The sequence below is a fragment of the Baekduia sp. Peel2402 genome, assembly GCF_052567285.1.
Genome location: NZ_CP199582.1, coordinates 3,356,579 through 3,411,474 on the forward strand (window position 1 = coordinate 3,356,579; position 54,896 = coordinate 3,411,474).

The 54,896-nt window shown below is 70.7% G+C and carries 59 protein-coding genes and 1 pseudogene (2 of these 60 running past the window's edge); 35 read left to right on the top strand and 25 right to left on the bottom strand.

Annotation, left to right across the window (positions count from 1 at the left end):
- Nucleotides 1–1,785, bottom strand: partial view of a glycoside hydrolase family 2 TIM barrel-domain containing protein gene (locus ACT01A_RS16470; RefSeq protein ID WP_445148175.1) — the 5' portion only. Its footprint begins 246 nt before the window's first position; only the first 1,785 of its 2,031 coding nucleotides appear in the window; its start codon is at nt 1,783–1,785; its stop codon lies off the left edge, out of view.
- 110 nt (nt 1,786–1,895) lie between these two features.
- The gene (locus ACT01A_RS16475) at nt 1,896–2,756 is read right to left on the bottom strand and encodes a 5'-3' exonuclease (protein ID WP_445148176.1); all 861 of its coding nucleotides are present in this window, start codon (nt 2,754–2,756) and stop codon (nt 1,896–1,898) included.
- A gap of 28 nt (nt 2,757–2,784) precedes the next feature.
- Between ACT01A_RS16475 and ACT01A_RS16480 the strand changes: the two genes are divergently transcribed.
- Genes ACT01A_RS16480 through ACT01A_RS16490 form a run of 3 tightly spaced genes read left to right on the top strand, consistent with a single transcriptional unit; the run spans nt 2,785 to nt 5,301 of the window.
- On the top strand, nt 2,785–4,155 hold the full coding sequence (locus ACT01A_RS16480) for an ABC1 kinase family protein (RefSeq protein ID WP_445148177.1): 1,371 nt from the start codon (nt 2,785–2,787) through the stop codon (nt 4,153–4,155).
- A gap of 10 nt (nt 4,156–4,165) precedes the next feature.
- Nucleotides 4,166–4,627 carry a MaoC family dehydratase gene (locus ACT01A_RS16485; protein WP_445148178.1) on the top strand — a complete coding sequence of 154 codons (462 nt, stop codon included), beginning with the start codon at nt 4,166–4,168 and terminating at the stop codon, nt 4,625–4,627.
- A complete protein-coding gene (locus tag ACT01A_RS16490; protein ID WP_445148179.1) occupies nt 4,624–5,301 on the top strand; it encodes a TetR/AcrR family transcriptional regulator in 678 nt (225 codons plus the stop codon). The genes ACT01A_RS16485 and ACT01A_RS16490 overlap by 4 nt, the downstream gene beginning before the upstream one ends.
- Before the next feature lie 489 nt (nt 5,302–5,790).
- On the opposite strand, the gene ACT01A_RS16495 is transcribed toward ACT01A_RS16490, so the two are convergent.
- Complete coding sequence (locus ACT01A_RS16495) at nt 5,791–6,360, bottom strand: LemA family protein (RefSeq protein ID WP_445148180.1); 570 nt, start codon at nt 6,358–6,360, stop codon at nt 5,791–5,793.
- A 99-nt stretch (nt 6,361–6,459) separates the two neighbouring features.
- Nucleotides 6,460–8,019, bottom strand: coding sequence for a SpoIID/LytB domain-containing protein (locus tag ACT01A_RS16500; RefSeq protein WP_445148181.1), 1,560 nt, complete (start codon nt 8,017–8,019; stop codon nt 6,460–6,462).
- Between the two features lie 97 nt (nt 8,020–8,116).
- On the opposite strand from ACT01A_RS16500, the gene ACT01A_RS16505 reads away from it, so the two are divergent.
- The 8 genes from ACT01A_RS16505 (at nt 8,117) to ACT01A_RS16540 (ending at nt 17,272) form a co-directional block, all read left to right on the top strand.
- A complete protein-coding gene (locus tag ACT01A_RS16505; RefSeq protein ID WP_445148182.1) occupies nt 8,117–9,763 on the top strand; it encodes an acetolactate synthase large subunit in 1,647 nt (548 codons plus the stop codon).
- 9 nt (nt 9,764–9,772) lie between these two features.
- The gene (locus ACT01A_RS16510; RefSeq protein WP_445148183.1) at nt 9,773–10,375 is read left to right on the top strand and encodes a TetR/AcrR family transcriptional regulator; all 603 of its coding nucleotides are present in this window, start codon (nt 9,773–9,775) and stop codon (nt 10,373–10,375) included.
- Nucleotides 10,376–10,422: 47 nt separating this feature from the next.
- Nucleotides 10,423–11,295: an oxygenase MpaB family protein gene (locus ACT01A_RS16515; protein WP_445148184.1), complete on the top strand. Its 873-nt coding sequence runs from the start codon at nt 10,423–10,425 to the stop codon at nt 11,293–11,295.
- 56 nt (nt 11,296–11,351) lie between these two features.
- A complete protein-coding gene (locus ACT01A_RS16520; protein ID WP_445148185.1) occupies nt 11,352–12,041 on the top strand; it encodes a sugar transferase in 690 nt (229 codons plus the stop codon).
- A gap of 82 nt (nt 12,042–12,123) precedes the next feature.
- Complete coding sequence (locus tag ACT01A_RS16525; RefSeq protein WP_445148186.1) at nt 12,124–13,611, top strand: NAD-dependent succinate-semialdehyde dehydrogenase; 1,488 nt, start codon at nt 12,124–12,126, stop codon at nt 13,609–13,611.
- Nucleotides 13,612–13,650: 39 nt separating this feature from the next.
- Nucleotides 13,651–14,415 carry a cyclase family protein gene (locus tag ACT01A_RS16530; protein ID WP_445148187.1) on the top strand — a complete coding sequence of 255 codons (765 nt, stop codon included), beginning with the start codon at nt 13,651–13,653 and terminating at the stop codon, nt 14,413–14,415.
- Nucleotides 14,415–16,316, top strand: coding sequence for a glycoside hydrolase family 2 protein (locus ACT01A_RS16535; RefSeq protein ID WP_445148188.1), 1,902 nt, complete (start codon nt 14,415–14,417; stop codon nt 16,314–16,316). The genes ACT01A_RS16530 and ACT01A_RS16535 overlap by 1 nt, the downstream gene beginning before the upstream one ends.
- Before the next feature lie 80 nt (nt 16,317–16,396).
- On the top strand, nt 16,397–17,272 hold the full coding sequence (locus ACT01A_RS16540; RefSeq protein WP_445148189.1) for a DUF559 domain-containing protein: 876 nt from the start codon (nt 16,397–16,399) through the stop codon (nt 17,270–17,272).
- Nucleotides 17,273–17,337: 65 nt separating this feature from the next.
- Here the strand turns inward: ACT01A_RS16540 and ACT01A_RS16545 are convergent, their stop codons facing one another.
- From ACT01A_RS16545 to ACT01A_RS16560, 4 genes are read right to left on the bottom strand one after another with little or no spacing between them, the layout of a single operon-like run.
- On the bottom strand, nt 17,338–18,669 hold the full coding sequence (locus ACT01A_RS16545) for a class II fumarate hydratase (protein WP_445148190.1): 1,332 nt from the start codon (nt 18,667–18,669) through the stop codon (nt 17,338–17,340).
- Between the two features lie 18 nt (nt 18,670–18,687).
- A complete protein-coding gene (locus ACT01A_RS16550; RefSeq protein WP_445148191.1) occupies nt 18,688–19,905 on the bottom strand; it encodes an alpha/beta hydrolase in 1,218 nt (405 codons plus the stop codon).
- A 3-nt stretch (nt 19,906–19,908) separates the two neighbouring features.
- A complete protein-coding gene (locus ACT01A_RS16555; RefSeq protein ID WP_445148192.1) occupies nt 19,909–20,748 on the bottom strand; it encodes an alpha/beta fold hydrolase in 840 nt (279 codons plus the stop codon).
- Nucleotides 20,749–20,752: 4 nt separating this feature from the next.
- The gene (locus tag ACT01A_RS16560; protein WP_445148193.1) at nt 20,753–21,223 is read right to left on the bottom strand and encodes a hypothetical protein; all 471 of its coding nucleotides are present in this window, start codon (nt 21,221–21,223) and stop codon (nt 20,753–20,755) included.
- 24 nt (nt 21,224–21,247) lie between these two features.
- Here ACT01A_RS16560 and ACT01A_RS16565 point away from each other — a divergent pair, with 24 nt between their 5' ends.
- The gene (locus ACT01A_RS16565) at nt 21,248–22,552 is read left to right on the top strand and encodes an MATE family efflux transporter (protein WP_445148194.1); all 1,305 of its coding nucleotides are present in this window, start codon (nt 21,248–21,250) and stop codon (nt 22,550–22,552) included.
- On the opposite strand, the gene ACT01A_RS16570 is transcribed toward ACT01A_RS16565, so the two are convergent.
- Nucleotides 22,542–22,964, bottom strand: coding sequence for an acyl-CoA thioesterase (locus ACT01A_RS16570; protein ID WP_445148195.1), 423 nt, complete (start codon nt 22,962–22,964; stop codon nt 22,542–22,544). The two genes, ACT01A_RS16565 and ACT01A_RS16570, sit on opposite strands and share 11 nt — an antisense overlap.
- Before the next feature lie 7 nt (nt 22,965–22,971).
- Nucleotides 22,972–23,748 (bottom strand): polyphosphate kinase 2 family protein, encoded by a 777-nt coding sequence (locus ACT01A_RS16575; protein ID WP_445148196.1) that lies wholly within the window; start codon nt 23,746–23,748, stop codon nt 22,972–22,974.
- 112 nt (nt 23,749–23,860) lie between these two features.
- On the opposite strand from ACT01A_RS16575, the pseudogene ACT01A_RS16580 reads away from it, so the two are divergent.
- Together ACT01A_RS16580 and ACT01A_RS16585 are read left to right on the top strand one after the other, a co-directional pair.
- A pseudogene (locus ACT01A_RS16580) lies at nt 23,861–23,923 on the top strand (hypothetical protein); the annotation flags it as partial.
- Nucleotides 23,924–23,941: 18 nt separating this feature from the next.
- Entirely contained in the window at nt 23,942–24,124 is a 183-nt protein-coding gene (locus ACT01A_RS16585) for a hypothetical protein (protein WP_445152840.1), read from the top strand.
- A gap of 47 nt (nt 24,125–24,171) precedes the next feature.
- Here the strand turns inward: ACT01A_RS16585 and ACT01A_RS16590 are convergent, their stop codons facing one another.
- A complete protein-coding gene (locus ACT01A_RS16590; protein ID WP_445148197.1) occupies nt 24,172–25,434 on the bottom strand; it encodes an HD-GYP domain-containing protein in 1,263 nt (420 codons plus the stop codon).
- Between the two features lie 359 nt (nt 25,435–25,793).
- Between ACT01A_RS16590 and ACT01A_RS16595 the strand changes: the two genes are divergently transcribed.
- The 7 genes from ACT01A_RS16595 (at nt 25,794) to ACT01A_RS16625 (ending at nt 32,546) form a co-directional block, all read left to right on the top strand.
- Entirely contained in the window at nt 25,794–26,708 is a 915-nt protein-coding gene (locus tag ACT01A_RS16595; protein ID WP_445148198.1) for a MerR family transcriptional regulator, read from the top strand.
- Between the two features lie 18 nt (nt 26,709–26,726).
- Nucleotides 26,727–27,224: a hypothetical protein gene (locus tag ACT01A_RS16600; protein ID WP_445148199.1), complete on the top strand. Its 498-nt coding sequence runs from the start codon at nt 26,727–26,729 to the stop codon at nt 27,222–27,224.
- Between the two features lie 109 nt (nt 27,225–27,333).
- Entirely contained in the window at nt 27,334–28,221 is an 888-nt protein-coding gene (locus ACT01A_RS16605; protein ID WP_445148200.1) for a MerR family transcriptional regulator, read from the top strand.
- Between the two features lie 63 nt (nt 28,222–28,284).
- Entirely contained in the window at nt 28,285–28,722 is a 438-nt protein-coding gene (locus tag ACT01A_RS16610) for a MarR family winged helix-turn-helix transcriptional regulator (protein WP_445148201.1), read from the top strand.
- A 51-nt stretch (nt 28,723–28,773) separates the two neighbouring features.
- Nucleotides 28,774–31,893, top strand: coding sequence for an isoleucine--tRNA ligase (ileS, locus tag ACT01A_RS16615; RefSeq protein WP_445148202.1), 3,120 nt, complete (start codon nt 28,774–28,776; stop codon nt 31,891–31,893).
- A 37-nt stretch (nt 31,894–31,930) separates the two neighbouring features.
- Nucleotides 31,931–32,212 carry a hypothetical protein gene (locus tag ACT01A_RS16620; protein WP_445148203.1) on the top strand — a complete coding sequence of 94 codons (282 nt, stop codon included), beginning with the start codon at nt 31,931–31,933 and terminating at the stop codon, nt 32,210–32,212.
- 7 nt (nt 32,213–32,219) lie between these two features.
- On the top strand, nt 32,220–32,546 hold the full coding sequence (locus ACT01A_RS16625) for a hypothetical protein (protein ID WP_445148204.1): 327 nt from the start codon (nt 32,220–32,222) through the stop codon (nt 32,544–32,546).
- Nucleotides 32,547–32,687: 141 nt separating this feature from the next.
- Here ACT01A_RS16625 and trxA read toward each other — a convergent pair whose 3' ends face one another.
- On the bottom strand, nt 32,688–33,014 hold the full coding sequence (trxA, locus tag ACT01A_RS16630; protein WP_445148205.1) for a thioredoxin: 327 nt from the start codon (nt 33,012–33,014) through the stop codon (nt 32,688–32,690).
- A gap of 111 nt (nt 33,015–33,125) precedes the next feature.
- Complete coding sequence (locus ACT01A_RS16635) at nt 33,126–33,653, bottom strand: fasciclin domain-containing protein (RefSeq protein ID WP_445148206.1); 528 nt, start codon at nt 33,651–33,653, stop codon at nt 33,126–33,128.
- A 205-nt stretch (nt 33,654–33,858) separates the two neighbouring features.
- Here ACT01A_RS16635 and ACT01A_RS16640 point away from each other — a divergent pair, with 205 nt between their 5' ends.
- Together ACT01A_RS16640 and ACT01A_RS16645 are read left to right on the top strand one after the other, a co-directional pair.
- Nucleotides 33,859–34,422 (top strand): sigma-70 family RNA polymerase sigma factor, encoded by a 564-nt coding sequence (locus ACT01A_RS16640; protein ID WP_445148207.1) that lies wholly within the window; start codon nt 33,859–33,861, stop codon nt 34,420–34,422.
- On the top strand, nt 34,419–35,102 hold the full coding sequence (locus ACT01A_RS16645) for an anti-sigma factor domain-containing protein (protein WP_445148208.1): 684 nt from the start codon (nt 34,419–34,421) through the stop codon (nt 35,100–35,102). Before ACT01A_RS16640 ends, ACT01A_RS16645 begins: the two co-directional genes overlap by 4 nt.
- 17 nt (nt 35,103–35,119) lie before the next feature.
- Here the strand turns inward: ACT01A_RS16645 and ACT01A_RS16650 are convergent, their stop codons facing one another.
- Nucleotides 35,120–35,815, bottom strand: a complete 696-nt coding sequence (locus ACT01A_RS16650; protein WP_445148209.1) for a hypothetical protein — start codon at nt 35,813–35,815, stop codon at nt 35,120–35,122.
- 20 nt (nt 35,816–35,835) lie between these two features.
- Complete coding sequence (locus ACT01A_RS16655; protein WP_445148210.1) at nt 35,836–36,567, bottom strand: polyprenol monophosphomannose synthase; 732 nt, start codon at nt 36,565–36,567, stop codon at nt 35,836–35,838.
- A 38-nt stretch (nt 36,568–36,605) separates the two neighbouring features.
- On the opposite strand from ACT01A_RS16655, the gene polX reads away from it, so the two are divergent.
- Nucleotides 36,606–38,348: a DNA polymerase/3'-5' exonuclease PolX gene (gene polX / locus ACT01A_RS16660; RefSeq protein ID WP_445148211.1), complete on the top strand. Its 1,743-nt coding sequence runs from the start codon at nt 36,606–36,608 to the stop codon at nt 38,346–38,348.
- 77 nt (nt 38,349–38,425) lie between these two features.
- On the opposite strand, the gene ACT01A_RS16665 is transcribed toward polX, so the two are convergent.
- The 6 genes from ACT01A_RS16665 to ACT01A_RS16690 all read right to left on the bottom strand — a co-directional run bounded on the left by ACT01A_RS16665 (nt 38,426) and on the right by ACT01A_RS16690 (nt 43,779).
- Entirely contained in the window at nt 38,426–39,028 is a 603-nt protein-coding gene (locus ACT01A_RS16665; protein WP_445148212.1) for a hypothetical protein, read from the bottom strand.
- Nucleotides 39,029–39,301: 273 nt separating this feature from the next.
- Nucleotides 39,302–39,907, bottom strand: a complete 606-nt coding sequence (locus ACT01A_RS16670) for a hypothetical protein (RefSeq protein ID WP_445148213.1) — start codon at nt 39,905–39,907, stop codon at nt 39,302–39,304.
- 275 nt (nt 39,908–40,182) lie between these two features.
- Nucleotides 40,183–40,788, bottom strand: a complete 606-nt coding sequence (locus ACT01A_RS16675) for a hypothetical protein (RefSeq protein ID WP_445148214.1) — start codon at nt 40,786–40,788, stop codon at nt 40,183–40,185.
- Nucleotides 40,789–41,067: 279 nt separating this feature from the next.
- Nucleotides 41,068–41,682: a hypothetical protein gene (locus tag ACT01A_RS16680; protein ID WP_445148215.1), complete on the bottom strand. Its 615-nt coding sequence runs from the start codon at nt 41,680–41,682 to the stop codon at nt 41,068–41,070.
- Between the two features lie 235 nt (nt 41,683–41,917).
- Complete coding sequence (locus ACT01A_RS16685) at nt 41,918–42,754, bottom strand: SDR family NAD(P)-dependent oxidoreductase (protein WP_445148216.1); 837 nt, start codon at nt 42,752–42,754, stop codon at nt 41,918–41,920.
- 26 nt (nt 42,755–42,780) lie between these two features.
- A complete protein-coding gene (locus tag ACT01A_RS16690) occupies nt 42,781–43,779 on the bottom strand; it encodes a glycosyltransferase (RefSeq protein ID WP_445148217.1) in 999 nt (332 codons plus the stop codon).
- A gap of 24 nt (nt 43,780–43,803) precedes the next feature.
- On the opposite strand from ACT01A_RS16690, the gene ACT01A_RS16695 reads away from it, so the two are divergent.
- Nucleotides 43,804–44,517, top strand: coding sequence for a DUF554 domain-containing protein (locus tag ACT01A_RS16695; RefSeq protein ID WP_445148218.1), 714 nt, complete (start codon nt 43,804–43,806; stop codon nt 44,515–44,517).
- A 14-nt stretch (nt 44,518–44,531) separates the two neighbouring features.
- Here ACT01A_RS16695 and ACT01A_RS16700 read toward each other — a convergent pair whose 3' ends face one another.
- Complete coding sequence (locus ACT01A_RS16700; protein ID WP_445148219.1) at nt 44,532–45,056, bottom strand: hypothetical protein; 525 nt, start codon at nt 45,054–45,056, stop codon at nt 44,532–44,534.
- A gap of 9 nt (nt 45,057–45,065) precedes the next feature.
- Nucleotides 45,066–45,881, bottom strand: coding sequence for a trehalose-phosphatase (otsB, locus tag ACT01A_RS16705; protein WP_445148220.1), 816 nt, complete (start codon nt 45,879–45,881; stop codon nt 45,066–45,068).
- A gap of 18 nt (nt 45,882–45,899) precedes the next feature.
- Between otsB and ACT01A_RS16710 the strand changes: the two genes are divergently transcribed.
- From ACT01A_RS16710 to ACT01A_RS16725, 4 genes are read left to right on the top strand one after another with little or no spacing between them, the layout of a single operon-like run.
- Nucleotides 45,900–46,289, top strand: a complete 390-nt coding sequence (locus ACT01A_RS16710) for a sulfite exporter TauE/SafE family protein (RefSeq protein ID WP_445148221.1) — start codon at nt 45,900–45,902, stop codon at nt 46,287–46,289.
- Between the two features lie 4 nt (nt 46,290–46,293).
- Complete coding sequence (locus ACT01A_RS16715) at nt 46,294–46,656, top strand: sulfite exporter TauE/SafE family protein (protein ID WP_445148222.1); 363 nt, start codon at nt 46,294–46,296, stop codon at nt 46,654–46,656.
- An 18-nt stretch (nt 46,657–46,674) separates the two neighbouring features.
- The gene (locus ACT01A_RS16720; RefSeq protein WP_445148223.1) at nt 46,675–47,613 is read left to right on the top strand and encodes an ABC transporter ATP-binding protein; all 939 of its coding nucleotides are present in this window, start codon (nt 46,675–46,677) and stop codon (nt 47,611–47,613) included.
- Nucleotides 47,610–48,470, top strand: coding sequence for an ABC transporter permease (locus ACT01A_RS16725; RefSeq protein ID WP_445148224.1), 861 nt, complete (start codon nt 47,610–47,612; stop codon nt 48,468–48,470). The genes ACT01A_RS16720 and ACT01A_RS16725 overlap by 4 nt, the downstream gene beginning before the upstream one ends.
- Before the next feature lie 25 nt (nt 48,471–48,495).
- On the opposite strand, the gene ACT01A_RS16730 is transcribed toward ACT01A_RS16725, so the two are convergent.
- On the bottom strand, nt 48,496–49,371 hold the full coding sequence (locus ACT01A_RS16730) for an HD domain-containing protein (RefSeq protein ID WP_445148225.1): 876 nt from the start codon (nt 49,369–49,371) through the stop codon (nt 48,496–48,498).
- Between the two features lie 37 nt (nt 49,372–49,408).
- On the opposite strand from ACT01A_RS16730, the gene ACT01A_RS16735 reads away from it, so the two are divergent.
- Genes ACT01A_RS16735 through ACT01A_RS16745 form a run of 3 tightly spaced genes read left to right on the top strand, consistent with a single transcriptional unit; the run spans nt 49,409 to nt 51,700 of the window.
- Nucleotides 49,409–50,302, top strand: coding sequence for a PAC2 family protein (locus ACT01A_RS16735; protein ID WP_445148226.1), 894 nt, complete (start codon nt 49,409–49,411; stop codon nt 50,300–50,302).
- Between the two features lie 34 nt (nt 50,303–50,336).
- Nucleotides 50,337–51,035 (top strand): N5-glutamine methyltransferase family protein, encoded by a 699-nt coding sequence (locus tag ACT01A_RS16740; RefSeq protein ID WP_445148227.1) that lies wholly within the window; start codon nt 50,337–50,339, stop codon nt 51,033–51,035.
- On the top strand, nt 51,032–51,700 hold the full coding sequence (locus ACT01A_RS16745) for a GNAT family N-acetyltransferase (RefSeq protein WP_445148228.1): 669 nt from the start codon (nt 51,032–51,034) through the stop codon (nt 51,698–51,700). The genes ACT01A_RS16740 and ACT01A_RS16745 overlap by 4 nt, the downstream gene beginning before the upstream one ends.
- On the opposite strand, the gene ACT01A_RS16750 is transcribed toward ACT01A_RS16745, so the two are convergent.
- Nucleotides 51,697–52,179, bottom strand: coding sequence for an Lrp/AsnC family transcriptional regulator (locus ACT01A_RS16750; RefSeq protein ID WP_445148229.1), 483 nt, complete (start codon nt 52,177–52,179; stop codon nt 51,697–51,699). The two genes, ACT01A_RS16745 and ACT01A_RS16750, sit on opposite strands and share 4 nt — an antisense overlap.
- A gap of 136 nt (nt 52,180–52,315) precedes the next feature.
- Here ACT01A_RS16750 and ACT01A_RS16755 point away from each other — a divergent pair, with 136 nt between their 5' ends.
- The 3 genes in view from ACT01A_RS16755 to ACT01A_RS16765 are tightly spaced (at most 59 nt apart) and all read left to right on the top strand, a layout consistent with a single transcriptional unit that may run on beyond the window.
- Complete coding sequence (locus ACT01A_RS16755) at nt 52,316–53,689, top strand: cystathionine beta-synthase (protein ID WP_445152841.1); 1,374 nt, start codon at nt 52,316–52,318, stop codon at nt 53,687–53,689.
- Entirely contained in the window at nt 53,686–54,762 is a 1,077-nt protein-coding gene (locus ACT01A_RS16760; RefSeq protein WP_445148230.1) for a PLP-dependent transferase, read from the top strand. Before ACT01A_RS16755 ends, ACT01A_RS16760 begins: the two co-directional genes overlap by 4 nt.
- Nucleotides 54,763–54,821: 59 nt before the next feature.
- Nucleotides 54,822–54,896, top strand: partial view of a hypothetical protein gene (locus tag ACT01A_RS16765; RefSeq protein ID WP_445148231.1) — the 5' portion only. It continues 771 nt past the right edge of the window; the window shows 75 of its 846 coding nt (coding positions 1–75); it begins with the start codon at nt 54,822–54,824; the stop codon falls past the right edge of the window.

Consider the following 54,896-nt stretch of genomic DNA (forward strand, 5'->3'; position numbering starts at 1 on the left):
GTGGCCGTCCGGCACGCGCGTGTCCAGCGCGTAGGCGACGTCTGCGTCAGAGCGGACCAAGGGCGTGTCCTTGATGTCGCGCGCGAGCACGTCATAGGCGGGCTTGCGGCGCCCGTCGTAGGTGATCAGGCCCTTGTGGTGGATCGCGTTGCGGTCGGCGCCGGGGATCTTGGCGCCGCCGTCCCAGGCCGGCTTGACCGCGAACTCCTGAAGCGTCCAGTAGATCGCGCCGCTCAACGTCGGCGCCGCGCGGACGGCGCCGAGCACGTCGCGCGTGTAGACCTCCTGGAAGGCATAGGTCTGCTTGTCGGTCGACGGTCCGGTCAGCGTCGCCTCGGCGCCGAACTCCGTCAGCACGAGACCCGAGTTGGGGTACATGGCGCGCATGCCGGCCAGGTACGGGCCGAGCGAGCGGATGTCGGCGGTCGAGTGCCCCGCCTTGCCCGGGTACCAGCCGAAGTAGGAGTTGATGCCCAGCAGGTCGAACGCCGCGTAGGTCTCCTGGCGCGCGTAGCCGGGGTAGCTGAGTGTGTCGACCGAGGTCGGCAGCGTCGCGTCGAGATCGACGGTCAGCAGGCGCGCGGCGTCGAGGAACTTCTTCGTGCCCGGGACGGTGTCGGGGACGACCGACAGCTCGTTGGCGACCGAGTGCGTGATCGTCGACGGGTGGTTGCGCGTCTGCAAGACGGCGGCGCGGACGGTCGACAGCGCGGCGTCGCGCTGGGCGTCGGTCTCCAGCAGGCGGTCGCGGTGGTAGATCGGGGCCTGGGTCCAGACCATGATCCCGGCGGCGTCCAGAGCGGACTGCAAGCGCTCGTCCAACGCGTAGTGGGCGCGGGTGACGTTGGCGCCGATGGCCTTCAACTGCGAGACGATCGACTTCACGTCGGCGTCGGTCAGCGCCGGGCCGTGGCCGTCGACGTCCTCCTGGATCGACGCGCCGCGCAGCTCGACGGGCTTGCCGTTGAGCTGCAACAAGCCGTCCTTGACGGTGACCGTGCGCAGGCCGATCTTCGCGCTGTCGCGCTGCCAGACCGTCGAGCCGGTCGAGGTCGTCAGCGACGCGCCGTAGAGCTTGGCGTGGCCGGGCGCCCACAGTTGGGCATTGCCTTCGAGCGGTACGCGGAAGCGGACGCGCGCGCGCTCGCCGGGCGCCAGCGCGCGGCTCGTTGCCTTCCCGCTGCCGGCGTCGTCGCCGTCCGGGTTGGTGAAGTGGGCGGCCAGCGTCGGCGCGATCGTCGTGGCGCCGCGGTTCTCGACCGTGGCGTCGACCAGGACCGACCAGTCGCCATCGGCGTCCTTGCTGGGCAGGAAGCCCGCGTCGCGGGTGTTCGCGGTGCCGAGCGGGACGAGCTGCGCCGGGCGTGTGATCCCGCCCCAGTTCCACCAGCCCTCGCGCGGCTCCTTGGCCTTGTGGTTGTCGACGCGGAGCTCCAGCTCGTGGCGGGCGCCGTCGGCCAGCTGGGGCAGCGCGACCGTGAACGGCGCGTAGGGATCGGAGTGCCGGATGAGCTTGCGGCCGTCCAGGAAGACGTCCGCGATCCGGCGGACCTGCTCGAAGTGAACGCCCCAGGTGTAGCCCTGCGGGGTGCCGTCAGGCTGCTGTAGCGCGATCCGGTACCAGCCGGTCTGGCCCGAGAAGTCCTGGCTCTTGGGCTGGGCGTCGAAGACGTGCGGGAGGTCGACGGCGGTCCAGGAGCGGTGGTCGGGCGTGTACTCCCAGCCGGCCGAATCGAGATCGACGGCGCGCGGAAGCGTCGCTGCTTGGGCCGTGCTCGCGAGCATGGCAACAGCGCACAGGCAGACGAGAAGACGTCGCACCACGCGGAGGATCATCGCTGAAGGATCGGCAGACGGAGAGGCGGCCAATAGCGCGGGGTTCGCCCGCGCACCGGTTACCCCTTCTGCGCCAAAGCTTCCAAGCGCGTGGCAAGCCGGTTCATCCCGCGCGCCGTCGCGGCCTCTGAGGCCGGGCCGAACGTCGTCGGCGCGTCGGGGGGACACGCCACTTCGATCGGCTGCAAGGTCGCGATCTTGCGGAACTCGCGCAGCTCGTCGGCCTGGTTCTTGAGCGTCTGCGCCACCCGCGGGCGCTCCTTGTCCGCGTTGGCGATCGCGGTCTCCAGGTCGCCGTGCACGCGCAGGATCTCGCCCGCGGTCTTCTCGCCGATGCCCTTGGCGCCTGGGATGCCGTCGGAGGGATCGCCGCGCAGGGCGATGAAGTCCGGCACCTGGTCGGGCCGGATGCCGTACTTCTCCTTGACGCCCTTGGTGTCGACCAGCTCGGGGCCGTCCTTGCCGCCGCGGGGGAACAGCACGCTGACGGCGTCGCCCACGCACTGGAACATGTCGCGGTCGCCGCTGAAGATCAGGACGGTGCCGCCGTTGGCCACTTCGGCCTGCGCGTAGGCGCCGAGGAGGTCGTCGGCCTCCAGGTCACCGGCGTCCTCCCAGGACCAGTCAAACGCGCCGAAGAACGCGGGCGCGTCGGCCCACTGCGGCGCAAGCTCGTCGGGGACCGGCGGGCGGTCGGCGTGGTAGCGCGGCAGCGCCGCGACGCGGTAGGTCGCCGCCTCGGCGCCGCTACACAGGATCACGGCCCGCGGATCGTGGCGCTCGATCGCCCACAGCACCTGGTTGGCGAACCCGAGCAGCGCGTTGACCGGCTTTCCGTCGGCGCCCGTAATGGACTTGGGCAGCCCGTAGAACGCCCGGTAGAGCAGTGACGGCGCGTCGACGACCAGCAGCGGTGGCATGCGCGGCCTACTCTGACACGAACGCCTGATGCCCAAGATCCCGACCTCCCGCATTGCCCGCACCGCGAAGTTCGGCGGCCTCGTCGCCGGCCAGTCCGCGCGCTGGGCGGGCACGCGCGTCGTCAACCGCGTGCGCACCGACGAGCAGGCCGAGAAGGCCGACGCCAAGCGCGCGCTCGCGCTGGCCGACGAGCTGGTCACCCAGCTCGGGCAGATGAAGGGCGCGGCGATGAAGCTCGGACAGGTGCTGTCGACCGTCGACTTCGAGCTCGTGCCCGAGGGCGAGCGCGAGGAGTTCAAGGCGCGCCTGGCCGCGCTGCGCGACGACGCGCCGCAGGTGTCGTTCGAGAAGATGCGCAAGGTCATCATCGATGACCTCGGCGGCTCGTTGGAGGAGCACTTCGCGACCTTTGACGCGACGCCGATCGCCGCCGCATCGATCGGCCAGGTCTACCGCGCGAACCTGCACGACGGGCGCGACGTCGCGGTCAAGGTCCAGTATCCGGGCGTCGCGGAGGCGGTCGAGACCGACCTGCGCAACGCGACCGTGCTGCTGCCGCTGGTCAAGCGCCTGGCGCCGGGGCTCGACGCCAAGGCGATCCTCTCCGAGCTGCGCGACCGGATCGGCGAGGAGCTCGACTACGAGATGGAGGCCCAGCACCACCGGCGCGTCGCGCGGGCGTTCAAGGGCCACCCCTACATCTTGGTCCCCGACGTCGTCACGTCGATGTCAACGCGGCGCGTGCTGATCACGGAGTTCGTCTCCGGGCGCGGGTTCGCCGAGGTCCAGAAGCTGGATGACGAGCAGCGCGATCGCTTCGCCGAGATCTGCTTCCGGTTCTTCTATGGGTTGCTCGAGCGCGAGCGGATCGCGGCAGGCGACCCGCATCCCGGCAACTACCTGCTGGCCGACGACGGGCGCGTCTGCTTCCTGGACTTCGGCCTGGTGCGGCGGATGGACGCCGAGTACCTCGACCAGGAGCGCGAGCTGGCCCAAGCCGTCATCGCGGGCGACGCCGACGAGGTCCACCGCCACCTCTCCGAGCTGGGCTACCTCCCGGATCCGGACGCGTTTGAGCCCGAGCGCGTGCTCGGCCAGCTCGCCGCCGCCGGCGAGTGGTACTTCAACCGCGGCTTCCGGCGGTTGTCGCCGCAGTACGTGCGCGAGTCGATGGAGAAGGGCGGCTCGCCCGCCTCGGAGTACTTCGCGGAGATGCGCCGCCAGACGATCCCGCCCCAGGCGCTGCTGCTGCGGCGGATGGAGGGCCTGTTGTTCAGCGTGCTGGGCGAGCTGCGCGCTGGCGCCGACTGGGGCACGCTGGCGTTGGAGTACATGGCCGACGAGCCGCCGTCGACCGAGCTCGGCCGTGTTGAGGCCGAATGGCTGCAACGTCCTTAGAATCCGTCGCATGGGAGCAACGGTCATCAACGGGCTCGACGACCTCAAGGGGCGCGTCGGGCAGGAGCTCGGCGTCAGCGACTGGCTGGAGGTCACCCAGGAGGCGATCAACGCCTTCGCGGACGCGACCGGCGACCACCAGTGGATCCACGTCGATCCCGAGCGCGCGAAGGAGACGCCGTTCGGCGGCACGATCGCGCATGGCCTGTACACGCTGAGCTTGGGGCCGCAGTTCTCCTACGCCTTGTTCGAGGTCACCGGCGTCGCCTTCGGGTTGAACTACGGCTACAACAAGGTCCGCTACCCGGCGCCGCTGCCGGTCGGCTCGAAGGTCCGCATGCGCGCGACGCTCACCGCGGCCGACGACATCCCCGGCGGCGTCCAGCTGACCGTCACCCAGACGTTCGAGCGCGAGGGCGGCGACAAGCCGGTCTGCGTCGCCGAGTCGGTCTCCAGGGTCTACGGCGGTTGAGCGACACCACCTCCCCCTTCGCGCCGGACGACGCGCCGCTGGTCCTGCCACGCGGGCCGCACGGCCTGGCGCGTGACGTCGTCCTGGCGTCCCAGCGCGGCCGGCTGCTGTCGGCGTTCGTGCGCCTCGCCGCCGACCGCGGCGTCGCGGCGGTGACGATCAGCGACATCGTCCGCGAGGCCGGCACCGCCAAGCGCACGTTCTACGAGCACTTCCGCGACAAGGACGACTGCTTCCTGCAGGCTTTCGAGGTCGCCAGCGAGCTGATGGTCGGCACGGTCGTCGACACCGTCGCCGCCGAGCCCGACCCGGTCCTGCGGATCGATCGCGGCGCCCGGGCGTACTTGGAGGCCTTGGTGGCCCACCCCGAGTTCACCCGCCTGTTCCTGACCCACATGCGCGCCGGCGGCCCGCAGCTGGCGCAGCGCTGGACCGCCTGGGTTGAGTCGCTCGCCAACGTGCTGGTGCAATGGCGCGAGGAATCCCGCGAAGCCCGCCCGGACCTGGGGCTGCCGTCGCTGACGATCCTCCAGGCGACCGCCGCGATATCCGCCGTCAACGAGATCGTCTCGATCACGCTTCTGCGCGACGGCATTGATGGCATCTCCACTGTCGCCGACGAGCTCGTCGCGCTCACGGTGGCCTTCCTCACCGCGGATCCGCGCGGGCGCTAGCGCATCGCCGTATCTCCGCCGCCGGTGTTGGTGGCGTTCAGCGCGGGGTGTGGGTGGTGGTGCGGTGCGTTGGAGAGGATCCGGCGAGGGAGTGAAGCCGGGTTGGCGTGGCCGCCGCTTGGTGTCGTCCTCGGGCCGTCTCTTGGGCTCGGGGGAGCGTTCGGGGCCGAAAGGATGGTCCGGGTCGCGTTGACCGGAACTATTCCGGCTCACGCGACCCGCATCCCGAAACAGCCCTTATGGAGCGCCGCCAGGGATCCGGGTCGCTAAAGCGTCGTATATCAACCATTAGACGACCCGGATCGACCTTTCGGCCCCGAACCGCCCTCCCGAGCCCGACACCACGCCCGAGGACGACACCAAGCGGTCGCCACGCCCTAACGCTCTCACTCCTTCGCCGGATCCTCTCCAACCCGGAGCACCACCACCAGCGCACCGCACCGGACGCCACCAGCGGCCGCGCACCAACCGCCGCGCCCGCCGCCGCCCCTAAGCCGCCCGCACCAGCGGCAGCGGCGCCGCGCCCGCGCGGTCGCGCGTGTGGTCGAGCTCGAAGTACGGCCGGTCCTCGAACGCCCCGAAACGCCGCAACAGCGCGCCGGGCAGGTGGGTGCGGCGGGTGCGGTACAGGCGCACGTCGGCGTTGTAGACGCGGCGCGAGGACTGGATCGCGTCCTCGATCAGCGACAGGCGCGTCTGGAGGTCGACGAAGGCGGCGGTGCCGCCGAGGGCGGGGTGGGACTCGGCCAGCGCGGTGACCGAGGCGATGCCGGCGACGAGGTGGCGCTCGGCCTCGGCGCGGGCCCAAGGCGTGGTGGCGGACGCGGCGGCGTCGCGGGCGGCGAGCAGGCGGGAGAGCGTTGCCTCTTCGCTGGACACGTCGGCCCGGATCGCGGCGGCGAGCGCGGGCACGAGCGCGTGGCGCTCGCGCAGGTGGACGTCGATCGCCGCCCACGTCGCGTCGGCCGCGTCGCGCGCGGCGAGCAGGCCGCGCCAGGCGGCCAGCAGCCAGATCGCTCCCAAGGCGACCACGGCGATAGCGACGGACAAGCCGGTCATACGTGCGCAATCGACGTCCCCGCCGGGGCCTTTAGCCCTGACCGCGAACGCTAAGCGGACGTTGAGGGGCGATGTGGGACGCGGCTGTCGCGGTAGCGCTCAGTGCACCCGGACGGCCGGGCCGACCACGTCGCCCAAAGCGACGCGATACGTCCCCGCGCCCGGCAGCGACGCGCGGTACGCGCCGCCCTTCCCGACCCGCGCCAACCCGACCGTCACCCAGCCACCACGCGTACCGCGGCGCTGCACCGCCAGCGTCGTCCCGCGCGCGACCGTGAACGTCCCCGACAGCGACCGCCGCGGCGCCGGCAGCACGCGGCGAGCGGCCGACGCCGACGCCGACGCCACCTGCCCGCCCGTCGTCCCGTCACCGCTGCCATCGCCGCTGGCGCCGCCCGTGGTGTCGGCCGGCGCCGACGTCGTCCCCGGCGCGGTGCTCGAAGCGCCGCCGCCGCCGTTCGACTTCGACTTCGCCTCGTCGCCGCCCTCGTCCGACGACGTCACCTTGCTCTTCGCCGAGATGTAGGTGAACGACGCCCACGTGTCGTACAGCCCGAAGGCCGTCCGCAGCTGCGGACCCGTCACCTGCGTCACGCCGTTGGTCCCGTTGACCTCGGCGCGCACGATCCGCGGCGACGCGCCGCGCTCCAGCACCGTGATCCCGCGGAACGACCCGCGCACCAACCGCCCCAACTTGGCCTGCACCGTGCCCTGCGAGTACGTGAACGGCCCCCAGTTGTGGCGCGGCGAGACCGAGTCATAGGGGTCGTCGACGCCCTTCAGCCAGGACTTCGGCAGCGCCCCGATGAACGAGTCCTCGACGTTCTCGGTGTGACCGCCGGAGGTCGAGAAGAAGAACGTGGTGACGGCCTTGCCGTTCTGGGCGACGACCTCGTCGTCGGTCGCCGCGACCGCCGCGTCGGTCGACGGGAACTCCGCCGCGACGCCCTTGTACATCTGCGAGCGCGTGTCGGCGTACTGCGTGAAGCCATCCGAAGCAGAGCCGGCATCCGTGGTCACCGCGTAGGACCGCGCCGCGACCGCCTGCGCCTTCAGCGCCTCGGCCGGCCACGACGGCGGCGACTCGGCGCTGACGACCCCGCGCACGTAGTCCTCGACGCCGACCGCGTTGATCGCCTGCACCGACGACCCGTTCGCCCGCACCTCCAACACGCCCCGGTAGCGACCGTTCGCAAGGCCGTTCGCCGCCCCGCCCTTCAACCGGAACGACCCGCCCCGAGGCGCCGCCAGCCGCAGCGGCGACGCGTACGTCCCCAGCCGCCGCCCCGACGCGGCGTACAGCGCCACGCGCCCGCCCACCGCGTCCGCGCTGTAGGAGGCAGACGCGCTCAGCTTCCGCCCCGACGGCCCGCCGGAGACCACGCCGCTGACCCGCACCGAGCGCCCGCTCTGCAACAAGACCCGGATCGCGTCCGGCGGATCGGCGAGCTTCACGACGCTCGTCGCCTCGTAGTAGTGCCCGAGGATGTCCCGGTAGCCCGTGCCGTGCTGGGCGAAGCCCATCGCGCCGTACTGGCTCATCCCGATCCCGTGGCCGAAGCCGTGCCCCTTTACGACCAGGCGCGCAGCGCCGTGCGCGCTGGGCGCAGCGACGGCGAGGGCGCAGACGGCGAGGGCGGCGATCCGGATCCGGCGCATGCCCCTCACCGAACGCGGGCAGGCAGGGGGAGTTGCGGTGCTAGGTTCGGCAGGCATCGGTCTGAAGCGTTCAATCGAGGCAGGGTAGGGAAACGAGATGTCCAAGCGGCGAGCGTCTGACCTCTTCGTCGAGTGCCTGGAGGCTGAAGGCGTCAAGTACGTCTTCGGCATCCCGGGTGAGGAGACGCTGGATCTCAACCAGTCGCTCGCCCAGTCCTCGGTCTCGTTCATCCCCGTTCGACACGAACAGGGCGGGGCCTACATGGCGGACATGTACGGGCGGTTGACCGGACGCGCCGGCGTCTGCCTCGGGACACTCGGGCCCGGGGCTATGAACCTCGTAACCGCTATCGGCGACGCATTCCTGGATCGTGCACCGCTCGTTGCACTCACCGGTCAGGCCGATCTGGAGCGCATGCACAAGGAGTCGCACCAGTTCATCGACCTGGTCGAGCTCTTCAAGCCCATCACCAAGTGGAACGCGCGCGTCACGAGCCCGGAGATCGTCCCTGAGGTCGTCCGCAAGGCGTTCAAGGTCGCCGAGTCCGAGAAGCCCGGGGCCACGCACCTGGAGCTGCCCGAGGACGTCATGGCCGCCGAGGTCGACGCCCAGCCGCTGCCGCGCCGGCGCCCGGTCCGCCCCGAGCCTGCCGCGCGCGAGCTGCTCAAGGCCGCCGACACGATCCGCAACGCCATCAACCCGGTCGCGATCGCCGGCAACGGCGTCGTGCGCGCGGGCGCCGCGCCGGCGCTGCGGGAGTTCTGCCGCGCGACCGGCATCGCCGTCGCCGAGACGTTCATGGGCAAGGGCCTGCTCGACTACGAGGACCCCAAGGCGCTGGGGACCGTCGGCCTGCAGGCCCACGACTACGCGCTGGCGGGCTTCGCGGACGCCGACGTCGTCATCGCGATCGGCTACGACCTCGTCGAGCACGCGCCCAAGCACTGGAACCCGCGGCGCGACAAGAAGATCGTGGTGGTCGACTCCGTGGCCGCCGAGATCGACGAGTTCTTCACGCCCGAGGTCGAGCTGGTCGGCGACATCTACCACGTGCTCACGCGGCTGGCCGAGGAGTGCCGCGACGTCCCGCACAGCGGCGGCTCGCCCCGTCTGCGCTCGCTCGTCGAGGGCCGCCTGCGCGACGCCGCGCACGACGATCACTTCCCGATGCAGCCGCCGCGCGCGCTCTACGAGATCCGCCGCGCGCTGCGTCGTGACGACATCCTGATCTCCGACGTCGGCCTGCACAAGCTGTGGATCGGGCGCATGTTCCCGGCCCACGAGCCCAACACGGTGATGATCGCCAACGGCCTGGCGGGAATGGGCTTCGCGGTCCCGTGCGCGGTCGCGGCCAAGTTGGTGCACCCGGGCAAGCGCGTGGTGACGGTCAACGGCGACGGCGGCATCTTGATGAACTTCCAGGAGCTCGAGACCGCCACGCGCCTGAAGACGCCGTTCGTCAACGTGGTCTGGGAGAACCGGCAGTTCGGGTCGATCGTCTGGAAGCAGGACAAGAAGTTCGGCGAGCACTTCGGCGTCGACTTCACCAACCCGGACTTCGTCAAGCTCGCCGAGGCGTTCGGGATGCCGGCGTGGCGCTGCGAGGGCCCCGACGACTTCGGCCGCCACCTCGATCACGCCTTGACGCTGGACGTCCCGTCGCTGATCGTGCTGCCGATCGACTACACCGCCGACGTCGCGTTCGCCCAGGAGCTCGGCCACGAGACGGTCACCAACACCTAGGACAACCCGTTGACCTCGACGCTCGAAGACCGAGTCGCCGCCCGGCGCGCCGCGCTGATCGAGGCGGGCGTCGAGCTGTTGGGGACGCAGGGCGCGAGCGGGGTCACGGTCCGCGCGGTCTGCCGCGGTGCGAAGCTGACCGAGCGCTACTTCTACGAGTCGTTCCCGGACGGGCGCGACGCGCTGCTGCGCGCCGTGCACTCCCAGGTCGCCTCAGAGGCCCGCGACGCCATCGTCGCGGCCATCGCGACGGCGCCACCGGACGCGCCCGAGCGCGTCGCTCACTCCGCGGTCGCGGCCTTCACCACGTTCTTGGAAGCCGACCCCCGCCGCGGCCGCGTCCTGCTTAGCGAGTCCTTCAGCGACAGCGTGCTGGCCCAGCACGACCTCGAGCTGATCCCCGCGTTCACCACGCTGCTGGTCACCCAGATGCGCGCGCTGCCCGACCCACCCGACGAGGTCGACGCCGAGCTGGCCGCCGTGGCGCTCCTCGGCGCGATCCGCGCGATCTACCTCACGTGGCTGAGCGCGGATCCGCCCATCCCGGTCGCACGGCTCAACGCGCACACGACCGCCCTGATCATCGCCGCCGCCGGCGTCCGCTCACATTAGAACGACCTGATTGACAACGCTCGTTGTCACGTGGCACCATGCCGCTCATGACGGCAACCCTGCCCGGCCCGGGCTCCCTGACCTGGCGCTACTTCGGCGACGCCCGCGGCCTGATGTTCGTGGTCCGCGCGGGCGTCCTGCAGGCGATGCATCCAGCCATCGACGCCGCGCTGCGCCAGCACTCCGACTTCTTCGAGAACCCGTGGAATCGGCTGCTGCGCTCCTCAGGCCCGATCCTCGGCGTGATCTACGACCGCCCGGGGCGCGCCGAGGAGACCGCGACCTGGGTGCGCGACCAGCACAAGTCGATCAAGGGCACGACCGCGTCGGGCAGCAAGTACCACGCGCTCAACCCGGACGCCTTCTACTGGGCGCACGCGACGTTCTTCGAGTCGATCATCGCCGTGCAGGGCTATCTCGGGAACCCGATGTCGCGCCTCGACCAGGAGCGGCTCTACGACGAGTCGATTGGCTGGTACGAGATGTACGGGTTGACGATGCGCCCGGTGCCGGAGAGCTACACCGCCTTCGAGGCCTACTGGAAGCACATGCTCAACGACGAGCTGGAGGCGACCGAGGTGGCGGTCGGCACGTTCAAGGACACCATGAACATCCCGTCGCCCTACCCGGCGCTGAACGGCCTGCCGTGGATGGCCATGAAGCCGTTCGTGACGCGCGCGCCGACGTTCGTCGCGCGGGGAACCCTCCCGCCAGCGGCGCGCGCGACGCTCGGCCTGAAGTGGACGGCGGTCGACGAGCTGGCGCTGCGCGGGATGCTCGCGCCGATGCAGCACGGATGGCCGCTGGTGCCCGAGCAGGCGCGGTGGCATCCGCGGGCCTGGAGGGGCGTGCGCCACCAAGCTCGTCAAACCTCACCACGATCGAGCGCCGTCGCGTCAGAAGTGCGGTCAACCGCCTGACAACTACCGGGAAGTGGGGATGAGCGGCCTGGACGAGTTTTCCGACATCGGGAGTGATGTCCCCGGTTGCCTCCCTCCTCCTCTTCTTCGCCCTCGCCGTCCCGATGTCCGCCGCGCTCGTCGCGGCGGCCGCCCCGGCCCAGACGCTCGCCCTCGAGGGCAAGTACGTCGTCGGGCGCATCATCGCCCTCCTCGCGCTGCTCGCCGCCGCCCCGATCCTGCTCGCGATCGCGCTCGCCGTCCTGCTCACCTCGCGCGGCCCGGTGCTCTTCCGCCAGGATCGCGTCGGCGAGGGCGGCGAGACCTTCGCGATGCTCAAGTTCCGCTCGATGCGCGCCTCGCGCGCGTCGGCCGCGTCCTTCGTCCCCGCTGACGGCGCCGCTCCTGGCGGCATCGAGGGCGTCGACCGCCGCACCGCCGTCGGCCGCTTCATCCGCCGCACGTCGCTGGACGAGCTGCCACAGCTGTGGAACGTCGTGCGCGGCGACATGTGCCTCGTTGGCCCGCGCCCCGAGCGCCCCGAGCACGTGCAGCGCTTCAGCGGCGAGATCCCCGGCTACGCCCACCGTCACCGCGTTCGCGTCGGCCTCACCGGCCTGGCCCAGGTCGAGGGCGCCCGCGGCGCCGGCTCCTGCATGACGGCCCGCGCCGACCTCGACAACCAGTACATCGACTCCTGGTCGCTGGGACTGGACGCGCGGATCCTCGGCCGCACGGTCGGGGCAGTGCTCCGCGGCGCGGAGTAGCGCGCTCGGTTTGGCCGCTGCGGCGGTCCGGGCAGTCGTATCCTCGCGAGGGAAAGCGACGACTGCAGGAAGGATCGTGAGCATGGCCGCGACAGCGGACGAGACCCGGGTCATCGACGGGGTCAAGACCCAGTTGTTCATCGGCGGGGAGTGGCGGGACGCGACCGGCGGCGGGACGCTGGACGTCGAGGATCCCGCGACGGGCGAGACGATCGCGACGGTCGCCGATGCGACCAACGAGGACGCCGACGCGGCGCTGGCTGCGGCGACCGAGGCGTTTGAGACCTGGAAGCACGTCGCGCCACGCGAGCGCGCCGACATCCTGCGCCGGGCCTACGACCTCATCAACGAGCGCACCGACGAGCTGGCGTTGTTGATGACGTTGGAGATGGGCAAGCCGATCGCGGAGTCCAAGGGCGAGATCACCTACGCCAACAACTTCCTGCGTTGGTACTCCGAGGAGGCCGTGCGCATCAACGGCCGCTTCACGACCAACGAGGCGGGCAACGGGCGCGTGCTGACGATGCGCCAGCCGATCGGACCGTGCCTGTTCATCACGCCGTGGAACTTCCCGCTGGCGATGGGCACCCGCAAGATCGGCCCCGCGCTGGCGACGGGCTGCACGTGCGTGGTCAAGCCGGCCAAGCAGACGCCTTTGAGCATGCTGGCGCTCGCCCAGATCCTTGAGGAGGCCGGGCTGCCCGGTGGCGTGGTCAACGTGCTCACGGCGAAGTCGTCGGGGTCGCTGATGGCGCCGCTGATCGAGGACCCGCGCGTGCGCAAGATGTCGTTCACCGGCTCGACCGCGGTCGGCAAGGAGCTCATCAAGCAGTCGGCCGAGCAGGTCCTGAAGGTCTCGATGGAGCTGGGCGGCAACGCGCCGTTCCTGGTCTTCGAGGACGCGGACCTCGACGCGGCGGTCGAGGGCGCGCTGCTGGCCAAGATGCGCAACGGCGGCGAGGCGTGCACGAGCGCCAACCGCTTCCACGTGCACGAGTCGGTCGCCGACGCGTTCGCCGAGAAGCTCGCAGAGCGGATCGGCGCGCTGAAGGTCGGCCGCGGCACCGAGGACGGCGTGAACGTCGGGCCGCTGATCGACGAGGCGCAGCGCTCGAAGGTCGCCGAGCTGGTCGACGACGCGGTCGGCAAGGGCGCGCGCGTCCTGACCGGCGGCGCGCGGCAGGACGGGCCCGGCTATTTCTACTCGCCGACCGTCCTGGCGGGCGTGACGGACGACGCCGACCTGCTGGCCGAGGAGATCTTCGGCCCGGTCGCGCCGATCACGACGTTCGCCTCCGACGACGAGGCGATCGCCAAGGCCAACGACACCGAGTACGGCCTCGTGTCCTACATCTTCACCCAGGACGTCGACCGCGCCTTCCGCGTGATCGAGCGGCTGGAGACCGGCATGATCGGCTTCAACCAGGGCCTGGTCTCCAACGCCGGCGCCCCCTTCGGCGGCGTCAAGCAGTCCGGCTTCGGCCGCGAGGGCGGACCCGAAGGGCTCGACGAGTACCTGGAGACCAAGTACGTCGCGATGAATGTAGGCGTGCCGCCGCACAAGTTGTAGGGGAAGGGTTTTTATCGGCGCCGCCGAAGGGCGGCGCCGATGCCCCGGTTCGTAGATCTCAGCGCTCCCATCGTCCCGTCTCCGGCGGAGCTGCCGGACATCCTGCGCACGGACGTGGAGTTCAGCGACCACGCGGAGGGCGCCAAGACGATCGAGACGATGCTCGGCGTCGGGCCGGAGCTGCTGCGCGACGGCGAGGGTTGGGCGGTCGAGACGTTCACGCGGTTCGGCACGCACAACTCCACGCACGTGGATGCGCCCTACCACTACAACTCGACGATCGGCGGGGAGCCGGCGAAGACGATCGACCAGCTGCCGTTGGAGTGGTTCTTCGGGCCAGGCGTGGTGCTCGACATGTCGCACAAGGCGGATGGCGAGGCGATGACGGTGGACGATGCTGTCGGCGCGTTGGAGGCGGCGGGGCACTCGTTGACCGCCGGCGACATCGTCCTCGTCCGGACCGACCGCGATCTCTTCCTCGATTCCCTGGACTACATGGCGCGTGGGCCGGGAGTGACCGTGGAGGCGACGCGCTGGCTGCATGCGCAGGGTGTGCGCGTGATGGGCATCGATGCGTGGGGTTGGGACGCCCCGTTGCACATGCAGGCGGAGGCGGCGAAGGCGTCGGGTGAGCCGGGCGTGTTCTGGGCGGCGCACCAGGCCGACCTGGAGTACTGCCAGATCGAGCGGCTGGCGAACCTGCGCGAACTTCCGCTTTCCGGCTTCACCGTGTCCGTCTTCCCGTTGCGCCTCGTCGGGGGATCAGCGGCCCCGGCGCGCGCAGTTGCCATCATCCCGGAGTGATGGGCAAGGGCGCCAGGCTGGCGGTGCTGTCCGCGGTGATCGCGGCGGTGCTGGCCTGCGGCGCGGGAGCGGCGGTCGTGCTCGGCGCGGGCGCGTCTGGGCCGGTCGGTGAGGCGCTCGTCGCGCCGACGGCTTCCGGCGGTCCCGACGGGCGCTTGGCGGTCGCCGGCCCGTGGGTGATGACCGACGATCCCTCTGACGCAGGGGAACGCGACGGGTGGTCTCAGGGCGGCTTCGACGGCGCGCTGACCTCGGTTCCCCGCGTCGCCAACGCCGCGACGATCACCGGCGCGACCGGCTTCGCCGCCTGGCGCGGCGCGATCACCTGGTACCGCACGACGCTGACCGCGCCGCGCACCGGGTCCTACACCTTGCGCTTCGAGTCGGTCCACCACATCGCGACCGTCTGGCTCGACGGCCGCCAGATCGCGACGCACACCGGCGCCTACCTGCCCTTCGAGGTCAACCTGCGCCTGCGCGGCGGGATCGAGCACCGGCTGGTGGTGCGCGCCGACTACCGCTACCCGACGCGCCAGAAGCGGACGGGATGGCATCGCACGTGGTTCAACTACGGCGGGATCAACCGCGAGGTGACGCTGCGGCCGCTGGCGCGCAGCGAGGTCGAGGCGCCGGCCGTGCGCACACGGCTCTCGCGTGGAGCGGCGATCGTTGACGTCTCCGCCAGCGTCCGGAACCGCGACAGCAGAGAGTCCCGCGACCTGCAGGCTCGCGGCAGCTTCACCCGCGCTGGCCGCGTCATTGCCTTCCGCTTCCCGCGCGTCCACCTCGGCCCGGGGGAGACCCGCCGCGTCAGCGCCCGCGTCGTGGTCTCTACCCCCGCGCTGTGGCAGCCGGGCTCGCCGTCGCTCTACTCCATGCACTTGGTCACCCCCGACGGCGCCGGCTGGACCCAAGCTGTAGGCCTACGTGAGCTCAAGCGCGACGGTCGCACGCTGCTGCTCAACGGCAAGCGGTTGCGTCTCCATGGCGCGTCGATCCACGAGGACGCCGAGGGTGACGGCGACGGCCTCAGCGCGACCGACATGGACAACATCGTCGCCGACCTGAAGGCCATCGGCGCCAACGCCACGCGGGCGCAGCACCCGCTGTCGCCGGGGCTGCTGGAGCGCCTCGACCGCGCCGGCATCATGGTCTGGCAGGGCATCGGCCCCGTCGACGCCCCCGGCGCCTGGACCTCCTCGACGCCGGCGCTCGCCCACGCCGCCCGCGAGCGGGTCCGCCTCAGCGTCCGCCAGCTCCAGCTGCACCCGTCGATCGTCGCCTGGAACCTCGTCAACGAGATCGCCGGCAACGGCCACGACGACTCCCAGGTCGCCTACGTCCGCGACATGGCCCACGAGCTGCACCGCAGAGATCCAGGCCGCCTGGTCGCCGTCGACCTCTGGGGCTCCCACCCACCGAGCGACCCCGGCCTGATCTACAAGGACGTCGACGCGGTCACGCTGACCAACTACATCGGCTGGTACGAAGGCGCCGACGAGTCGCGGAAGGCCATCGCCGCCCGCCTGCACTCCACCGTCCTCGGCTTCACCCGGTTGTTCCCGCGCAAGGTCACCCTCGTCTCCGAGTTCGGCGCCGAGGCCAACGCCGCCAACCCCTCAGAGACCCCCGGCGGCTACGGCTACCAGTCCTGGCTCCTACGCCGCCACATCGCCACCTACCGCGCCCTCCCCCAACTCTCCGGCATGTTGGTGTGGAACCTCCGCGACTTCGGCGTCGCCCCCACCTTCGCCGGCGGCTCGATCAAGAAGCTCATCCCCAACATCTCCATCACCCGAGGCCTCAACACCAAAGGCCTCTACGACTACGCCGGCCACCCGAAACCCGCCGCATCCGCGGTCGGCAACGCGTTCCGCCGCCTCGGCACCGGCCTCAACTAACCCTCCGCCCAGGCCGAACTCCCGGTCCAAGTCGCCTACACCGCGTAATGCGCGGTCAAAACGACTTGGATCACCGGATAGTGGCCTTCGCGGCCGCCCGCCACGCCGTCATCTCTCGCGCCGAGCTCCGATCCCTCGGCCTCGGCGACGACGCGATCGACCATCGCTTGGCGCTCGGCCGGCTGCACCGGCTCTATCGGGGCGTCTACGCGATCGGGCACACGATCACGTCGCGCGAAGGGCGCTGGCTGGCCGCGGTCCTCGCCTGCGGCGAGGGCGCGGCACTCAGCCACTTCGACGCTGCGTCGCACCACGACCTCATGGCGTCGCGCGGCTCGAAGATCCACGTGATCCGGCCCACCAACGCCGGCCGCGCGCCCGATCCGAAGCGCATCGCGCTCCACCGCGTCGGGACCCTCCGACCCGAGGAGGTCACCACGGTCGACGGCATCCCGACCACAACCGTCGCCCGGACCTTGCTCGACCTCGCGCGGCACGTCCACCACACCAAGTTGGAGGACGTCATCCAGCGTGCGATCCGCCTGCATCGCTTCGACCTCCTCGATGTCCGTCGATGCCTGCAGGAGCATCCGCGACAGCCCGGCGCGCCGAAGCTCCGCAAGCTCCTCGCCGAGCTCGCCGGACGCGACGCCGCCCTCCTGCGCAGCGACCTCGAACGCCGGTTCCTCCAGCTCTGCGACGACCACGACCTCCCGCGCCCCGCTGTCAACACCCGCGTCGAAGATCTGGAGGTCGACTTCCTCTGGCCGCAGGCCGACCTCATCGCCGAGCTCGACGGCTACGCCTTCCACACTTCACGCACCGCGTTCGAGCGGGACCGCGAGCGGGATCAACGACTCGCCGTCGCGGGCTACACCGTCGTTCGCGTCACCCATCACCAGGCGACGCGCAGGCCCGCGGAGGTCGCCGATCGCCTTCGGCGCCTTCTCACCTGACGCGCGTGTCGTCTCGTGGTGACCTATTCACCACGAGACGACACGGACCGCCGCGGGACCAGCCGCTAGGCCTGGTTGCCCGCCGCGATCTTGCGGAGGTTGATCGTCTCGTCGTAGAGCTTGGCGTCGACGCCGGCCTCGAGGGCGACCTCGCGCAGCGGGCGGCCCGAGCCGCTCGCCTCCTTGACGATGGCCGCGGCCGCGTCGTAGCCGATGGCTCCGTTCAGCGCGGTGGCGGTGGCCAGCGTCCCCTCGGCGGAGGCCTTGGTCCCGGCCTTGTTGACCTCGATGCCGTCGACGCACTTCTCGGCGAACGCGACCGAGGTGGTGGACAACAGGTGGATCGACTGCAACAGGTTGCGGGCGATCAGCGGGATGCGGACGTTCAGCTCGAACTGGCCCTGCATGCCGCCGATGGTGATCGCGGTGTCGTTGCCGATCACCTGCGCGGACACCTGCAAGACCACCTCGGGCAGGACCGGGTTGACCTTGCCCGGCATGATCGACGAGCCCTTCTGAAGCTCGGGCAGGAAGATCTCGCCGATGCCCGCACGCGGGCCGGAGCCCATCAGCGCGATGTCCTGGGCGATCTTCGTCAGCGAGACCGCGACGACCTTCAGCGCGCCGCTCAGCTCCACCAAGGCATCGCGGTTGGCCTGCGCCTCGAACGGATCCGCCGGCGGCGCGATCAACTTCAACTTGCTGTCCCGAGCCAACCGCTTGCGGACCTCAGCGGCGAACTTCGGATGCGTGTTCAGGCCCGTGCCTGTGGCGGTACCGCCGAGCGGGATCTGGCCGACGTGCACGAGCGCCGAAGCGATGCGCTCCTGGCCAAGGCGGATCTGCGCCGCGTAGCCGGCGAACTCCGCGCCGAGCGTGACCGGCACCGCGTCCATCAGGTGCGTGCGGCCGGACTTGACCACGTCCTTGAACTTCTTGGCCTTGCGGTCGAACGAGCGCTCCAGCTGCTTCAGCGCCGGCAGCAGCGTGTTGGTGGCCTGGTCCAGCGCCGCCAGGTGCACGGCGCTCGGGAACACGTCGTTGGACGACTGGCCGAAGTTCACATGGTCATTGGGATGCGCGCGACCCTCGGTCAGCGCGCTGATGACCTCGTTGGTGTTCATGTTCGACGACGTGCCGGACCCGGTCTGGAACACGTCGATCGGGAACTGGGTGTCGTGCTCGCCGTTGGCGATGGCCTCGCCCGCCGCGGCGATCTCCGCCGCGAGCTTCTTGTCGAGGTTCCCGAGGTCGGCGTTGACCAGGGCAGCGGTGCCCTTGATGCGGCCGAGCCAGTGGATCACGGAGAGCGGGACCGTCTCGCCGGAGATCGGGAAGTTGTCGACGGCCTTCTTGGTCTCGCCGCCGTAGAGCGTCTTCTTCTTCACAGGGGGCATGGCCCCGGAGACTACGACTTAGCCGGTGGACGCTGCCGCGCGCGTGATCTCGACGGTGGACGTCCGCGGCACATCGAACACCAGGCGGCCATTGGCCGACGCACGCACCACCAGCCGGCGCGTCTTCGCGCCGCGCGGCCGCACCACGACGCGGTAGCGCGCGTCATGGGCGTAGCGCCGGGAGGTGGTCACGGTCACCGGGCCGTCGGTGCGAACGGTCAGACCGCTCGCGCGCACGTCCTCCAGCGCCCGCCAGGAGAGCGCGTCGCGCCGCGCCGACAGCGTGTAACCGCGCATCGTCCACTCGCGCTCGGTCGCGCGGAAGGACCAGCGCGACGGCAGGTCGACCGGGTGCGTCAGGCGGTCCATCAGCCCGGGCAGCGTCTGCTTGAGGTCGCGCTTGAACAGCTCACCCTGATGCCCGCCCCGGCCGTAGTCGACGAACACCCGTGGGATTCCCAACGTCCCAAGCCGACCCGCGAAGGACTTCGACTGCGCGCCAACAATCGGCTCGACGTCATCGGTGCCGTCGCCGTCGCCCGTGTAGATCTGCAGCCCCACGCCCCGCAGGTTGCCCGCCAAGTCATAGGGATTGTGTCCGCGCCACGCGATCTGCGGCCCGGACCACGGACCCCACGGCTGGGCGTCGACCAGACCGGGCGCGGATCCCGCCGGCGTCCCGAGATCCAGCGCGCCCGAGAACGAGGCTGCGGCGGCAAAGCGGTCCGGATGTCGCGCCGCGTAGCTCATCGCGCCGAAGCCGCCCATCGAGAACCCCGCGACCGCGCGCTTGGACCGCGCCGCGATCACCGGCTTGTGCGCCTCGATCCACGGGATCAGCTCGTCGACGTGGAAGTCCTCCCAGCGCGGCGGCTCCAAGCCCGGCCAGTTGGTGTACCAGCCCTCGTCGCCGCCGTCGGGCATGACGACGACCAACCCCATGCCCTCGGTCAACGCCTCGGCGTCGAGCTGCGTCCACGCCGCCGCGGTGCCGCCGCTGCCGTGCAGCAGGTAGAGCGCGGGATAGCGCGCGGTCGGGTGCGACGCCGCCTCGCGCGGGACGAGCACGCGGACCTTCACGGGGTCAGCCAAGGACGGCGAGCGGAACGTCAGCTCGGTCAGCCGCGCGTCGATCTGCGTTGAGGACAGCAGCGTCAGGTCCGCCGCGCGCGCGGACGTCGACCCGCCCGCCCCCAACACCAACACCACCAACACCACCAACAAGAGCTTCTTCATCACCTAGGCCAAGAACGACAACAGCTCGCGGGCGACGCCAACGGGGTCGTCATAGGCGATCAGGTACCCGGTCCCGGGCAGGACGCGCAGCATCGCGTCCGGCAGCAAGTCAAGGGCCTCCTCCGCGCCGCGCAGCGGGTGGTGACGATCCTCGTCGGCCCACAGCAGCAGGACCGGGAACTCCAGGCGCGGCAGCAGATCCAGCACCTCGCGCCGCGCGGCCCGCGGCAGCTCGCGCGACAGCCGCGACCACGATCGCGCGAGGTTCGCGTTGCCGCCGACGTCGGCCATCGCGTGCCGGACGAGGTCGGCCGCCTCCGGGACCTGGCGCGCCGTGAGCGCCATCCCGCGCTCCGGCCGGAACGCCAGCCGCGCCAAGTGCCCGCCAACCCGGTTCAGCCCCGGCAGCCCCGCCGCCCGCGCCGCGCCCAGCCACGCGCCCTGCGCCTTGGCGTGCTCCGGCGGGCGGTGCAGGCGGCACGGCATCAGCACGAGCCGCCCCGGCGTCAGTCGTCCAAGCTCGATCGCCCGCACCAGCAGGTCCGCGCCCAGCCCGTGCCCGCCGACCAGCGGCCGCCGCCCTGCGACGTCCGTGCAGAAGTCCGCGAGCACCGCCGCCAGCCAGTCGAACGTGTACGGATGCCGCGGCCGGTCCTCCGAGTCGCCGTGCGCGGGCAGGTCGGGCAGGATCAGCCGGAACCGGTGCGCGAGGTCCTCCACCGCCGGCTCGAACTCCCGGTGGCTCAGCCCGACCGAGTGCGCCAGCACCACCGGCGGCCCGGTCCCGACCTCGCGATAGGCGATCCGCGCGCCGTCACCGGCGTGCCAGAGCCGGAGCCTCACGCGGTCACCCGCGCGCCCGTCCCGCCGCCCCGCCGCGCGCCAGCGCCGCGGCGACCTCCGCCGGCCCGTCGACCACCCGCGCGGTCGTCGACTCCACCCGGCGCGCCAGCTCGGCCGCGATCCCGTTCGAGCGCTCCGCGCCCGCGCCGATCGCGCCCGCCAGGAACCCCAGCTCCAGCGCCGCTCCCGCGTCGCCGCCCGCCGCGCGGTCCGCCAGAGACTCGGCCACCCCGTGCACGACCGTCCCGAGGTTCTGCAGCTCGGCGTCGCTCCTCACTCGCCGGGTGCAGGTCGAGATCGCCACCCCGCCCGGCAGCCGCACCGCGCCGCCGCTGGACGCAGCGGCCAGCGCGCGCTCGTAGCCATCGCGGGAGGTGTCGGTGCAGGCGCGGGGCATTCGGGGCGGGTCCTTCGTGCAGCCCTCAGCCGTGAGCGCCAGGCCCACAGCGAAAGCCAGGGCGGCGGTGCGCCTCATCGGTCTCATCGTAGAGTGGCGGAGGTGCCGTCCGGGAGCGTTGACCGCGAGATCTTCCGCCTCGCTGTCCCCGCGTTGGGCGCGCTGGCCGCCGAGCCGCTCTACCTGCTCGCCGACACCGCGATCGTCGGCCACCTCGGCACCCGGCAGCTTGCGGCGCTCGCGCTGGCGGGCAGCGTCCTGGCAAGCGTCGTCACGCTCTCGAACTTCCTCACCTACGGGACGACCGCGCAGGTCGCTCGCCTCCACGGCGCGGGCCAGGACAAGCGCGCTGGGGAGATCGCGGCGCAGTCGCTCTACCTAGCGATCCTGATCGGCGTCGCGGCGACCGCGCTGACCATCGCGCTCGCGGATCCCCTCATGGCGCTCGTCGGCGGATCAGGCGACACCGCCGACCTCGCCGCCCGCTACCTGCGCCTCTCCGCGCTCGGCCTGCCCGCCGCGCTGATCGCCCTGGCCGGCCAGGGCTACCTGCGCGGCGTCGGCGACCTCAAGTCGCCTCTGGTCGTCGTCGTCGCGGCCAACGCCTTCAACATCGTCCTCGAGCTGCTGTTCGTGTACGCCTTCGACTGGGGGCTGGACGGCAGCGCCGCCGGGACCGTCGTCGCCCAGGCCGCGATGGGCGTGGCGTTCACCATCATGTTGCTCAAGGCGCCCGCGCTCAGCCGACGACCCCACGCACAACAGCTGAAGAGCCTCGCCCACATGGGCGGCCACATCATCGTGCGCACCGGCTCCCTGCTGCTCGCCTTCCTGGTCGCCGGCGCCGTCCTCGCGCGCGAATCCGACGCCGCGCTCGGCGCCCACCAGATTGCCTTCCAGGTCTTCATCTTCCTGGCCTTGGTCCTGGACGCGATCGCGATCGCCGGCCAGGTCCTCGTCGGCCGCATGCTCGGCGCGGGCCAAGCCGACCGCGCGCTCCATGCGGCCCACCGTATGTGCCTGTGGTCGCTGGCCGGCGGGATCGTCATGGCCGCCGGCCTGCTGGCGACCACTCACATCCTGCCCAACGCCTTCACCAGCGACGACCAAGTCCTCCATCAAGCCGCCACGCTCTGGCCGCTCTTTGCGCTGATGCAGCCCATCGGCGCGCTGGTCTTCGCGCTCGACGGCATCCTGCTCGGCGCTGGTGACACCCGCTACCTCGCCTACGCGATGGCCTTCAGCGCGCTCGGCGTCTTCCTGCCGATCGCGCTGCTGACCCTCCACTTCGACTGGGGCGTCACCGGCGTCTGGTGGGGCATCAACGCCCTCATGCTCGCGCGCCTGCTGACGATCGGCGCGCGCTACCGCAGCCGCCGTTGGGCCGTCACCGGCGCTACTGCGTGACCGCCGGCGCGGCCTCGGTCTCCAGCGTCTCCTTCAGCGAGTCCGGCAGCGCCGCCGCCTGCTGGGACTGGTAGTCGAAGCCGACCAGGACGCCGTAGCCCTCGGCCGCCAGCCGCGACCCGACGCGCATCTCGAACTCCACCCGGAACGAAGACCGCTTCACGTTGCCGATCGAGCACACCACCGCGACCTCCTCGTCGAAGTGCACCGGCGAGCGGTAGTTGATGTGGCACTCGGCGAAGATCAGCCCGAACGCGTCCGCCTCGGGGTGCGCCGGGTCGTGCGACGGCACCAACTCGCGCAGGTAGGCGATCCGGGCGGTCTCGAAGTAGCGGAGGAACACCACGTTGTTGAGGTGGCGCATCGCGTCGAGGTCGCCGAAGCGGACCTTCTCGATGTGGGTGTAGCTCATGGCCTTCCTAGCTCTCCAGTTCCGAGGGGGACGGCAGCTCGAACCCGCGTGCGGCGCAGCCACGCTCGATCTGCTCGATCACAGACTCCATCACCTTCACGCGCGCGAAGCGCTTCGACTCGCCCTCGACCAGGATCCACGGGGCTTCGGGGATGTCGGTGCGGTCGAACATCTCCTCGACTGCTGCCACGTACTCGGGCCGCTTCTTGCGGTTGCGCCAGTCTTCGTCGGTGATCTTCCAGCGCTTCAACGGGTCCTTCTCACGGCGCTCGAAGCGGTGCAGCTGCTCCTCGGCCGAGACGTGCAGCCAGAACTTCGCGACGATCGCGCCGTCGGCGACGAGCTGGCGCTCGAACTCCGCGATCTCGCCGTACGCGCGGCGCCACTCGTCCTCGTGCGCGAAGCCCTCGACCCGCTCGACCAGCACGCGGCCGTACCAGGAGCGGTCGAAGATCGTCATCCCTCCACGGCCGGGCAGCGCCGGCCAGAAGCGCTTGAGGTAGTGGTGGCGCTTCTCGTCGGCCGTGGGCGCTGCGTAGGCGGCGACGCGCACGTGGCGCGCGTCGAGCGGCGCGACGAGGCGGTTGATCGCGCCGCCCTTGCCGGACGCGTCCCAGCCTTCGAAGACGAGGACCAACGGCGGCCCGAGCGGGTCGCCCTCGTGCAGCTTCCCGCCGAGCGCCAGCCGCAGCTGCGTGAGCCGGGTGCCCCCAGCCGACAGCCGCTCGTCCTGCTCTTCCCGCTTCAGCGCGAGTGTCAGATCAAGGTCATCAAGTCGGCCCATTGCGCCATGAATGCTGCCAGACGGTGCGGTATCTACCGCGTGAACCCCCGAAACCTGCGCAAAGCCGTGCGACGTCGTCTGAAGCGGCCTTCGTGCGTCAACACTGTTCTTCATGACGCGGTCCACGCACACGAGTCGGCTCGGCCTCACCACGTCCGAGGCGGCTCGTCACCTTGGTGTTTCCCTCTCGACCGTGCGTCGGTGGTCCGACATGGGCTACCTGCGCGGCTATCGGACCCCGGGCGGCCAGCGCCGCTTCCCGGTCCAGGAGCTGGACGAGTTCGTCTCTTCGCTGGAGGAGCGCACGACCGGCACCGGCCGGTTCGCGCGCGACGTCCCGGCGGACGACGAGCTCCCGCTCACGGCCGACGAGTAGGGCAACACCGAGGTATTACAAGGGGGACAACCGGGGCCGCGGCGTTTCTAACCGCCGGCGGCCTCGTTCATACGGCGCTCAATGGCGAGTTCTTCGTCGTAATCGGCCGCATCCGCGTGCCGGTAGTCCGTGCCCTGGCCGGCCAACAGCTCCGCCAGCGCCTCGACGTAGCCGGCGTCCAGCTGTTTGCCCGCGACGCGGCGCAGCTCGGTCAGCGCCTCGAACGACGACAGCCGCGTCCGGTAGGTGTCCGGCGCGGTCAACGTGTCGTAGACCTCGGCGACCGCGATGATCTTCGCGATCTCGGGGATCTCTTCTGCGGCCAGGCGCTTGGGGTAGCCCTTGCCGTCGGGCCGCTCGTGGTGGGCCACGATGATCTCGGAGATCGGTCCGTAGACGCCGATGTCGCGCAGCATCTCCGCGCCCAGCTCCGGGTGGCGGCGGATCGCCGTCCAGTCGTCCTCGGTCAGCACCACGCCGCGCTCCATCACGCGGTCGCTCAGGGCGAACCGCCCGATGTCGTGCAGCAGCCCGGCGGTGTGCGCCAGCTCCTGCTCGCGCTCGGTCATCCCGACGTGCGCGGCGATGTCGCGCGCGAACCGGGCGACCGCGGCGCAGTGGCGCGCTGCTCGGTGGTCGCGGGCGTCAAGCGTCCGGATCAACCCGGACAACACGCCCCATGAGAGGTTGGCGTACTCGCGCGTGCGCTCACGGGCGACCATCACCAGCCGCATCATGTAGGTGAACGCGACCAACGCCACCAACACGAGCGCGATCACCGCGAAGCCGGTCTGCGCGTACACGGCGCCGATGCCGGTGACCAGCGCGATGTTCAGCGCGAAGGCGGGGAAGAGGTGCACGGGCGGCTTGAGGCCCTCGCGCAGCGGCGTCCCGAAGGCGACCGCGCGGTCGAGGTCGACGAAGACGATGTTGACCAGCAGGACCGCGAAGGCGGCGAGCGCCAGGGCGATCGCGAAGACCGCCGACTCGTGGTCGAGGTCCATCGCGGTGAACGCGACCGCGGCGAGCACGGTCGGCAGCGTCGTGCCCGCGACGTTGATCAGCAGCGGCAGCGGGCGGTAACGCTCGACCGTCCATCCGACGAGTTCGGCGGCCACCGGCAACACGAACGCGCCGGCCGGGCCGAGGAAGCCCGCAGCGAGGATGCCGCAGAGGAACGCACCTGAGATGAAGATCGTCGATCGGAGATCGACCGCGACCAGCCGCGAGCCGATGGCGCACGCGAGAAGGGCGATCCACAACGGATCGCCCAGCTTCCCTGGATCGGCCACCGCGAGAGCGAGGCTCACGGCGATGCCGACCCCTGCGATGGCGGCGGCTAGCTGTGGACGACCAGCCGCTGACGACTCGGTCACAGCTCAGACGCTACAGAAGGCTCCCGCGCGCGACTACGGGAGCAAGGCGAGTTCCTAGCGGCCGCCGTAGTAGCCGGCGAGCGAGGCGATGACGGTGAGGACGCCGGCGTAAGGCAGGACGCGGAGCTTGAGGTTGTTCATGACTGGCCTCCCGAGAAGCGAAGTAAGTGGACGGATGACGGGGGCCGAGCGTAAGCTGGCTCTGTGGCTCTGCACGGGAAGTTGCGCAAAATCGATGCACTTTGGCCATCAGGCGGGACTAAAGCTGTACGCCGTGATCCCGTGGATCACTCGTGCGCACGCTGAAGACCTCTGAAGCGGCTGCCGTTCTCAACGTCAGCCCCAACACGCTCCGTGCGTGGGAGCGTCGCTTCGGCTACCCGAAGCCTCAGCGCTCGCCCGGAAAGCACCGCCTCTACACGCACGGGGAGATCGCCGCGCTGCGCGACGCGCTCCAGGAGGGGCTGTCGATCTCGTCGGCCATCTCGCGTGCTCGTGAGTCGGTCGCGGCCGACACGCACGTGCTCGTCGGCGCGCTCGCGGCCTACGAGCTGGAGCGGGCTGACGCTGCAATGGAGGGCGCCCTCGCGCTGCGCTCCGTGGAGCGCTCGGTCGAGGAGGTCCTGCTGCCGTCGCTGGAGGAGATCGGCGACCGGCATGGCACCGACTCCGCGCCATGGGCGCTCGCGGCCCGCTGGGCCGGCGAGTGGCTGCTGCGGGCTCAGCGCCTGTCGCCGCCCGCGTCGTCTCGGCCGTCCGTGCTGCTCGGCGACGCCACGCGCGACCAGATCGACCCGGATGCGCTCGCGCTCCGGGCGCTGGAGCTGTGCACGACCCGCGTTGGGTTGCGCACGCTGACGTTGCCGGTCACCGGCCTGGCCGGACTCGGCGACGTCCTGGCGGCCTACCAGCCGCGGGTCGTCGTCATCGCCGGTGGCGAGGAGAACGACGACGACGTCGCGCGCTGGGCGTATCGCGTGCGCGCAGCAGGCGGAGCGCTGCCCGTGCTCCTGTTCCATCGCACCGGTCGCGGCGATCGCACCCGCACGACCGGCGCCCGCCACCTCGCGGCCGCACCCACCCTGGCCGCGAGCCAACTGCTGGACCTCGTTGAGGGCAGCAGCCGTGAGAGCTCCGGCGGCGAGGACGCCGCGGAGTTCGACGATCACGCCCACCAGGCGCCCCCACGGCGCCGGATGTCCGCCTAAGGTCGAGGAGAGTCCCGCTTGAGCTCCGTCCGTCCGCTTCTTCGTCTCGTCCCGGATCCGCCGTCTGAACCGGTCCCCATCGTCAGCTTCTGCGGTCACTGCGGCCAGGCGCCGCCGACCCCGATGGCCGCTCGCTCGCGCGTCTGCGCGCTGTGCGGCCTGGGCGTCGTGATCTCGGCGTCCGCCGATCTGGCGCCCAAGAAGGGCGAGGCCTTCGTGATCGTCGACCGTCAGCTGAAGCTCTGCGCGCTGTCGCGCGGCGCCGAGCGGCTGCTCGGGGTCGACGAGCCCGATGCCGTCCACTGCCACGTCTCCGACTTCCTCGAACCCGCCGACGCCGAGGCGGGCAGCGGCGACGAGCTGCTGCAGGAGATCATCGCGACGTCCGCGATGGGGGTCGCCGCCCCGACCTCGATCGTCGTCCGTCCAACCGGCGAGTACGGCGTGCGCTACGCGGCGCGCGTCGGATCCTGTGGGCCGCCCGAAGGCGCGCTCATCGTCATGGGGAGCGTTTAGCCGCGTCGCGGCTCGCGCACCCTCTCCTTCCGGTGCAATGCATGTCCCACCGTGCACCGGAGCTTGCGCAAGTTGTCACAACCTCACCAAAGGCGAAGACTTCCGGGACATGGGCGGTTCAATTCGCACCAACGCAGCAGCGGCGATGCTTGGCGTCAGCCCGAACACCTTGCGCTCCTGGGAGCGCCGGTTCGGTTTTCCTGAGCCCAAGCGCACCGCTGGCGGCCATCGGCAGTTCGACCTCGGCGAGATCGAGGCGCTCCGCGCAGCCTTCGAGGAGACGCAGAACATCTCCTCGGCGGTAAGCGTGGCCCGTGAGCGGGGTGCCGGACCGGCGTCGCCCGCTCGCCTGCAGTCCGCGTTCGGCCGCTATGACGAGGACGGCGCGAACCGGTTGATGGAGGAGTCGCTCACGGTCCGTTCGGTTGAGCGCACGATCGAAGAGGTGCTCCTGCCGTCGGTCGAGGCGATGGCGGCTGCGCACAACGCGCCGCAGTCGCCGGAGTACGGCTTCGCGTGGCGTTTTGCCACCTGCTGGCTGGCCGCGACGCAGCGGATCTCTCCGCCGGCGTCACGCGCCGAGGGCGTGCTGGTCTTCGACGCGTCGCGCCCGCCCGAGGCCGAGGCGCTTCAGGCCCAAGCGCTGGAGCTCGTGCTCCGCCGCGCCGGCCTGCGCACGCTGACGCTGACCGCCGACTCCGATCCGTCGCGCCTGGGCTCGGCGATCTCCGCGCTGGATCCGCGAGCGGTCGTGCTGACCGGCCACGGCGCGTCCCTGGACGCCCTGGGCCGCCTGGTCTTCACCGCTCGGCGCACTGCGGGCGAGGACGTCGCGATCCTCGACTACCGCGGCGCGATCCCCAACACGGGGTCCTCGACGGTCGAGACGCTGCCCGAGACGCCGCTGGCCGCCCGCGAGGCGCTGCTGGCGCGGCTCGACGCACGCGGCGCGTCGGGGCGCTTCGCGCGCGGGCCGAGCACGGCAATCGGCTACTAGGCACGGCCGGCCAACGGCCGGCCGTTCGGTGCCGTCCGACCCGGCCGGCATGATCTCGCGACGATGACCGCCATCGATCCTGCCGAGAGCCTCGCGACCGACGCGCTGGAGTCTTTGATCGCCGCCGAGTCGAGCGTCCGCCGCCGGCTGGCGTCCGACCTGGAGCGCGAGGGCCTGTCGTCCTCGGGCTTCTCGGTGCTCATGGTGCTCTCGTCGCACGGCGGTGAACTCGAGCTGCGGGCGCTGCGCGCCAAGTTGAACACCTCGAAGGCCAACGCGACCGAGGTCGTCACGACGCTGGAGACCCGTGGCATGGTCCAGCGGTTCCGCCTGGCGCACGACCGCCGCGCGGCCTCCGTCCGGCTGACCACGCAGGGTCGCGAGCTGATCGACCGGCTCGTGCCGGAGCACACGCGGCGAGTCACCGACGCGTTCTCGGTGCTGGACGAGGCCGAGAAGCGGATGCTGGCTGACATCTGCCGCAAGCTGACCGCGGCGTAGCGGCTTGCGCCGCCGCTGGTAGCGCAGCGAAGCGCATATCCTGGGCCGCTCATGGCCCGCCGTCCCGTCGACTCCAACCAGTCCTTTCCCCAGCTCGAGGAGCAGGTGCTCGCGCGCTGGCGCGAGCGCGACGTCTTCGCCGAGTCGCTGCGCCGCCGCGAAGGCGCCGAGCGCTGGGTCTTCTGGGAGGGCCCGCCGACGGCCAACGGCAAGCCCGGCGTCCACCACGTGCTGTCGCGCGCGTTCAAGGACATCTACCCGCGCTTCAAGACCATGCGCGGCCACCTGGTCGAGCGCAAGGGCGGCTGGGACACGCACGGCCTGCCGGTCGAGATCGCGGTCGAGAAGCAGCTCGGGCTGCACAACAAGCACGAGATCGAGGCCTACGGGATCGCGGAGTTCAACAAGCGCTGCCGTGAGTCGGTCTTCGAGTACCTCCAGGACTGGGACCGCCTCACCGAGCGGATCGGGTTCTGGGTGGACTTGGAGAACGCCTACAGGACGCTCGACGCGGGCTACGTCGAGTCGATCTGGTGGGCGCTGAAGCAGATCGCCGACAAGGGGCTCTTGTACGAGGGCCACAAGGTGGTGCCCTACTGCCCGCGCTGCGGGACGGCACTGTCGTCCCACGAGCTGGCGCTGGGCTACAAGGACGTCATCGACCCGTCGGTCTACGTGCGCTTCCCGGTTGCCGAGGACGGCGGCGTGGTCCAGGCCGGGGACGAGTTGTTGGTGTGGACGACGACGCCGTGGACCTTGGTGTCCAACGCGGCGGTCGCGGTCGACCCGGAGCTGACCTACGTCCGCGCGAAGATCGGCCAGCTCGACGCGCCGGTGATCCTGGCGGAGGCGCTGGTCGAGAAGGTCCTCGGCGAAGGCGCCCATGTCCTGGCGAAGTTCCCGGGCGCGGCGCTGGACGGCGTCCGCTACGAGCCGCCGTTCCCCTACATCAAGGGCTCGGAGTACGGCGAGCGCGGGCACACCGTGTTGTTGGGGGACTTCGTCACCGCCGACGACGGCACCGGCCTGGTCCACACCGCGATCGCCTTCGGCGAGGACGACTTCCGCCTGGGCGCCCAGTACGGGCTGACGGTGGTCAACCCGGTTACGCTCGAAGGCAAGTACGACGAGCGGATCAAGGGCTACGAGGGCCGCTCCGTCCGCGACGCGAACGCCGACCTCGTCGAGGACCTGCGCACGAGCGGCCGCCTGTTCCGCGCCGAGGACTACGAGCACTCCTACCCGCACTGCTGGCGCTGCGGCACGCCGCTGTTGTACTACGCCAAGCCTTCTTGGTACATCGCGACCTCGCAGGTGCGCGATCGCCTGCTCGCCGCCAACGCGACCGTCGAGTGGCACCCCGAGCACGTCAAGGACGGGCGCTTCGGGCGCTGGCTGGAGAACAACGTCGACTGGGCGCTGTCGCGCGAGCGCTACTGGGGCACGCCGCTGCCGGTGTGGCGCTCGGAGGACAAGACCGAGCATCGCGTCATCGGCTCGTTCGCCGAGCTCGAGGAGCTGAGCGGCGTAAAGCTCGACGATCCGCACCGCCCCTACGTCGACGACATCACCTTCATCTCGCCGGAGACCGGCAACGTGCTGCGGCGCGTGCCCGAGGTCATCGACGTGTGGTTCGACTCGGGCGCGATGCAGTTCGCCCAGTGGCACGCGCCGTTCGAGAACGAGGAGCAGGCCGCCAACTCGTGGCCGGCGGACTTCGTCTGCGAGGCGCTGGACCAGACGCGCGGGTGGTTCTACTCGCTGTTGGCGATCAGCGTGCTGCTCAACGACCAGGCGCCCTACAAGGACGTCGTCTGCCTTGGCCTGATCCTCGACGAGGACGGCTTCAAGATGTCCAAGTCGAAGGGCAACGTCGTCGACCCGTTCTCGGTGCTCGACAAGTTCGGCGCGGACGCGCTGCGCTGGTACTTCTTCTCGTCCAAGCAGCCGTGGGACGGCTACCGGTTCTCGGAGGAGACGATCGCCGAGGGCGTGCGGCTGTTCCTCAACACGTTGTGGAACACCTACGGGTTCTTGGTGTTGTACGAGAACGCGGCGGACGGCCAGGACGCCGACGCCGCCGCCGAGCCCGGCCCCGCCACCGACCTCGATCGCTGGATCCTCTCGCGGCTGAGCGCGACCGTCACCGCGGTCACCGAGCGCCTCGACGCCTTCGACGCCACGACGGGCGCGCGCGAGATCATCACCTTCGTCGACGACCTCTCCAACTGGTACGTCCGCCGCTCGCGCCGCCGCTTCTGGGACGGCGACGCGCGCGCGTTCGCGACGCTCCGCGAGTGCCTCGTGACGGTCGCGCAGCTGCTCGCGCCCTACACGCCGTTCGTCGCCGACGAGATCTACGACAACTTGGATGGGACGCTCGGCAGCGTCCACCTCACGGACTGGCCCGAGGCCGGCCCGCGCGACGTCGAGCTCGAGGCCGCGATGGCCACCGCGCGCGAGGCAGTTGCCTTGGGCCTGCGCGCCCGCGCGGGCGCGAAGGTCGGCCTGCGCCGGCCTTTGGGCGAGGCGGTCGTGGTGGCTGCGGGGCGCGAGCGCGAGGCGCTGGAGGCGATGGCCGCCATCGTCCGCGAGGAGCTCAACGTGAAGGCCTTGCGCTTCGTCGACGAGGCCGACGAGTTGGGGTCCTACGACCTCAAGCCCAACTACCGCTCGCTCGGCCCGCGTTTCGGCAAGTCGATGCCCCAGGTCGCGGCCGCGGTGGCCGCGCTGGACGGCGACCACGTCGCCAAGGCGCTGCGCGAAGGGCGCGCGATCGGCATCAACGTCGATGGCAAGGACCACACCTTGGAAGAGGCCGACCTGCTGATCGGCCTCCAGCCGCTGGAGGGCTTCCAGGTCGAGCGTGAGGGCGGCCACGCGGTCGCGCTGGACCTCACGCTGAGCGACGACCTGCGTCGCGAAGGCTGGGCCCGCGAGGTCATCCGCACGGTCCAGAACGCGCGCAAGGACGCCGGCCTCGACGTCTCCGATCGCATCGCGCTGACGCTGGGCGGCGCGCCCGAGCTGGTCTCCGTCGCCCAGGAGTTCGAGCGCCTCGTCGCCGACGAGGTCCTCGCCACCTCCGTCACCTTCAACGGCGCCGACGACGCGGCCTTCACGGCGACCGTCGACGGCCACGAGCTGCGCGTCGGCGTGGCGCGGGCGTAGAGCCCGCGCCGCCGCCGTCAACCTTTACGCTGGCCAGGTGTCCGGTCGGCACTGGCGCTTTGCGGTCTTCGTCGGCTGTGGGTTGCTCGCGCTGCCCACGCTCTACCTGCTGATGGGCAACTGGGCGTGGGCGCCCAACCCGAACGGCGCCTCGCTCGAGGGCGAAGGCCTCGCCGGCGCGATCGGCTTCTGGCCGCTGTTCATCACCCTCCTCGTCTGCGGCCTCGGGATGCTGGTCGCGCTGGTCGCTGAGGTCCGCGTCCGCCATCGGACCGAGCAGCGGCCGCCCAGGGGCGAATACGAGCGCTACCGCCCCTAGGGGCGGCATGACCGAAGACACCACCCTCACGGACGCGGCCCTCGCGGCCGTCGTCGCCGCCATCCCGCCCGGCCGCTGGATGAGCTATGGCGATGTCGTCTGCGCCGGCGGCGGCCAGCCCGGCCAGACCCCCGGCGTCAACGCCCGTCTCACCCGCCTGGCCTGCGACGGCGCCCATCGCGTCCTCAAGGTCGACGGCACCGTCGCGGGCACCGCCCTCGGCGATCCCCTCCGCGTCCACCGCCTCCTCGACGACGAAGACCTCACCTTCATCGGCGGCCGCGCGGATCCCGCGGCACGCCTGCTCCCCGCCGACCTGCCGCCGCTCGGATGACCGCGCCGCCGCTGGTCTTCAAGCGGCTGTCCTTCGAGGCCGCGCCCCCGCCGCCTCGGCCGCGCGTGGACCGGCCCAAGAGACGCAAAAGGCCCGGGCGGATCGCTCCGGCCGGGCCTGCGGAAAGCGGGTGGGCGCGGCCTAAGCCAGCGCCGGCTCCAGCTCGGCTTCGAGCTTGCGCTTCGGGTAGGCGCCAATGACCTTCTTGGCGACCTGGCCGTGCTTGAAGAGGATCAGCGTCGGGATGCTCAGCACCTCGAACTGCGCGGCGGTCTGCTGGTTCTCGTCGACGTTCAACTTGACGATCTTGAGGTCCGAGCGCTCCGCGGCGATCTCCTCGAGCACCGGCGCGACCACGCGGCACGGGCCACACCAAGGGGCCCAGAAGTCGACGAGCACGGGGCCATCGGCCTCGAGGACGTCGGCCTGGAAGCTGCTGTCGGTGACTTCGGAGAGGGATCCGGCCATTTGTGGCTCCTTCAGAGGGGTAGGACCTGCACTATACAAAGTGAAGTGCAGTCTCGGACGGGTGGCGTGCCGTTACGGTCAACCTACCCGCCCGAGCCCTCGCACGTGCGGTCAGGACGGGGGCAGCAGCACCCCGTTGATGACGTGGATGATGCCGTTGGAGGCCTTGACGTCGGTCTTCGTGACCCGCGTCTTGCCGTTCAGGTACACCTTGCCGCTCTTAACGGCGATCTTCACCGACGAGCCCTCCAGCGTCTTGGCGCTGGACAGCTTCACGACCTTCGAGGCAGGCACCCGGCCCTTGACGACGTGGTAGAGCAGGACGGCCTTCAGCTTGGCCTTGTCCTTGCCCAGCGCGTTGAGCGTCGCCTTGGGCACCTTCGCGAACGCGGCGTTCGTGGGCGCGAAGACGGTGTAGCTGCCCTTCGAGAGCGTCGTGGCCAGCCCCGCGGACTTCACGAGCTTGACGAGCGTCGAGAAGCGCGGGTCGCTCGCGGCGACCCCGACGATGGTCTTCGACGCGGCCGGTGCGGCCTTCGGCGCGGGGGCCTCCGACGCGGCGCCCGCAGATGCGGCGACCCCGATCGGAACGGCAGCCGCTCCCACGGCGGCGAGGGACAGGATGAGACGGCGCTGCATGGTGACGGACCTCCGAGGTTCAGTTGGCGGGTCACCGCGGGCTACGCGGACGAAGGCGTCGCCGGTTGAGCGTCTCGGCGCCAGCCGACAGCGGTCGCCGATCCGTCAACCGATCGTGCCTCCTGGCCCGTACCTGACGCGTGAGGTGTCCTTCACGACCGCAACCGGCATGACCTCGGCGCGCGCCGCCGATCGCCCCCGCGCGATGCCTGCGACCCGTGAGGATCGCCGGCTTGCCGCTGCGCTGCGGGCCGGCGACCCGCGCGCGCTGGAGGCCTTCCACGACCGCTTCGGCGCGTCGGTCTTCGGCTACCTGCTGCACGTCCTGCGCGAGCGCGCCGCCGCCGAGGACGTCTTCCAGACCGTCATGACCGAGATCTGGCGCCGCGCCGCGCGTTATGACCCGGCGCGCGGTTCGCTGGCGACCTGGGCGCTCACGATCGCCCGTTCCCGCGCGATCGACGAGTTGCGCCGCCGCCGTCCCGAGCCCCATGATCCCGCCGAGCTTCCCGAGCCGGGCGTCGACGCGGCCGGCGCCGCCACCGCGACTGCGCCTCAGGAGCAGGCGCTCGACCGCTGGCGCATGGCCCACTTGCTCTCGCAGATCCCCCAAGAGGAGCGCCGCCTGCTCGAGTTGCGCTTCTACGCCGAGCTCAGCCAGACCGAGATCGCGACCCAGACCGGCCTGCCGCTCGGCACGATCAAGTCCCGCATGGTCCGTGGTCTGGAACGGCTGCGCGGTCTCATGGACGAGGAGGGCCTGGCATGAGCTGGCCGCTGGCCCCCGCCGCCGTCGCCCTCGATGCGCTCGAACCCGACGAGCGCCCGCTCGCCGACCGCCTCCTCGCCGACGACCCGACCTTCCGCGCCGAGGTCGACCGCCTTCGCGCGACCACCGCCACGCTCACCACGCTGGACGCCACCACCTGGGACCCCGTCCCACCACCACCGCTGCGCTCCGACACCGTCGCCGCGCCGCAGGAGCGCGCCCGTCTTGCGGTGCCCGCCGTCGCCGTGCTGCGCACGCGCCGCGCGCGCTTCGCGGTCTCAGGCGGCCTGCTCGCTGCCGCCGTGCTCGCCGTCGCCCTGCTCCTCGCGCGCGGCGGCGACGGTCCCGTCCGCGACCCCGGCGCCACCACCATCGCGCTGCGCCCGCTCGCCGGCGTCTCCGGTCGCGCCTCGCTGACGATCGCCGGCTCCGAGGCGCAGCTGCGCGGTTCCGGCCTCCCGCCGAGTGGCGCGCACGACTACTACGAGGCGTGGCTGGCCGACTCACGCGGGCGGATGGTCTCGATGGGCACGTTCCGCGTCAAGCCCGATGGCCGCCTCGACGTGCGGATGGCGGTCGCGGTCGACGTTTCCGCCTACACGTTGGTCGACGTCTCGCTGGAGCCCGACGACGGCGACCCCGGTCACTCCGACCGCTCGGTCCTCCGGGCCAAGTTGTAGGTCTCGCGCTGGGCGTGCTAGCTGCGCAGCGCGAGGATCAGATGCGGCGACACGTACACCTCGACGAACGCCGCCGCGACAACGATCGGGATCGCCATCGCCACGGTCACGAACGTCGCGGCCAGCAGCTCGTTCCAGGCGCCCCTGCGGCTTGCGCTCGTCCAGGCGGCGAGCGGCAGGAAGAGCCCGATCAGTTCCGGGATCGCGTGCGGCAGCAGGCCGACGACGAACGCGCCGGTCGACATGTCGAACTGGGCGGCCAGCGTCTTGGCGCTCCCGCCCAGGACGTAGGCCTGCGTCAGCAGCGAGAACGTCGTCGCCGCCACGACGAACGCGATCGCCAGCGGGCCGGCCTTCTCGTGGATCCAGCGCCAGGCGCCGCTGTAGCGCTCGGCTTCCAGCGGCATCGAGGAGCCCGCGATGAAGCCCGCGATGCAGGCCATCGCGTGCAAGGTCAGCACGAGCGAGTTGCGAAAGAGGATGTCGCCGACGTCGCTCAGACGCGGGTCGCGCGTCACGCCCGGCTGGACGTAGAGCGTTGGGTCCGCGGTCGAGAAGTGCGCGATGACCAACACCGCCGCCAACAGCGCCGCGCAGATCCCGGCCGCGGTCACGAACCATGGTCCGACGATCGCAAACGGCCGCGCGTTCCAGCGTGTGAGGATGCCGCGCGTGTCGCGCAGGCCTTGGACGACGATCAGCTCCGGGGCCATCACCCCGGAAGATCGGCCGGCTAGCGCCCGGCTTTACGCAGCTTCGGAACGAGGAACATCGCCTCGATGGCGATCTTCGCGCTCATCTTCGAGCTGCCGCGCAGACGATCGCGGAAGGTGATCGGCACCTCGACCACGCGGAAGCCGCGCCGGATCGTGCGGTTGGTCAGCTCGACCTGGAACGCGTAGCCCTGCGCGCGCACGGACGGCAGGTCGATCGCCTCCAGCACATCGCGGCTAAAGCACTTGAAGCCGCCGGTGAGGTCGCGGACCGTCAGGCCCAGGATCACCGCGGCGTAGAGCGACCCGCCGCGCGAGATGATCCGCCGCAACAGGCCCCAGTCAAGCACCGCCCCGCCCGCGACGTACCGCGACCCCAGCGCGAGGTCGGCATCGCCGTCGCGCACGGCGGACAGCAGCCGCGCCAGGTCCTTCGGGTCGTGCGAGAAGTCCGAGTCCATCTCGAACACGAACGCCGCGCCGCCCGCCAGCGCATGCTGGAAGCCCGCGATGTACGCCGGCCCCAGGCCTTCGCGCACCGACCGATGCAGGACCTCGACCTCGCCGGGGTGCTCGCCGGCCAGCCGGTCAGCGATACGGCCGGTGCCGTCGGGCGAGTCGTCATCGACGACGAGGATCCTGAAGCCGTCGGGAGACGCCGAGGCGAGCACGTCGCGCGCGGCGGCGACGATCAGCTCGATGTTCTCGGCCTCGTTGAAGGTGGGGAGGATGAGCCAAGGCAGACCGGACACTGAGGCTCCGTAGCCTAGAGACGTAGGCTCTCAGGACGATGTCCGACCCCTCCAACGCCACGATCGCCGAGGCCTTCGAAGAGCTCGGCGACCTCTACGAGCTCGACGGCGCGGTCGCCTACCGCGTCATTGCCTACCGCAACGCGGCCAAGGCCGTGCGCGACGCGTCCACCTCGATCAGCGCGCTGACCCGCGAGGGACGCGTCACGAGCGTGCCCGGGATCGGCAAGACGCTGGAGGAGAAGCTGAAGGCGTTGCTAGAGACGGGCACGATCCCCGCCGCCGAGAAGCTGCGCGCCAAGTTCCCGCCCGGGCTGATCGACCTCACGCGCCTGCCGGGCCTCGGCCCCAAGCGCGCCCGCAAGCTGTTCGACGAGCTCGGCATCGACTCGCTCGATGCGCTGAAGGCCGCCGCGGAAGGGCAGAAGCTGCGCGGCGTCAAGGGCTTCGGGCCCAAGTTCGAGGAGTCGGTGCTGGCGGCGTTCGCGTCGGGCGTCGCCGAGAAGGCCGCCCCGCGCCTGCTGCTGCACCGCGCGATCGAGCTGGGCGACGCGATCGTCGACGAGCTGCGCAGCCATCCCGCCGCCGTGCACGTCGAGGTCGCGGGCGGCGTGCGGCGCCTGGCGGACTCCGTCAAGGACCTCGACATCGTCGCAGCGTCCGACGACCCGCCCGCACTGGCCGCCGCGCTGGCGGATCTCGACCTGGTGGAGTCGGCGGCCTCCTCCGGCGAGAACGCGGCCCGCGCCCGGACCCACAACGGCGTCTCGCTGGACCTGCGCGTCGTCAAGCCCGACCAGTTCGGCAACTTGTTGCAGCACTTCACCGGCTCCAAGGCCCACAACGTGAAGATCCGCGAGCGCGCGGTGCGCAAGGGCCTGCACGTCAGCGAGTACGGGATCTTGGACGACGCGACCGGCGAGACGCTCACCTGCGCGACCGAGGAAGAGGTCTACAAGAAGCTCGGGCTGCCATGGATCCCGCCGGAGCTGCGCGAGGATCGCGGTGAGTTGGAGCCCGGCTTCGTGGTGCCGTCGCTGATCGAGCAAAAGGATCTGAAGGGCGACCTCCACTGTCACACGGTCGCTAGCGACGGCCGCAACACCGCGCTGGAGATGGCCCGCGGCGCGCTGGAGCGCGGTCTGGAGTACGTCGCGATCACCGACCACAGCGCCACCCACGGCTTCGGCAACGACGTCTCGCCGGATGCGCTCAAGCGCCAGATCGAGCTGGTCCGCGGCATCAACGACCAACTCGATGGCATTGAGGTGCTCGTCGGCACCGAGACCAACATCCTGCCTGACGGCTCGCCGGACTACGACGACGAGTTGTTAGAGCAGTTGGACTGGGTCGTCGGCTCCGTCCACACGTCCTTCGGGATGTCCTCGGCAGAGATGACGAAGCGCATCGTCACCGCGATCGAACACCCGTGGATCGACTGCATCGGCCACCTGACCGGCCGCAAGATCGAGAAGCGCAAGCCCTACGACTTGGACGTCCACGCCGTCTTCGAAGCCGCCGCCCGCACCGGAACCATGCTGGAGATCAACTCCGCACCCGACCGCCGCGACCTCAACGACATCCACGCCCGCGCCGCCCGCACCCTCGACGTCACCATCATCATCAACACCGACGCCCACGGCGTGAACACCCAGCACAACTCCATCTGGGGCATCGCCACCGCCCGGCGCGCCGCCTTCACCGCCAGCGACGTCGCCAACACCTTGCCCTGGAAGACGTTCAAGAAGCTCGGCAAGCACGGCACGGCGCAGCGCGCCTAGGGCGGTGGGTGCCAAGGCGGTCGCGCCTCGCCCGGTGGCGAGGCGCGATGACCGTCTTTGACGTGCCTCCCGGTTGGTTACGGGTGGCGCGTGATGATCGGGCTGCCAGCCACCGTAGTAACCGTGAGCGTGTGCTCGGAGAGGTGACCCGGGCCCGTGCCTAGCAGGCAGGAGGTGCCCGAGGAGTGAGTCGTGCCCACGGTGCTGCTAGTAGTCATAGTGACCTTGCCCGGCGTGCTCGTAGCGGCCGTGGGGTTGATGTAATGGCCGATCACCGTGCCCTCGAGGTGGCACAGCGCCGCGTTGTTCGCCGTCAGGCGCGCGGTGCAAGTCAGGTCGGCCACACCTGTCGTGACTGGGGTCGCGAACGCGGACCCAGTCAGCGTGAACCCGCAGTGGACGTACGTGCTCTGCCCTGCCAGCGTGCACGGGCTGAACGTCACAGTGCCCGGCACGCTGTAGACGGAAGCGACGATGATGGCCGCTGCCGTGGCCGACAAAGTCGCGCCCGAGCAAACCATGGCGTTGCTGCCTTCCGAATACACAATGCCTGTGCCCGTGGCGTGGATGACCGTGCTGCCGGTGTTAGTCCACGTCACCGCGCCGGCGGTCGACGACATGACGGCAAACAGCGACGTCAGCGCCGTGGCGAGCACGACGATACGTGCAAACTTGCTCATGACTTGACTCCTTGAACCTCGTGAGGTGCGATGCCGTAGGGGCGTCGCGAGGACTTGAACGCGTCGTGCGCTAGGACCACCATCACGAGGTTGCCCTGCCGGCCATCCACCACGGAGGGCATGCAACCGCTCACGCTTAGCGAGCGTAAAGAGATCACACACTCTCCAACCTCCTCGCTGCCAGAGCCAGATATGCAAGATGTGCCATCGGGCAAGGGCGGTCGCGCCTCGCTGGGTGGCGAGGCACGGTGACCGTCTTGGTGCTTCGGGGAGTTACGGGTGGCGAGTGATGATCGGGCTGCCGGCCACCGTAGTGACCGTGATCGTCTGCTCGGAGAGATGGGCCACGCCCGTGCCCAGCAGGCAGGAGGTGCCCGACGAGTGAGTCACGACCAGGCTGCTGCTAGTAGTCAGAGTGATCTTGCCAGGCGTGCTCGTGGCGGGCGTGGGGTTGATGTAGTGGCCGACCGTCGATCTCTCGATGTGGCACAGCGCCGTGTTGTTCGCCGTGAGACGTTGGACGCAAGTCACGTCGGCCACCCCCGTCGTAATCGACGGCTCGGTAAACGCGGTCCCAGTCAGCGTGAACCCGCAGTGGATGTACGTGTTCTGTCCCGCCAGCGTGCACGGGCTGAACGTCACAGTGCCCGGAACGCTGTAGACGGCGCCGACGAAGCTCGCCGGTGCCGTAGCCGACGCAGTCGTGCCGGTGCAAGAGATTTTGTTGGCACCAACGTTGAGAACGATGCCGATACCCGTGGCGTGGACGATCGTGCTGCCGGTGTTAGTCCACGTCACCGCGCCAGCGGTCGACGACATGACGGCAAACAGCGACGTCAACGCCGTGACGAGCACAACGATACGTGCGATCCTACTCATAGTTTTACTCCTGAACCTTGTGAGATGGGCGATGCCGCGAAGGGCACCGCTGGGGTATGAACGCGTCGGGCGCCCAGGACCACATCACGAGGTTGCTCTGCCGACCATCCACTACAGAGGAAGTGCGACAGCTCACGCTTTGCAAGCGTGAACCGCGCACCCACCCAACCTCGTCCCTGCAAGTTCCAGGGCCGCAAGACGTGCCAACGGCCAACGGCGGTCGCGCCTCGCCTCGAGGCGAGGCGCGATGACCGTCTTGATGTACTTCTCGCCGGTTACGGGTGGCGAGTGATGATGGGGCTGCCGGCCACGCTAGTGACCGTGATCGTCTGCTCAGACAGGTGGCTCGGACCCGTGCCAAAAATGCAGGAGGTGCCCGACGCGTGAGTCGTGATCAGGCTGCTGCTAGTAGTCAGAGTGATCTTGCCGGGGGTACTCGTGGCGGCCGTGGGGTTGATGTAGTGGCCGACCGTCGGGCCCTCGATGTGGCACAGCTTCGTGTTGCCGTTCGTCAGGCGCGTGTCGCAAGTCACGTCGGCCACACCCGTCGTGGACCCCGGCTCGGCGAACGCGGACCCAGTCAGCGTGAACCCGCAGTGGATGTACGTGTTCTGTCCCGCCAACGTGCACGGGCTGAACGTCACAGTGCCCGGAACGCTGTAGACGCTGCCGACGAAGCTCGCCGCTGCCGTAGCCCGTGCAGTCGCGCCCGTGCAGGTCAGAGAGTTGGCACCAATGGTGAGGCTGCCGCCCGGGCCCGTGGCGTGGATGATGGTGCTGCCGGTGTTAGTCCACGTCACCGCGCCGGCGGTCGAGGACATCACGGCAAACAGCGACGTCAACGCCGTGACGAGCACGACGATACGTGCGGTCCTACTCATAGTTCTACTCCTGAACCTCGTGAATGGGCGACGCCTGGAAGGGCGCCGCTGGGCATGAATGCGTCGTGCGCTAGGACCGCATCACGAGGTTGCTCTGCCGGCCATCCACCACAGAGGGAGAGCAACCGCTCACAACTCGTGAGCCGTAGTCGATGACACACCCCTGCCGGGGTGGCCGCCAGAGCCAAGGCTTCAGGACGTGCCAGACGTCAAGAGCGGTCGCGCCTCGCCAGAGGTGAGCGAGGCGCGATGACCGTCTTGAATCGCTTACCCGCTGGGTTACGGGTGGCGTGTGATGATGGGGCTGCCGGGCACCGTAGTGACCACGAGCGTCTGCTCGGAGAGGTGGCCCGTGCCCGTGCCCAGCAAGCAGGAGGTGCCCGAGGCGTGAGTGACCGTCAGGCCCGTGCCGTTAGTGGTCAGAGTGAGCCGACCCGGGTTCGCGCCGCTGGGGTCGATGTACTGACTGGGCGCCGTGCCTTCGATATGACAGAGCTTCGCCGACGGCGAAGCAACAAGCCGGAGGTCACAAGTCACGTCAGCCACGCCAGTTGTCCTAGCCGGCGTGCCGGTGTCCCACGTGGCCCCAGTCAGCGTGAACCCGCAGTGGGCGAATGCCGCCTGTCCAGCGATAAGCGTGCACGGGCTGAACGTGACAGTGCCCACCACGCTGTAGACAGCGGCGGCCGAGTGGGCCGGCGCCGTAGCCGACGCAGTCGAGCCCGTGCAAGCCAGGCTGTTGGCGCCGACGGAGAGCGTGCCCCCGACGCCTGTTGCGTGGACGGTCGTGCTGCCGGTGTTAGTCCAAGTCACCGCCCCGGCGGCCGGCGTCATCACGGCAAACAGCGACGTCAATGCCGTGACGAGCACGACGACGCGTGCGATCTTGCTCATAGCTCTGCTCCTTCAACCTCGAGATGCGACGCGCGGGGGCGTCGCTGGGCTAGACGCGTCGTGCGCTAGGACCACCATCACGAGGTTGCTCTGCCGACTGTCCACCGCAGAGGGAGTGCGACCGCTCACACTTCGTAAGCCGCAGACGATTACACGCCTCTCGTCGTCGCAGCTGCCAGAGCCAAGGCTCCAGGACGTGCCAGACGTCAGCGGCGATCGCCGCTGCCTGAGGGCGCTAACGCGCGAGGGCGCTCAACAGCTCTGAGGTGCGTTCCCACAGCGCCTCGGCGAGGACGTCGTCCTGGGCGGCGGCCTTGGGCGTCGCGACCTTTTCGTCGACGACGTAGGTGCCGTTGACCTGCGCCGGGTCGGCGTCGAGGGCGAGCCAGACCAAGGAGCGTGCGCCCTTGGCCGGCGAGCGCAGGAAGGGGCCGGCGACCGTCAGGCCGATCTTGTACAACAAGCCGTCGTTCTTGCCGAAGCCGGTGCGGACGACGCCGGGGTGGAAACAGGCGGCGGTCAGCTCGGGGTGACGCTTGGGGAGCTCGCGGGCGTGGAGGATGTTCATCAACTTCGACGTGCCGTAGACGCGCATCGGCGAGAACTTCCGCTTGGCGAACTGGAGGTCGTCGAGGTCGAGGTCGGCGGCGCTGTGGGCGTCGCTGGCGGTGATGACGACGCGGCCGCCCGCCAGTCGCTCCGCAAGCAGCTCGGTCAGCAGGAAGCCGGCGGCGTGGTTGAGCGCGAACGTCTCCTCCAGGCCGTCGTCGGTGACGCGGCGCGACGTGAACATCGCCCCCGCGTTATTGGCCAACACGTCGATCCGCGGGTGCGCGTCAAGCAGTTCGGCGGCGAGACGGCGAACCTCGTCGACCCGCAGCAGGTCGGCGACGTGCTCGTGGACGACCGCGTCTGGGCCGCCTGCTGCGCGCGCGTCCTCAGCGGTGGCACGCACGCGCCCGGGCTCCCGGCCGACGATCGCGACCTCCGCCCCTCGGCGGGCCAGCTCGACCGCCGCGGCCGCGCCGATCCCGCGGGTGGCGCCGGTGATCACGACGACGGGAGCGTTCATGGCGCGAGCCTATCGGTGAGAAGACCTCAGGCGAGCAGGCGCGGCAGCAGCTCTTCGCGCACGACGGCGTCGACCGTCGCGCGGCGGAACGGCGCGAGCGCATCCAGCGCGCGCTCGGCGTAGACCGCGTCGTCGCGCGGGTCGTCCAGCGCGGCGCGCACCGCGGCGCCGAGCGGCTCGGCGTCAGGCGGCGCGATCCAGCCGAGCGCGTCGGCGCCGGCGCCGGCCCGCAGCAGCGGCAGCGCCGCGTAGGGCCCCGGCGCCTCGGTGGTGACGACCCGCGCCCCGTCAGCCAAGGCCTCCAACTGCGCGATCCCGTAGTCCTCGCGGCGCGGCGCCGTCACGTACACCCGCGCGCGCCGCAGCAGGGCCCGATACTCATCTGGCGAGAGCGTCCCCGCGTAACGCACGCCCTCGCGATCCGGCCCGCGCAGCCCTGCCACGACCAGCTCCTCGCCGTCGCGCCGCGCGACGTCCCAGGCCGCCAGCACACGGTCCAGGCCCTTCTTGTAGGGGTTGGTTGCGTAGGTCAGCGCGGCGATCGTGCGCTCCTCCGGCTCTCCCGACGGCTCGACCGGGATCGGCACCACGAGCGACGGCGTGGCGGGCGGCGCGCCTGCCTCTTCCAACGCGCCCGCGTCCTGCGGGATCAACAGCGGCGCCTCGCGCATTCGCCGCGCCTCCACCGGCCGCTGCCACACGCCGTGGCGCCCCGGCCGGTTGCCGGCCGCCGCCGCGTCAAAGCGGATCGCGCCCGGCTGCGGCCACAGGAGCGCCGCGGTCGTGGTCGCGTAGACGATCGCGCGCGGCTCGACCTCGCTCAGCGTCTCGACCGCCGCCCGCCGCGCCGCCCGCGCCCACATGAGATCGGTCAGCGCCAGCGTCCGGACCTCCCGCGGTCGCGCCGCGCGCACGAGCATCGCCTCGGCGCCGGCGCGCAGCAGCGACCCGGCCAGCTCGTCCTCGGCTACGCGCAGGCCGTGCGTCGCGCCGAGACCCACGATGAGGACGTCGATCGAGGCCATCTCCTGCCATTCTCCCTGACCGCCGTGACCGGAACGCTCGTCAACGTCGGCGCGATCCTCCTTGGAACGCTGCTCGGCGTCCTCGTCGGGAGCCGCCTGCACCCCGATCTCCAGACCCGCGTCCTGCATGGGCTTGGCCTCGTCGTGCTCGTGATCGGCATGGACAACGCGCTGGAGTGGCGCGGGACGAACGCGCTGTTCGTCCTCGGCGGCGTCCTGCTCGGCGGCCTGGCGGGCGAGGCGCTGCGGATCGAGGATCGCCTCCAGGCCGTCGGCGACTACGCGCAGCGGCGCATGACCAGCGAGGCGACGGCACCGGAGCACGAGTCCACGGTCTCCGAGGGCTTCTTCACCGCATCCCTGGTCTTCTGCGTCGGCGCGCTCGCGGTCGTCGGGCCGATCCAGGAGGGCCTGACCGGCAACGCCGACACGCTCTACACCAAGGCCTTGCTCGACGGCTTCGCGTCGGTGGCGCTGGCCGCCTCCCTCGGCTGGGGCGTGGCGCTCAGCGCGGTCAGCGTCGGCCTCTACCAGGGCGCGCTCACGCTCGGTGCGGGTCTCTTCGACAGCATCCTCACCGAAGGCAACGACGCGCTGTTGTCGATGACGAGCGCCGGCGGCGTGCTGATCATCGGCCTGAGCCTCAAGCTGCTCGACGTCCAGGACGTCAAGGTGGGGAACTTCCTCCCTGCCCTGATCTTCGCGCCCGCGATCGCGGGCATCGCGTCGATCTTCTGAGCGGTGCCGCCGCTCTAGACCGAGCCGTTGATCGTCGGCCGCTCGCGCCGGAAGCCCGGCAGCCGCAGCAGCTGCATCGGCCGCACCGGCGACGTCCGCTCGACGAAGAACGTGACGCCATCGCGCTCCTCGATCGCCGCCACCGCGTGCTCTTGGCGCCGCCACGCCAGCGCCCAGATGATCGTGAAGCCCGCCGCGATCCCGGGGATCTGCGGTCCGGCCCACGTCATCGCCGCCGCCGCGATGACCACCACCAACAACGGCCACAGGCGGTTGACCATCGTCGATCCGGGCCGGATGTCGGGCATCATCGTCCCCGCCTTGGCGTCGGCCAGCAGCCGCGCGATCGGCGGGTTGACCTCATTGCGCCGCCCGATCCACGTGCCGATCAGCGTCGCCACGACCCACCAGCCCGTCGCGTAGAGCGCGACCGAGTCGTCCTGGTCGCGCGTGGCGGCCACGAGCGTCAGGACCGCCAGCGTCGTCGCCGCGCCCCCGCTGAGCAGGACCGTGGCGCGCAGGAACTCGACGAAGCGCACGTCCTGACTCTAGGACCCTGCCAGGATCTCGAGGACCGACCGGACCCCGATCGGCCCGTCGACCAGGAGGTCCGCGGCCTCCTCGAGCTCCGGCGGCGTCTCTTCGCCGGACGACACGCCCAGGCAGATCGCCTCGCGCAAGGTCCCGTCGGCAACGGCGGCCCGCAGTGCGGCGAAGGCGTCCAGATCGGTGCGGTCGTCGCCGATGTACATCGCGACCTCGACGCCCGGCGCCTCGCTCAGCAGCGTCTTCACACCCAGGCCCTTGTTCAGCTCGACCGGCGGCCGGACCTCCAGGATCTTGCGGCCCCAGTGCGTGACGAACCCGTCGGCCTCCGCCCGCGCGGCCAGCGCCTGCACCGCCGCTTCGGCGGCGTCCTCGTCCGGTGCGCCGCGCCAGTGGAAGCCGAAGATCACGTCCTTGTCCTCGCCGCGCACGCGCAGCCGATGCAGCTCCTCGCCGCGCAGCTCGCCCTCGCCGAACGCGCGCACCTTGCGTGCCCAATCGGCGATCTCGGGCGCGATCTCCGGCGTCGTCTGGCCGCCGCGCAGGATCTCCGCACCGTGGTTGCCGACGTAGGTGATCGACCCGAGCGAGACGATCCGGCGCGCCGTCGCCGCCTGCCGCCCGGACACGCACGCGACCAACCCGTAGGTCTTGGCGATCTTGATCAGCGGCAGCCGCGTCGGCTCTGGCACGTGGGCGTCGTCGGCATGGCGCACGATCGGCGCGAGCGTGCCGTCGATGTCGAGCAGGACAGCGGACTTCGCGGGATCGGCCAGCAGCGGCGCGAGGACATCGTCGAGGGTCGCGGCGTGGGGCACGACACCTATGATCGCAGCATGCCGCGCCCTGACGCCCAGGTGGCGGTGGGGCCGCAACGGACCTTGCGCCTCGCCGTCATCGCGACCGGAGCCGGCCTGTTCAGCGGCCTCTTCGGTGTCGGCGGCGGGACGGTCATGGTCCCGCTGCTCGTGCTCTGGCTCGGCTACGGGACGCGCGAGGCGACCGGCACGTCGCTGGGCGCGATCGTCCTGATCGCTCTGGCGGCGATGCTGACCCAAGGGGCCTACGGCAACCTCCACGTCGACGACGGCCTGCTCGTCGGGGTGCCCGCGGTCGGCGGCGTGCTGGCCGGGACGTGGTTGCAGCAGAAGGTCGACCCGCGCGCGGTCTCGCTGCTGTTCGCGGCCTTGATGGTGGCCACGGCGATCACGCTGCTGGTGCCATAGCGCGATGGCCGGCGCGATCATCATCGGCTTCGCCGCGGGCGTCGTCGCCGGGATGCTCGGCGTCGGCGGCGGGATCCTGTTCGTCCCCGGCCTGGTGCTGTTCCTCGACCTCGCGCAGGTCGACGCGGAGGCGACGTCGCTGCTGGCGATCATCCCGGTCGCGCTGGTCGGCGCGGCGCGCCAGAACCACTATGGGAACTTCCGGCCGCGCGACGCGCTGCTGCTCGGGCTGCTGGCGATCCCGGGCGCGATCGGCGGCGTGGCGGTCGTCAACGCGATCCCGGAGCGGACGACCGAGGTCCTCTTCGCGTTGTTGATGTTGTACGTCGCGTCGCGGATGGTGCGCGACGCTTTGCAGCAGGGCTGAACTATCCTGGGGCGCGCCGTGGCCCCGATCATCGACGTCGCCGACCTCCACAAGACGTACGCCGGCGCCAAGAGCGAGGCGGTCGCGGGCGTGTCGTTCGGAGTCGAGGAGGGCGAGGTCTTCGGGCTGCTCGGGCCCAACGGCGCGGGCAAGACCACCACGATCGGAACGTTGACGACGCGGGTGCGGCCTTCGAGTGGCCGCGTGGTCGTGGACGGCATCGACGTCGTCGCCGACCCGGTCGCCGCCAAGCGCGTGATCGCGGTCGTGCCGCAGCGGCCGAACCTGGACCGCTCGCTCAACGCGCTGGAGAACCTGACGTTCCACGGCGCCTACTTCGGGTTCTCGCGACGCGAGCGGCGCCGCCGCGCCGACGAGCTGCTCGCCCAACTGGGCCTTGAGGGCCGCGGCGACGACCGCGTTGACAACTACTCGGGCGGCATGGCGCAGCGGCTGATCATCGCTCGCGCGCTGATGCACGATCCGCGGGTCTTGTTCCTTGATGAGCCGACGACGGGACTCGATCCCCAGTCGCGCCTGTTCCTGTGGGATCAGATGGAGGCGTTGAAGGCACGGGGCGTCACGCTGTTGCTGACGACGCACGACATGGCCGAGGCGGACCGGCTCTGCGACCGGATCGCGATCGTCGACCATGGCAAGGTGATTGCCTCGGACACGCCACGCGGGCTGCGCCGGGTGCTGCCGGACGCAGAGGGGCTGGAGTTGCGATTGGCGTTGGCTGCTGATCCTGCGGCGTCTCTGCGCGCGCTCGGCGAGGTGGCCAGCGAGGCCGACGGCGAGGACGAGTGGAAGGTGCGGATCTACGGCAGCGACGTCGCACCCGGCGCGGCGATCGCGGCCGCCGAGGCCGGCGGCGCGCGCCTGGTTGACCTGCGGCGCATCGAAGGCACGTTGGAGGACGTCTTCGTCCACCTGACCGGGAGGGACCTGCGATGAGCGCGCCCGACGCGACGCCGCCTCCTGCCACGTCGCCCGGCACGCCCGGTGCGGCGCCGTCCCGCTCGACCGCCAGTCAGGCCGCGTCGTCCTGGCGCGCCTTCTGGGCGCTGTGCGAGCGCGACTTCTGGGTGGCCTTCCGACGCCAGCTCGGCGGCTTCCTCGCCCAGACGCTGCTGCAGCCGGTCTTCTACTTGTTCATCTTCGGTCGCGTGCTGCCGGAGATCGGCGCGGCGGGCCAGTCGTACGGCACGCAGCTGCTGCCGGGCGTCATCGCGCTCACGCTTTTCTTCACCGCCTTGCAGAACACGGCGCTGCCGCTGGTCATCGAGTTCTCCTTCACCAAGGAGATCGAGGACCGCCTGCTCGCACCGCTGCCCGCGTGGGCCGTAGGCGTGCAGAAGATCATCGTCGCCGCGGTCCGCGGGATCGTCGGCGCGATCATCATCCTTCCGCTGGCCGCCGTGATCCTGCCGGGCGGCGTGGAGTTCCACGACATCTCGTGGCTGGGCTTCCTCGGCGTGATGCTGATCGGACCGCTGGCGGGCGCGGCGGTCGGGCTGGTGCTCGGCACCGCGGTCGACGCGCGGCAGATCAACGTGGTCTTCGCGGTTGTGCTGACCCCGCTGCTGTTCACGGGCGCGACCTTCTACCCCTGGGCCGCGCTGGACTCGCTGAAGTGGTTTCAGGTCGTCACGCTGATCAACCCGTTGACCTACGTGTCGGAGGGCCTGCGCGCGGCGGTCACGACGGGCTCGCACCTCGGCAACGGCTGGATCGCGCTTGGGCTGATCGGCTGGACGATCGTCTTCGGCGCCATCGGCGTGCGCGGCTTCGAGCGGCGCGCGGTGGACTGACCGCGGCGGCGCGTCGTCGGCGGCCTCAGTCGAGGCCGTGCTCGAGCGCGCCTTTGACGGTGGCGTCGAGGGCGTTGAGGCGATAGAGCGCGAGGGCCTCGGCGCTGCCGAAGCGCCGCTGCGGCGCGGCGTCCGGGCCGTGATGGGTGAGGACGCAGTGGCTCAAGGCCAGCCGCCGCTCGACGTCCAGCCCGGTGCTGCGCGCGTCGATCAGCCGCAACCCCAACTCGACGTGGCCGAGCAGCCGGCCGGGCTCGCTGAGACCGATCTCCGCCCCGTAGGTGAACTCCTGGACCTTGCCCGCGTCGTGCAGGATCGCGGCGGTGAGCAGGAGGTCGGAGTTCAGGCGCGGGTGCAGCTGGCAGGCCTCCAGCGCGAGCGTTCCGACCGCGACCGTGTGCTCCAGCAGCCCGCCGAGGTAGGCGTGGTGGCCGTTGCGCGTGCATGGCGCGCGCCGGAAGGCGGCGCGGAACGTGGCGTCGTCGAGGAAGGCCGCGAGCAGCTTGCCGAACTCCGCGTCGTGGACCTCGTTGGCGAGGTGCTCCAGGAAGCCGTCGAGCTCGTCGAGGTCGCGGTAGGCGACGGGCAGGAAGCTCGCCGGGTCGGCGTCCTCGCTCTTGGCGATCGCCCGGAGGTCGAGTTGCAGCTCTTCGCGGAAGCGCTCGACACGCCCTTCGACCTGCACGAGGTCGCCGCGCTCGAACCGCGCCGCCGCCACGTCGGCGTCGCGGAACACGCGCGCGGTGATCGCGCCCGTGCGGTCGCGCAGCTCCAGCGCCAGGTACGGCGTGCCCGCGCGGGACATCAGCCGCTCCTTGCGGGAACAGGCGAAAACGGCGTTGACCTCGTCGCCGGCGCGCAGCGTGGCGATGGTCACGGGGGTGTCGGAGACGGAATCCATGGACGGTGGCGGCGCGGATGACGCTACCGTCCTGCTGATGCAGCCGCTCATCTGGGAGAGCAGGCCCGACGGCCTCCGGGCTCCGGCGCTCGTGTGCGCGTTCACCGGCTGGAACGACGCCGGGGACGCCGCCTCCGCTGCGTTGCGCTTCTTTGGGGCGTCGCTGGGCGCCACGCGCTTCGCGCAGATCGACCCCGAGGAGTTCTTCGATTTTCAAGCTACGCGCCCGCGCGTCGAGCTGGTCGACGGCACCACGCGCGAGCTCCAGTGGCCGTCGGTTGAGATCTACGAGGCTCGCGTCCCGCGCGCGCCGCGCGACCTCGTGCTGCTGTCCGGGCCCGAGCCGTCCTTCCGCTGGCGGTCGTTCACGCAGCTGATCGTGGACTTGGCGGAGGCCTTGGGAACGCAGATGGTGGTGTCGCTCGGCGCGCTGCTGGCCGACGTGCCGCATTCGCGACCGGTCGGAATTACGGGGCTGTCGAGCGACCCGTCGTTGCTGGATGGCCACGAGCTGTCGCCGACGACCTACGAGGGCCCGACGGGGATCGTCGGTGTCCTGCACGCCGCGTGCCAGGAGGCGGGCGTGCCGACCGCCTCACTCTGGGCGTCGGTACCGCACTACGTCGCCGCCGCGCCGAACCCGAAGGCGGCGCTCGCGCTGGTGCGCAAGTTGGAGTCCTTGGTCGGGGTGACCGTGGACGCCGAGGAGTTGGAGCTGGCGTCGGCCGACTATGAGCGGCAGGTGTCCCTGGCGGTGCAGAGCGATCCGGACGTGCAGGCGTTCGTGGAGCGCTTGGAGCGCACGGCGGCTGAGGAAGAAGAGGAAGCCGACCCGACCGAGCTTCCGTCGGGCGATGTGATCGCGCGCGAGTTCCAGCGGTTCCTGCGCCAGCGGGGGCCGGAGGGCCCGGACGTCGCGGGCGGCCGCTGAGGCCCTGGCCTCGCGGCTGGCGGCCGCGGGGTTCGTGGCGGCCGAGGAGGAAGCGGACGAGCTGCTCGCTGCCGCCTCTGGCGCGGAGCTGGAGGCGCTCGTCGAGCGCCGCCTCACCGGCGAGCCGCTTGCCTGGATCACCGGCACCGCACCGTTCCTCGGGCGGACGGTGGTCGTCACGCCAGGCGTGTACGTCCCACGGTGGCAGACCGAGCTGCTGGCGGAACGCGCTCTCGAACGGTTTCCGTCGGGCGGCGTCGCGATCGACGTCTGCACCGGCAGCGGCGCCCTGGCCGTCATCCTCGCCTCCCGCCCCGCGCGGGTCTACGCGACCGATCTCTCGCCTGAGGCGGTCGAGTGCGCGCGCGCCAACGGCGTTGACGTCTACCTCGGCGACCTCTTCGCGCCGCTGCCTGACGGCGTCGTCGCGGACGTTGTGACCAGCGTCGTCCCCTACGTCCCGACCGGCGAGTTGGGGCTGTTGCAGCGCGACACCTTCACCTTCGAGACGCCGCTTGCCTATGACGGCGGTCCGGACGGCTGCTCGCTGCTGCGCCGTGCGCTGAGTGGCGCTGCGCGCCGTCTTCACTCCGGCGGCGCGCTGCTGCTGGAGCTGGGCGGCGACCAGGCGTCTCTGATCGCCGATGATCTCGAGTACGCGGGTTACGAGGACGTGAGGGTGTTGAAAGACGAGGACGGCGACGTGCGCGGGATCGAGGCGACGAAGGCATGACCGACCTGTCGTCCTACTCAGGGGCGCGCCTGCCCGGTGGCACGCCCTTGCTCGGTACGCGCGTTGAACTTCATCGTCTCGATCCTGCCATCCACGGCGACGATCTCTGGGCTGCTCAGTCTGTGGGCGATGCACGCCTCTGGGAGTACCTGGCGTACGGGCCGTTCGCCGACATCTCCGCGCTTTTGGCACACCTTCGCGCGCAATCCGTTGCAGATGACCCCTGGTTCTACGCGGTCATGGTCGACGGCGCAGCGGCCGGCGTCGTCTCGTTCCTGCGCGGCGATGCCCCAAACGGCGTCATCGAAATCGGCCACATCTGGTTCGGTGGCGCGCTGCAGCGCACGCCTGCGGCGACCGAGACGGTGTTCTTGCTCGCGCGCCACGCGTTTGAAGAGCTCGGCATGCGGCGGCTGGAGTGGAAGTGCGATGCGGCTAACGCCCGCTCACGCGCTGCGGCCGCGCGGTTTGGCTTCACCTACGAGGGCACGTTCCGCCAGCACATGATCGTCAAGGGGCGCAACCGGGACACCGCGTGGTTCTCGATCGTGGATGGCGAGTGGCCGGCGGTGGCGCGCGGCTTCACCGCGTGGCTGGACCCAACGAATTTCGACGCTGACGGCGCGCAGCGCACCTCGCTCGCGGCGCTGCGCGACGGCGCCTAGCTCGGGTCCGCCGCGCCCCAGATCCCCGGGCCGCGGCGGTGCTCGTAGATCAGCGACGTCTCGGCGTGCGCGACCGCCGGGTCGCTGGCGAGATGCTCGACCACGAACTCGCGCAGGTCCTGCGCGTCGGCGGCGGCGAGCCAGACGAGGTAGTCCGTCGCGCCCGCGAGGTGGAAAACGGTCAACACGCCGGGGAGCTGGCGGACGTTGGTGGTGAACGTCTCGATCTGCTCGCGGTTGTGGACGGTCAGCCGGACCGCGACCATCGCTTGCAGCGGGCGGCCGAGCGCGGCGAGGTCGATCTCGGCGTGGAAGCCGCGCAGGATGCCGCCCTCACGGAGCTGCCGTACGCGCTGGAGGGCGGTGGACGGCGCGACGCCGACGCGCTCGGCCAGGCGCGCGTTGGAGATGCGGGCGTCGGTGGAGAGCACTTCGAGGATCGCGCGGTCGGTCTCGTCGAGACGCAGGTCGTTCGGCATAGACCAGATCGTTACAGATCTAGCCGAATGATCTTCGATTCCGTTACGAAATTGCAACGATTCTGCGGAGACCTGGTCGACACGCCGAAGAGATGCTTCACTGAAGCGCATGGAACCCGCCTCGCTCGCCTCACGCGTGGACATCCGCGACTCGATCCTCGAAACGGTCGGCGACACGCCGCTGGTCCGGCTCTCGCGCGTGGGCGCGGGCCTCACACCGCAGCTCGTGGCCAAGGTCGAGGCGCTGAACCCGGGCGGGTCGATCAAGGATCGTGCGGCGCTCGCGATGATCGAGGCCGCTGAGCGCGAGGGCCTGTTGCGCCCTGGCGGGACGATCGTAGAGCCGACGTCGGGCAACACCGGCACCGGCCTGGCGATGGCCGCGCGCCTCAAGGGCTACCACGTGATCGCGGTCATGCCGGACAAGATGTCCAAGGAGAAGATCGACCTCCTGCGCGCCTATGGCGCCGAGGTCGTGGTCTGCCCGACCAACGTGGAGCCGGAGTCGCCCGAGTCCTACTACTCGGTCAGCGACCGGCTGGCGGCTGAGATTCCCGGGGCGTTCAAGCCCAACCAGTACTTCAACCCCAACAACCCGGCGGCGCACTACGCCTCGACGGGGCCCGAGATCTGGGAGCAGACCGGCGGCCGGATCACGCACCTCGTCGCGGGCGTCGGCACCGGCGGGACGATCAGCGGGATCGGCCGGTACCTCAAGGAGCGCAACCCGGACATCCAGATCATCGGGGCCGATCCGGTCGGGTCGATCTACGCGGCGCCCACGCCGGAGGACGTCAAGGGCTACCTGGTCGAGGGCGTTGGTGAGGACTTCTGGCCGGAGACGTTCGACCGGTCGATCGTGGACCGGTGGATCCGCGTGAGCGACCGTGACTCGTTCCTGACGACGCGTCGGCTGGCGATGGAGGAGGGCATCCTCGCCGGGGGCTCGTGCGGCACCGCGCTGTGGGCTGCGCTGGAGGCGGCGCGCGAGATCGACGACCCCAACGCGCTGGTGGTCGTCGTGCTGCCGGACGGCGGCCGCTCATACCTGTCGAAGATCTTCAACGACGCGTGGATGACCCAGTACGGATTCCTGGAGCGCGCGGGCGACCTGGCGGTGGGCGACGTGCTGCGCCGCAAGGCCGATGGCTCCGCGCTGCCGTCGCTGGTGACCGTCCAGACCCACCAGAAGGTCCGCGACGCGGTCGCGCTGCTGCACGAGCACGGCGTCTCGCAGCTTCCGGTGGTCTCGTCCAAGGATCCGGGCACGGTCGTCGGGTCGGTCGGAGAGCGGGGACTCCTGGCGCGCGCGGTCGCTGAGCCGGCGCTGCTCGGGGCGGACATCGTGGCGGTGATGGAGTCGCCGTTGTTCGCGGTCTCCTCCGACGACCCGGTACGCGAGGCGGTCGAGCTGCTGGTCGGCGAGCGGCAGGCGCTGATGGTGATGGACCACGGCCGGCCGGCGGGCATCGTCACCCGCGCTGACCTGCTGGAATCGCTGGCACGATGAAGTTCGCCACACGCGCGGTCCACGCCGGCCTGGAGCCGGATCCGAGCTATGGGTCGGTCATCCCGGGCATCCACCAGACCTCGACGTTCGCGCAGCCTGCGGTCGGCGAGTTCGTGGAGGACTTCGACTACGCGCGCAGCGCCAACCCGACGCGCGCGGCGCTGGAGGTCGCGCTCGGTGAGCTGGAGGGCGGGCTGGCGTCGTCGTTCTCCTCCGGGATGGCGGCGACGCACGCGCTGATCAGCGCGGTCTGCTCGGCGGGTGACCACGTCGTGCTGCCCAACGACCTCTACGGCGGGACCTACCGCCTGGTCGACAAGGTGCTGACGCGGTTCGGGTTGACCTACACGTTGGTCGACCAATCTCAGCCGGGGGCGGTGCTCGCCGCGCTCACGCCCGCGACGCGGCTGGTCTGGGTCGAGTCGCCGACGAACCCCTTGTTGAACGTCGTTGATCTGCGCGCCGAGATTGCCGCCGTGGGCGATCGCGCGTTCGTCGCCGTCGACAACACGTTCGCGACGCCGGTCAACCAGCGGCCGCTGGAGCTGGGCGCGGATGCCGTCGTGCACTCGGTGACCAAGTACCTCGGCGGTCACTCCGACACGGTTGGCGGTGCGGTGGTCGTGAAGGATCCGGCCGTGCACGAGCAGGTCCGGTTCATCCAGAACTCGGTCGGCGCGGTGCCCGGACCGTTCGACTGCTTCCTCGTCCACCGCGGGCTGCGGACGCTGCACCTGCGCATGGCCGCGCACGCGGCGTCGGCGCAGGCAGTCGTGGGATTCCTGCGCAGCGCGCCCGGCGTCTCCGAGGTCCGCTGGCCGGGCTTCTCGGGCATGGTCTCGTTCCGTCATCCGGATGCGATCGGCATCGCGCAGCGCACGAAGCTGTTCACGCTGGCCGAGTCGCTGGGTGGGGTTGAGTCGCTGATCGAGGTCCCGCAGGCGATGACGCACCAGTCCGTCGAAGGTTCCGATGCGGCCGTGCCGGCGGATCTCGTGCGACTGTCATGCGGCGTCGAGGCGCCCGAGGACCTCGTGGACGACCTGCACCGCGCGATCGGTGCGGGCGCTTGAGCGACGCGTAGCACCACGAATCGGGTGTCATCCGCCGGACCGGCGGGAAGAGATCGTCCATGCCTCGTCCCATGGACCTTGGCCGCGCTGTGCTCTTCGCCGGCTCCGCGCTGCTGCTGATCTCGCTGTTCACC

Excerpts from the sequence above, each read along its gene's own strand:
- ACT01A_RS16735 (WP_445148226.1), top strand. The coding sequence starts at position 49,409 with ATGCAGCCGCTCATCTGGGAGAGCAGGCCCGACGGCCTCCGGGCTCCG.
- ACT01A_RS16520 (WP_445148185.1), top strand. The coding sequence starts at position 11,352 with ATGTCCCCGGTTGCCTCCCTCCTCCTCTTCTTCGCCCTCGCCGTCCCG.
- ACT01A_RS16625 (WP_445148204.1), top strand. The coding sequence starts at position 32,220 with ATGACCGAAGACACCACCCTCACGGACGCGGCCCTCGCGGCCGTCGTC.
- ACT01A_RS16545 (WP_445148190.1), bottom strand. The coding sequence starts at position 18,669 with ATGCCCCCTGTGAAGAAGAAGACGCTCTACGGCGGCGAGACCAAGAAG.
- ACT01A_RS16670 (WP_445148213.1), bottom strand. The coding sequence starts at position 39,907 with ATGAGTAGGATCGCACGTATCGTTGTGCTCGTCACGGCGTTGACGTCG.
- trxA (WP_445148205.1), bottom strand. The coding sequence starts at position 33,014 with ATGGCCGGATCCCTCTCCGAAGTCACCGACAGCAGCTTCCAGGCCGAC.
- ACT01A_RS16715 (WP_445148222.1), top strand. The coding sequence starts at position 46,294 with ATGGCCGGCGCGATCATCATCGGCTTCGCCGCGGGCGTCGTCGCCGGG.
- ACT01A_RS16480 (WP_445148177.1), top strand. The coding sequence starts at position 2,785 with ATGCCCAAGATCCCGACCTCCCGCATTGCCCGCACCGCGAAGTTCGGC.
- ACT01A_RS16610 (WP_445148201.1), top strand. The coding sequence starts at position 28,285 with ATGACCGCCATCGATCCTGCCGAGAGCCTCGCGACCGACGCGCTGGAG.
- ACT01A_RS16560 (WP_445148193.1), bottom strand. The coding sequence starts at position 21,223 with ATGAGGCGCACCGCCGCCCTGGCTTTCGCTGTGGGCCTGGCGCTCACG.
- polX (WP_445148211.1), top strand. The coding sequence starts at position 36,606 with ATGTCCGACCCCTCCAACGCCACGATCGCCGAGGCCTTCGAAGAGCTC.
- ACT01A_RS16575 (WP_445148196.1), bottom strand. The coding sequence starts at position 23,748 with ATGGGCCGACTTGATGACCTTGATCTGACACTCGCGCTGAAGCGGGAA.
- ACT01A_RS16645 (WP_445148208.1), top strand. The coding sequence starts at position 34,419 with ATGAGCTGGCCGCTGGCCCCCGCCGCCGTCGCCCTCGATGCGCTCGAA.
- ACT01A_RS16650 (WP_445148209.1), bottom strand. The coding sequence starts at position 35,815 with ATGGCCCCGGAGCTGATCGTCGTCCAAGGCCTGCGCGACACGCGCGGC.
- ACT01A_RS16515 (WP_445148184.1), top strand. The coding sequence starts at position 10,423 with ATGACGGCAACCCTGCCCGGCCCGGGCTCCCTGACCTGGCGCTACTTC.
- ACT01A_RS16710 (WP_445148221.1), top strand. The coding sequence starts at position 45,900 with ATGCCGCGCCCTGACGCCCAGGTGGCGGTGGGGCCGCAACGGACCTTG.
- ACT01A_RS16495 (WP_445148180.1), bottom strand. The coding sequence starts at position 6,360 with ATGACCGGCTTGTCCGTCGCTATCGCCGTGGTCGCCTTGGGAGCGATC.
- ACT01A_RS16730 (WP_445148225.1), bottom strand. The coding sequence starts at position 49,371 with ATGGATTCCGTCTCCGACACCCCCGTGACCATCGCCACGCTGCGCGCC.
- ACT01A_RS16690 (WP_445148217.1), bottom strand. The coding sequence starts at position 43,779 with ATGGCCTCGATCGACGTCCTCATCGTGGGTCTCGGCGCGACGCACGGC.
- ACT01A_RS16505 (WP_445148182.1), top strand. The coding sequence starts at position 8,117 with ATGTCCAAGCGGCGAGCGTCTGACCTCTTCGTCGAGTGCCTGGAGGCT.
- ACT01A_RS16530 (WP_445148187.1), top strand. The coding sequence starts at position 13,651 with ATGCCCCGGTTCGTAGATCTCAGCGCTCCCATCGTCCCGTCTCCGGCG.
- ACT01A_RS16750 (WP_445148229.1), bottom strand. The coding sequence starts at position 52,179 with ATGCCGAACGACCTGCGTCTCGACGAGACCGACCGCGCGATCCTCGAA.
- ACT01A_RS16745 (WP_445148228.1), top strand. The coding sequence starts at position 51,032 with ATGACCGACCTGTCGTCCTACTCAGGGGCGCGCCTGCCCGGTGGCACG.
- ACT01A_RS16635 (WP_445148206.1), bottom strand. The coding sequence starts at position 33,653 with ATGCAGCGCCGTCTCATCCTGTCCCTCGCCGCCGTGGGAGCGGCTGCC.
- ACT01A_RS16475 (WP_445148176.1), bottom strand. The coding sequence starts at position 2,756 with ATGCCACCGCTGCTGGTCGTCGACGCGCCGTCACTGCTCTACCGGGCG.
- ACT01A_RS16570 (WP_445148195.1), bottom strand. The coding sequence starts at position 22,964 with ATGAGCTACACCCACATCGAGAAGGTCCGCTTCGGCGACCTCGACGCG.
- ACT01A_RS16605 (WP_445148200.1), top strand. The coding sequence starts at position 27,334 with ATGGGCGGTTCAATTCGCACCAACGCAGCAGCGGCGATGCTTGGCGTC.
- ACT01A_RS16535 (WP_445148188.1), top strand. The coding sequence starts at position 14,415 with ATGGGCAAGGGCGCCAGGCTGGCGGTGCTGTCCGCGGTGATCGCGGCG.
- ACT01A_RS16675 (WP_445148214.1), bottom strand. The coding sequence starts at position 40,788 with ATGAGTAGGACCGCACGTATCGTCGTGCTCGTCACGGCGTTGACGTCG.
- ACT01A_RS16725 (WP_445148224.1), top strand. The coding sequence starts at position 47,610 with ATGAGCGCGCCCGACGCGACGCCGCCTCCTGCCACGTCGCCCGGCACG.
- ileS (WP_445148202.1), top strand. The coding sequence starts at position 28,774 with ATGGCCCGCCGTCCCGTCGACTCCAACCAGTCCTTTCCCCAGCTCGAG.
- ACT01A_RS16485 (WP_445148178.1), top strand. The coding sequence starts at position 4,166 with ATGGGAGCAACGGTCATCAACGGGCTCGACGACCTCAAGGGGCGCGTC.
- ACT01A_RS16665 (WP_445148212.1), bottom strand. The coding sequence starts at position 39,028 with ATGAGCAAGTTTGCACGTATCGTCGTGCTCGCCACGGCGCTGACGTCG.
- ACT01A_RS16685 (WP_445148216.1), bottom strand. The coding sequence starts at position 42,754 with ATGAACGCTCCCGTCGTCGTGATCACCGGCGCCACCCGCGGGATCGGC.
- ACT01A_RS16640 (WP_445148207.1), top strand. The coding sequence starts at position 33,859 with ATGCCTGCGACCCGTGAGGATCGCCGGCTTGCCGCTGCGCTGCGGGCC.
- ACT01A_RS16680 (WP_445148215.1), bottom strand. The coding sequence starts at position 41,682 with ATGAGCAAGATCGCACGCGTCGTCGTGCTCGTCACGGCATTGACGTCG.
- ACT01A_RS16525 (WP_445148186.1), top strand. The coding sequence starts at position 12,124 with ATGGCCGCGACAGCGGACGAGACCCGGGTCATCGACGGGGTCAAGACC.
- ACT01A_RS16760 (WP_445148230.1), top strand. The coding sequence starts at position 53,686 with ATGAAGTTCGCCACACGCGCGGTCCACGCCGGCCTGGAGCCGGATCCG.
- ACT01A_RS16550 (WP_445148191.1), bottom strand. The coding sequence starts at position 19,905 with ATGAAGAAGCTCTTGTTGGTGGTGTTGGTGGTGTTGGTGTTGGGGGCG.
- ACT01A_RS16500 (WP_445148181.1), bottom strand. The coding sequence starts at position 8,019 with ATGCGCCGGATCCGGATCGCCGCCCTCGCCGTCTGCGCCCTCGCCGTC.